Below are 57,671 nucleotides of genomic sequence, written 5' to 3'. Positions count from 1 at the left end.
GATCAGGCCGCCGCTCGCCTGTATCTGCGGCTGCTCCGCCTGAGCAGATTCGGACGGTCCGGACGCTTCGACGGATTCGTTGTGCTTGTTGGTCGATTGGCTTTGCGCTTCCCCGTCGTTCGCTTGTTCGCCTTGCTGCTGCGGGGAAAGACGACCGGGCGACTGCGTGCCGTTTGACGATTCGGTCTGCTGTGCCTCGTAGGTCTTTACGGATGACTGCCCTGCGGATGCCCGACCGGCTTCGGCGTAGTTCAGGGATTGGCGCACCAATAACGTCAGGCTCGCACAGGTGACCGCCACCAACAGCAGTATCGCGGCCAACGCATGCCCCGGGGTGAATGCAATGCGAGGCGCGGCCTTGCGCGTACGCCGTTCGACGGGAATGTCGGCGTCACACTCCCGCACGCCGGCGAGTTGCCCTACGGACGACGCCTTGCCAGTCGCGCTTCGGGCGGTACTCGATGACGCCGGAGGCGGCGGAGGCGTGCGCGATGCCGCAACGTCCCGACCTTGCCGGCACGGTACCGCGTTATTCCATGGCCGCTCGCCTGCGGACGCATGCTCTGCATCGCGAAGGGCCCGCCGCCGGACCTGCGGTTCCGTAAGCGCGCGAAGCCTGTGTGCCGGATCAACGGCCCCGTCGTGTTCTCGGTGAAGACTCATGGCTCAACAGTGACCCATGCGGCAGGATTAAGTCCAACCGAGCGGAGCATGTGGACGGGACCTGCACCGGCCATCACCCTTTCATCACAATCGGCCGCGGACTCGTACGGAACGAGCGGACGAGAAAAAGCGGGGTGCTTCCGGGCAGATCACCCCGGAAGCACCCCGCATAATGCAGTGCCTCGCGCCACTATCAAGACGCACGGCCGTATCAGTCGATGCCAAGCGCCTTACGCTGCTTCTTCGAATACATGAAGGCGGGCAGCTGGCGGCCCTGCTTGATCCACGAACGGTACTCGGCGGTCGCGGCGAACTCCACATCGCTGGCGGAGTTGACGCAGGTCTCCACGGAATCCTGGATCACGCCGATGATGAAACCGACACCGACCACCTGCATGGCCACGTCGTTGGACAGACCGAACAGCGAGCAGGCCATCGGGATGAGCAGCAGTGAGCCGCCGGCCACGCCGGATGCGCCGCAGGCGCCCAACGCCGCCACCACGGACATCACGATCGCAGCGGGCAGGGAGACCTGGATGCCCATCGTGTTCGCGGCCGCCATGGACATGATGGTGATCGTGATGGCCGCACCGTTCATGTTGATGGTCGCGCCAAGCGGAATGGAGACGGAGTACATGTCCTTGTCCAGCCCAAGCTTCTCGCACAGCTGCATGTTGACGGGAATGTTCGCCGCGGAACTGCGGGTGAAGAACGCGGTCAGGCCGGATTCCTTGTAGCAGCGGTACACCAGCGGATACGGGTTGCGATGCAGGTAGGCGAACATGATGGCCGGGGCGACCACCAGCACCATGAAGAGCATGGTGCCTACCAGAAGCAGCAGCAGGCTGCCGTACTTGGCGAAGGTGGACAGGCCGTTCTCGGAGATGTTGGTGAAGATAAGACCCATGATGCCGAACGGGGCGAGGTTGATGACCCAGCGGATCAGCTGCGAGACGGAATCGGCCACATTTGCCAGGAAGGTCTTGCTGCTTTCCGCGGCGATCCTCTTCATGGCCATGCCGAACAGGCATGCCCACATCAAAATGCCGATGTAATTGCCGTCGATCATGGACTGGATCGGATTGGTGACGATGTCGGTGAGCATGTTCTGAGCCACCTGGCCGAGTCCCTGCGGCACCACATCGGATTTCGCCGCCTTGCCGAGCGCCAGCGTCTGCGGGAAGAGACGGCTGGCAAGCACCGCCACCACAGCGGACATGAAGGTGGAGAACAGGTAGAGCCACAGCACCAGACCGAAACGACGATCCAGCTTGGAACTGCCCTGGGCGAGGGCGCTGGCCACCAGCACGAACACCAGAATCGGGGCGATGGCCTTCAAGGCGCTGACGAACAGGGTGCCGAACTCGCCGATCCATGTGGCGTTCGGCACGACCAGCGCCAGAACCGTGCCGACGATCATGCCGATGATGATGCGCAGTATCAGGGCGATGCCGTTATATCGGGCGGCGATGTCCCTGAACAGTTTCACGACTTTATCCATAAGTCTTACTTCCGTTTCCTTGTTCTCTTTCTTGCTCTGTTCCATTGCGCGCGCCTCTCCATGCGCGCACACGAACCGCAGAACATCGTAGCCGAACCGTGCCATCGATGTCCAAGATGCCCGGAACGCAGACATTCCGCACCATGCCACGCCGAAAAACGCCCGTATACGCCGAAACGGCACCCGCCGTTCAGGCGGATGCCGTTTCGTTCGATTGGAATCGTGATGAATCGCAGACCTTACTCGGCGGGAACGATCGACACGATCTTCGGTGCCTTGACGATCACCTTGCGGGGCTCCTTGCCACCCAGGCGATCGGCGACGGCGTCGAGGGCCATCTTCTGCAGATCATCGGGGGCGATGTCCGGGGAGACCTCGAGCTTGGCGCGGATCTTGCCCTTAATCTGCACGACGGCGGTGACCGTATCCTGGCCGACGTACTGCTGATCGGCGACCGGCCAGGGTGCAGCGGACAGGGACTCGTCATGGCCGAGCCTGCTCCACAGCTCCTCGCACACATGCGGTGCAATCGGGGCCAGCATGAGAATCAGCGGTTCGACCGCGGCGCGCGGAACGCTCTTGAGACCGGTCAGGTGGTTGTTGAGCACGATGAGCTTGGCGATGGCCGTGTTCGGGCGCATGCCCTCCATCTCGACGGTCACGTCGGCGATGGTGTTGTTCAGCAGCTTGAGCGTCTTGATGTCCGGGGTGGCTTCGGTGACCTTCACCTCGCCGGTCTCCTCGTCGATCACGTTACGCCACAGACGCTGCAGGAAGCGCATGCTGCCGACCACGTTGCGGGTGTTCCACGGGCGGGACTCGTCCAGCGGGCCCATGCTCATCTCGTACAGGCGGAAGGTATCGGCACCGTAGTTCTCGTACATGTAGTCCGGGGTGACGATGTTCTTCAGGCTCTTGCCCATCTTGCCGAACTCACGGTTGGCGTGTTCGCCGTTCCAGGTGAAGGTCGGCTCGCCGTTGGCGTCGGCGGGACCCTCCACCACTTCGTCGGCGGGCACGTACTGGCCGCGGTCGTCGGTGTAGGCGTATGCCTGGATCATGCCCTGGTTGAACAGCTTGTGGAACGGTTCGGCGGAATCCACGTAGCCCAGATCGAAGAGGATCTTGTGCCAGAAGCGCGAGTACAGCAGGTGCAGCACGGCATGCTCCACACCGCCGATGTACAGATCCACGCCGCCTTCGTCGCCCGAGTACTTGTTGTGGTTCGGCCCCATCCAGTAGTCGAATTCGTTCTTCTCGACCATATGGGCGGTGTCGTTCGGATCGATATAGCGCATGTAGTACCAGCAGGAACCGGCCCAGTTCGGCATGGTGTTGGTGTCGCGGTAGTAGGTCTTCACGCCGTCGCCCAGGTCAAGCTGGACCTTCACCCAATCCTCGTTGCGGCTCAGCGGCGCTTCCGGGTTGGACTCGGCGTCCATCGGATCGAAGGTGCGTGGCGAATAGTCCGGCACGTCCGGCAGGTTGATCGGCAGCATGGAGTCGGGCAGCAGATGCGGGGTGCCATCCTCGCCGTATACGATCGGGAACGGCTCGCCCCAGTAGCGCTGACGGCTGAACAGCCAGTCGCGCAGACGGTAGCTGACGGTGCCCTTGCCCACGCCGGCGGATTCGAGCCATTCGTTCACCTTGGCGATGGCGTCGTCCACGCGCAGACCGTTGAGGCTCAGCGCGTCGCCCTTGGCCTTGGTGGCGTCCACGGAGGAGTTGATGACGATGCCGTCATGGGAGACGAACGGCGCCTTGCCTTCGTAGTTGGACAGGTCGTCGCCGGATTCGGGCAGCGGCTGCACGGTGTAGATGACGGGCAGACCGAACTTGACGGCGAAATCGTAATCGCGCTGATCGCCGCCAGGCACTGCCATGATGGCGCCGGTGCCGTAGTCCATGAGCACGTAGTCTGCCGTGAACAGCGGAAGCTGGGCGCCGGTGATCGGGTTGGTGGCGTACAGGCCGGTGAACAGACCGGTCTTCTCGCCGGCTTCGTCCACACGGTCCTTGGCCGTCTTGGACTCGGCTTCAAGACGATAGGCCTTCACTGCCTCGATCGGGGTGGCGTATCCGCCCTTCCAATCCTCGGGGGTGTTCTCCGGCCATGCCGCGGGCACATGCTCCAGCAGGTGATGCTCCGGGGAGACCACAGCGAACGTGGTGCCGAACAGCGTATCGGGACGCGTGGTGTAGATTTCCATGTCCTGCGTGCCATCGGCGGTCTCGACGGCGAAATGCACGGATGCGCCATGGCTTTCGCCGATCCAGTTGCGCTGCATGAGCTTGACCTTCTCAGGCCAGTCGATGCCGTCGAGGTCGGTGATCAGGCGGTGGCCATAGGCGGTGATACGCATGGACCACTGGCGCAGCTCACGCTGGAACACCGGGAAGTTGCCACGTTCGGACTTGCCTTCCGCGGTGACCTCCTCGTTGGCGAGCACGGTGCCCAGACCGGGGCACCAGTTCACCGGGGACTTGGAGATGTACGCCAGGCGGAAATCGTTGAGCACATCGGCCTGCTCGGCTTCGCTCAGGTCGGCCCATGTCTGGCCCTCATGGCCCGGAATGGCCTTTTCGCCGGATTCGAACTTGGCGATCAGCTCGCTGATCGGTCGAGCGGAGCCCTTGGAACCGCTCGGGTTGGTGGCGTCCTCGTCATACCAGGAATCGTAGATGCGGGAGAAGATCCACTGGGTCCAGCGCACGTAGCCCGGATCGATGGTGGCGAAGGTACGACGGTTGTCGAAGCTCAGGCCCATGCGGTGCAGCTGGCGGGACATGTTGGCGATGTTCGCCTCGGTGGTCACGCGCGGATGCTGGCCTGTCTGGACCGCGTACTGCTCGGCCGGCAGGCCGAAGGCGTCGTAGCCCATGGCGTGCAGCACGTTCTCGCCCTTCATGCGGTGGTAGCGGCTCACCACATCGGATGCGAGGTAGCCCAGCGGATGGCCGACGTGCAGGCCCTTGCCGGACGGGTAGGGGAACATGTCCATCGCGAAGTACGAGGGGCGGCCCTCGGCGTTGCGGCCCTTGCCGTCCTTCAGGTCGCCGGAGACGTTCGCCGCCCAGAACGTGCCCTCGTCATCCCACTTCTTCTGCCATTTGGTTTCGATGTCCTGCGCCATTGCGGCGTTGTAACGGAACTTCGGTTCAGTCTCACTCATAAGGCAAGAAATTAGCCGCGCAACTGGACAGTTGCACGGCTTTTCTCACATTTCATTCATCTTTCCGCAAGGGTGCCGACGGACGCGGGTGAATCGTTATACCCGCAAGCCCCGCCGCACGGCGATCGTCACACGGCGTAGGCGGCCCAACGGCCGTGCGAATGCTCGACCTCGATGGGCATATTGAACAATTCGGAGAGCCGCTCGTCGGTCAGTCCCTCCTCCAGCGAACCGGTGTAGACGATGGTTCCGGCCGAAGGGTTGCCCATGGCGTCGATGCCGTCCTCGGTGGCGTCCTGCGCGCAGACCGGCTTGCGTCCCATGATGGCGATGTGATCGAATCCCTCGGGGATCTCCTCAAGGCGATGCGTGACCAGGACCACCGCGCGATCGGATGATTCGTTGCCGATACGGCTCAGCGTACGCATTACCTGTTCGCGCCCGCCCAGGTCGAGGCCCGTGGTCGGCTCGTCCATGATCAGCAGTTCCGGGTCGCCCATCAGTGCGCGGGCGATGAGCACGCGGGTGCGTTCGCCTTCCGACAGACGCCACATCTGCTTGCCTTCGAGGTATCCGACGGAGAAGTCGCGCAGCAGCTGGCGGGCGCGCGCGTAATCCTCGTCGGAGTATTCGTCGCGCCATTTGCCGGTCACGGCGCTCAGCCCGGTGACCACCGCATCCAGCGGATCCTCGAACTGGGGGAATTGGCGTCCCAATGCGGCCGACGCCAGACCGATGCGGGTACGCAGCTTGAACACGTCGTATTTGCCGAGCTGATGACCGAGGATGAACACCTTGCCCTCGGAGGGGAACGTGCGGGCGGCGAGCATGCCGACGGAGGTCGACTTGCCGATGCCGTTGGGGCCGAACAGCACCCATCTCTCCCCCGCATGGACGGTCAGGTTCACATCGGTGATGATCACACGACGGTTGCGACGGAATTCCACATTGTCGAGCTGCAGTACGGTCTTGCCCATATATCACCCTCACTTGTACGAGATCCTGCGCGGCATACGAAAAGCCGCGCGATATTCCATGCGTAAGAATATCGCGCGGCTCACCTCAGTGCCAGATGACGTCCATTCGCCACGGTGCTATGTGTGCTCGCCCCGTAGATGTTCCCGGTACGTCATCGAAGCGGGCTCACTTGCGTTCGGCAAGCACGTCCTCGTAGACCTTGACGGTCTGGTCGGCGATGGATTCCCAGCTGAAATGGTCTCGTGCACGCTCGTAGCCGGCCTGACCCATTTTCTTGGCCAGTTCTGGATCGGCCATCACCTTATCGATGGCGGCGGCCATGTCGGCCACGAACTTGTCCGGATTGGTGGGGGTGCCGGTACCGTCGTGCAGCTGGTCGATCGGCACCAGGTAGCCGGTCTCGCCGTCGACCACGACCTCCGGGATGCCTCCCGTCGCGGAGGCGACCACCGGCAGCCCGCAGGCCATGGCCTCAAGGTTCACGATGCCGAGCGGTTCGTAGATCGACGGGCAGATGAACGCGTCGCAGCCATGCTCCAGCGCGTTGAGCTCGCGCTTGGGCAGCATCTCCTCGATCCAGATGATATTGCCGCGTTCCTCGTCGAGCTTGGCGAAGGCGGTCTTCACCTCCTCGGCGATCTCCGGGGTGTCCGGGGCTCCGGCGCACAGCACCACCTGGATGCCCGGATCGATCAGATGCAGCGCCTTCAGCAAGTACGGCAGGCCTTTCTGACGGGTGATGCGACCGACGAACAGCAACGTCGGCTTGCTGCGGTCGATGTGGTAGCGGTCGAAGACCTTCCAGCCTTCATCGTCGTCGCTCGGCGTGGCGAAATCGGACATGGTGATGCCGTTATGCACCACGACGACCTTATTCGGGTCGACGTTCGGGTACGCGGCGAGGATGTCCTCACGCATGCCGCCGGATACGGCGATGATGCGGTCGGCGTGCTCATAGGCGTCCTTTTCGGCCCAGGAGCTCAAATTGTAGCCGCCGCCAAGCTGCTCGCGCTTCCATGGGCGGAACGGTTCGAGCGAATGCGCGGTGATGACCAGCGGGACCTCGTGCAGCTGCTGGGCCAGACGGCCGGCAAGGCAGGCGTACCAGGTGTGCACGTGGACCAGATCGGCGTCCACATCGTTGGCGATCTGCAGATCGACGCCGAAGGTCTTCAGCGCGGCGTTGGCGTCCTTCAGCTCGGCAGGCGTGTCATACCCCACCACATGCAGCGATCCCTTCGGATCGGTGCCTGCGATGGCGGGGACGTCGGCCGCGGTACGCGGGCCGTCGAACGCACGGACCGTCACATCGATACGTTCCGCCAATACCTTGGAGAGCTCTTCGGCGTGCACGCCTGCGCCGCCATAGACATGCGGCGGGTACTCACGGGTGAGAATGTCGACTTTCATGGGGGAAGTTCCTTTCCAGCGTTGGAATTGGAGTCGTTTTCAGCTTACCTCATTGCCGCTTCGATTCCTCGTTGCCCCGCCGTGCCGGATGGGAAGACCGATATGGCCGGGCGAAAAGCCGGTGCCGATGCGGCCAGGCACATCGCTCCGGCCACCCGGGCCACCCTGCCGAGTCATGACAGCAGGGCAAGCAGATCGTTCTTGGTGAGCGAGGCGACGCCGCCCGTCGCGCCCGCGGTGAATTGCCGGGCGAGTTCGCTTTTCTTCTCCTGCAATTGCAGCATGCGCTCCTCGATGGTGTCCTTCGCCACGATCTGGTACACGTTGACATCCCGCGTCTGGCCGATGCGGTGGGCACGATCCGTAGCCTGGTTCTGCGCGGCGGCGTTCCACCATGGGTCGGCATGGATCACCACGGAGGCCCCTACAAGATTCAATCCGGTATTGCCGGCCTTGAGGGAGATCAGGAACACCGGAACGTCATCCGCATTGAACCGGTCCACCAGCTCGACACGCTTTCTCTTCGGCGTCTCGCCGGTGATGGTATAGAAAGCGACGCCGTTCGCCGTAAGACGCTCCCCTATCAGATGAAGGAACGAGGTGAACTGGGAGAACACCAGCACCTTCTTGCCGGCATCCATGCAGCTCGCCACCAGATCGTCGATCGCGTCAAGCTTGGCGGACGAGCCCCTCGCATCCGCATACACCAGCTTCGGCGCGCAGCAGATCTCACGCAGCACGGTGAGCTCGGCGAGAATGCGGATCCTGTCAGTGTCGAAATCCGCGTCCTCCACACGCTCGAGCGAGGCACGCAGCCGCTGCTCGTGCGCGGCATACAGCTTACGCTGCTCGCCTTCCAGCCTGACGGTGACGACGTTCTCGAACTTATCCGGCAGATCGGTGAGCACGTCACGCTTCAACCTGCGCTTGATGAACAGGCCGACCAGCCTCTGCAGCTTGGCCGTCATGACGGATTGCTCCGGCCCCGGGGCGAGGATCGGTTGTTCATAGCGCTCGCGGAATCGCACGTAGGAGCCGAGCATGCCCGGCATGAGGAAGTCGAAGATGCTCCATAGCTCGCTCAGACGGTTCTCTATCGGGGTGCCGGTAAGCGCGAAACGGTGCCGGCCTTGCAGTCGTTTGACCGCCTTGGCGATCTTGGTCGTATGGTTCTTGATGTACTGCGCCTCGTCAAGCGCCACGCAGTCGAACGTGCAGCCCTCGTAGTCGTCGATGTCCCGGCGCAGCAGGTCATACGACGTGATGATGATGTCCGGCCCGTCCGCCGGCATGCCGTTTTCCTGCGTCTGCCGGATCCCGGCCAGTACGCGCCGTCGTTCTGCCTTGCTGCCGGCAACGACCTCCACCCGCTGATCGGGTGTGAACTTCTCGCATTCCGCGGCCCAGTTGTACACCAGCGAGGCAGGGCAGACGATGAGCGAACAGCCGTTGCCCTTGCGTGATTCGAGCAGGGTCAGCAGTTGCAGGGACTTGCCCAGGCCCATCTCGTCGGCGAGGATTCCGCCGAACCCCTTGTCGCACAGGGTCGACAGCCATTGGAATCCTTCGACCTGATAGCCGCGCAGCACGCCACGGAGCGATTCGGGTACCTGGTAGCGTTTCGGGTCGATGACCTTGACATCGTTGACATAGCGGAGGAACGATTCGCTTTTGGTCTCGTCCGGCAGGTCCGAGTCGAGCAGGAACGCCTGGTAGGAGGGAATCTCGATGACTCCCGCGTTCAGCTGCCGCTCATCCAGATCGAGGTCCGTCGCGATCGTGTCGAGTTCATCCAGATCGGCGTTCCTGAGGTCGATGAAGGAGCCGTCGCGCAGACGGTGATAACGACGGCGACGACGGTAGCTGGCAAGCACCGAGCCGACCTCGTTCATCGGCACTTCATCGGCAATCGGCGAGATCTCCACCAGATTCGAGTCGATGGACAGACCGACCTTGACCGTAGGGCTGGATTCCTTCAACAATCCGTCGAATGCCGCGGTGGCGAACACCTGACCGATGGATCTGAGCATATCCACGCCATCGGTGAGCAATAGCAGGATCGCATCGTCGTCCTGCTCGCCGATACGTGCCGGCATCTCGGCGTCGCATTCCGGGAACAATCGCTCGATCAGTTCCACGCCGAGCCGCTCCTTTCCGGCATCACGAGTGATGGACGCCGCACGGCTTGAGGAATCGGGATGCACGATGCCATGCATTGCTTTCTCGGATGGCACCAGTTGGAAAGCGGCATTCCCGTATCTTGCCACCGCCTCGCAGGTGACTCCGTCCAGGTCGCAGTCCAGATAGAACTCAAGGTCGCATTCCCCTGCATCGGTGAAGGAGACCTCCTGCGGAATGTCCATGCCGATGCCGGCCGAGGCAAGGGACGGCAGTATGGTCCGTGAGAACATCGGCCAATCCCGCTCATGGATGAACACGCCGTCTGATTCTCCGGTGCACAGCGATTCCAGCGCCCGCAACGCCGGTCTCATCGTCGCAGAGCAACGGTGGAACGCGGGCTGCGAATATCCGCCGTGGGTATCGGCGAGCACGTATTGGCTATGCTGCCCTTCAAGGGTGGCAAGCACCGTGCAGCCGCTGGTGATGCGCACCCCGCCGGAAGCCATGCGATGCGTGTATTCCGCGCTGAACGTGACATCGGGATCCGCGTCCAGCACCGGTATGCTTCTATCGGCCGCCACAGGCAGTCCCGCCATGCGGAAGCCGATCGTGGCGGGGAGCCTGCGGTACAGGTCGAGCAGATCGCAGACCTCCCAGTCGGCAAGGAGGATCTCCCTATCCGCCGGCACGGCACCGGAAGCAAGCTTGCTTTGCATCTGCGATATCCGGCGTGAGAGCAGCACGCGGTCGAGGAAATCGATGAGATCGCGCGACAACGGGTCGAACATCTCCGGCGCATGGCGGAACGAGAGTCTCTTGCCGTAGCTGGCATAGGCATGGGAACGGACATCCGCCACCATCCTGGAGATATTCCTCACCACATACGATGCGCCGTCGGAATCACCGCCATAGGCGATGCGCAGCTGCAATGACCATGCCTGTTCGCCGAGCATCAGCATCGGTTCGAGACGTACGCTTCCCGGCATGATACGCGATGGGCCCGCATCATGCTTTGCCCCACCGAAATGCCCGGAGCGCTCAGTCGGCTCGCCCTGTTCCAAGGCAAGACGCTCCTTCGCCGCGTCCAATCGCTCGAACATGCCGAGCTGTGTGCCCTCGTTCGCCTCACGCCGCCGCTCGTCCATCGAACGCATGTACTCGGCAAGCCGTCGCGGCGTCGCGCCATACATGCCACGGTAGCCGTGGAACTGTTCCGGATCGCTCAGGAACAGCAGCAGCATGGCCGCCACATGCTTGCAGATGCCGGTGTACCGTATATCGCCGCGAGGCGCATGCGCAGCCGGCGAGTACGCCTCGTATTCGTCCTCGTCGGAAATGTGCCCGAAGGCCGTGCCATCCGAGAAATCGCCGAAACCGGTGGAGTCCTCGTAATCGTAGTCGTCATAGTCGTCGTCCGAGAACGCACGGTACCCGGTCTGCGATCGGTACCCGGAGGCACCGCTTCTTCCGAAGGCCGGGCAACTGCAATAGCGTGAGAGGAAGAGCTCGTCGGACAGGTCTATCGTCGCCTGCACGGTGTAGGTGCTGCCCGGCGAGGTGATGCCTCTCATGCGACCGGTCAGCGTGAGGCGAGTCCCATCGCCGTCGGAGGAGTCCAGGCATTGCAGTCCGATCATCACATCGTGGTCATACCGTACGATGCGCTGCGCCCGTTGCAGCATGGCCTTGTCGCATTCGCTGCGAATCTCATCGTCCAACCATTGCAGGGAATCGACGCTCACCTATACCTCGCTTACCGGAACCTCCGTGTCCCGTCCTACCATATCAGCCCAAAGCCTGGCCGCAGCAACGACAATGCCGATGGCACATGGCCATCGGCATCGCGGAAATCGGCGGCATACGGCGCAATCAGACCGCAGTGCCGTTCTCGTCGAGATTCGGGTTGTGCTTGTAGTTGCCGGCGGTGAAGAACAGGCTCAGCACGCCCACGATGAACACGCCGGAGATGGTGGCGATCAGCCACATGGGGTGGCTCGGCAGCCACATCACGACGAAGAAGCCGATGATCGCAGCGGCGATCAGCACCCAGCTGACCACGCGGAACCATTGGCGCACGGAATGCGGTGCCTTGAACGCCTTGGGGTTGGAGTAGTTCGGATTCGTGGTCAGCACGTTCTCTTGCTCCGTGATCTTGTGCGCGCTCGGCTTCCAGGGGCCGTCGGTGCCCTCCTGCAGGCGGCGGGACTTCTCCTGCAGCTGGTATTCGTCGATCATCCCCGCACGGCCACGGCCCTGCGTCTGATCGTACTGGGACGGCACTCCCCTGCGGTCGGCCTTCGCCTTGGCACGGCGTTCTGCGCGATTCGGCATGTCTTCTGCTCCTTTGTAGTCATGCATACGAAAGAATCCTGCGGTTAGTTTACCGCAGGATTCTCGAATTCGTCGGTTTTGTATCAGCCGGTCAGCGAGGCAGCATCATCGGACGCTTGGAAGCGACGATGGGTGCCTGCAATTCGGTGGCACCGGTCAGGTACTTGTCGACCGCGGCCGCGCAGGAGCGGCCTTCCGCAATGGCCCACACCACGAGGCTCTGGCCTCGTCCGGCGTCACCGCAGGCGAACACGCCGTCCTGGGAGGTGGCGAAATCGTCGTTGCGGGCCACGTTGCCGCGTCCATCCAGGTCGACGGGCATCTGATCGGTCAGCGTGGTGGTGTCCGGGTGCAGGAAGCCCACGGAGATGAGCACCAGGTCGGCGGGGATCACACGTTCCGTACCGCTCTGACGGGTGAACGGCCCGTTCTCGCCCGGGGCGACGTTCACCACCTTCAGACCGGTGACATGGCCGTGCTCGTCGGAAACGAAGCCTTCGGTCGCGGTGGAGTTCTCGATCTTCACCTTGGCCTGCTCCTCTTCCGAGCCGACGAAGTTCACCGAGTCGGTGTTGTACACGTATTCGGCGCGCTGCGTCTCGAAGCCTTCCTCCATAGAGGAGGTTTCTTTGTACAGGCGTGCGAACGTCGGCCACGGCTGGTTGTCGGGGCGTTGCTTCGGTTCCTGCGGCATGATCTGCAGCACTGTCACGTCCTTCGCTCCCTGGCGCAGGGCGGTGCCGAGGCAGTCGGAGCCGGTGTCGCCGCCGCCGATGATGACGACATGCTTGCCTTCGGCGGTGATGTCGTTGATCGGCTTGACGCCGTACACGCGGCGGGTCGCGTCCGGCAGGAACTCCATGGCGAAGTGGATGCCTTCGAGCTCACGGCCGGGGAGCTTCATGTCGCGCGGCACGGTGGAGCCGATGGCCACCACCACGGCGTCGTAGCGGGAACGCAGATCGTCCCAGGAGATGTCCTTGCCGATCTCCACGCCGGTGCGGAACACGGTGCCTTCGGCCTCCATCTGCTCCACACGACGGTCAAGCAGGCGCTTGTCGAGCTTGAAGTTCGGAATGCCGTAGCGCATCAGGCCGCCGATGGCGTCATCGCGCTCGTACACGACCACCGTATGGCCGGCACGGGTGAGCTGCTGCGCGCAGGCGAGTCCGGACGGTCCGGATCCGACCACGGCCACGGTCTGATCGGTCAGACGCTGCGGCGGCAGCGGCTTGACGTAGTCGAGGTTCCAGGCCTGGTCGATGATGGTGCGCTCGTCGTTCTGGATCATCGTGGCCGGCTGATGGATGCCGAGCACGCAGGCCGCCTCGCACAGAGCCGGGCAGATGCGGCCGGTGACCTCCGGGAAGTTGTTGGTCTCGGACAGCCTGTTGTAGGCGTCCTCCCACTTCTCCTGGCGGACCAGGTCGTTGAACTCGGGGATGATGTTGCCCAGCGGGCAGCCGTTCATGCAGAACGGGGTGCCACAATCCATGCAGCGTGCGGCCTGTTCCGTGGTCCACGACTGCAGGCCGGATTCGGTGTGAACGTCGAACCAGTCCTTGATTCGCTCCTCAACGGGGCGTTCGGCCAGTTCGCGACGGGTACGGACCTTCAGGAATCCACGAGGATCTCCCATGTCAGCGCGCTCCTTCCATAACCTGCTCGTACACCTGTTCCCAGACGCCGGGCGTATTGAAATCGATGTTCTGTTCCTCGGCGTCCTTCATCGCCTTCTGCATGGCGAGGAAGTGCTTGGGAACGATGCGGGTGAATCGCTTGGAGGCGTTCGCCCAGTCGGCGAGCAGATCGGCCGCGAATGCGGAACCGGTCTCCTCGGCATGCTGCTTGACCAGCGCATGCACCAGCTTGTCGCTTTCCTCGTTCAACGGCTCGAACAGCAGCGCGCCGTTCTTCGCCGCATCCGGGTTGACCTTGTCCATGTCGAGGTCGAGCACGTAGACGTTGCCGCCGGAGAAGCCGGCGCCGAGGTTGCGGCCGGTGGAGCCGAGGATGACGACGGTGCCGCCGGTCATGTACTCGCAGCCGTGATCGCCGACGCCTTCGACCACGAAGGTCGCGCCGCCGTTGCGCACGCCGAAGCGTTCGCCCGCGCGGCCTGCGACGAACATCTGGCCGGATGTCGCGCCGAAGCCGGTCACGTTGCCTGCGATCACATTGGTGTGCGGGTCGAAGGTGATGCCGGATTCGGGGCGCACGATCATGCGGCCGCCGGACAGGCCCTTGCCGGCGTAGTCGTTGACCTCGCCGTAGATGCGCATGGTCTCGCCGCGCGGAATGAACGCGCCGATGGACTGGCCGCCCGACCCATGGAACGTCATGTCGATGGTGTCGTCCGGCAGGCCCTCCTCGCCGTAGCGCTTGGTGATCTCGTAACCGAGCATGGTGCCGAGGGTACGGTTCACGTTGCGAATCGGCATGTCGATGCGCACGGGTTCCTTGTTCTCCAAGGCCGGCTGCGCGATCTCGATCAGCTTGTTGTCCAGCGCCTTGTCGAGCTCATGGTTCTGGTCGATCGTCTTGTGCAGGATCGTTCCCGGAATCGGGCCAGGCTGCATGAGCACGTTGCTCAGGTCGATGCCGTCGGACTTCCAGCGCTTGATCGCCTCATTCTGGTCAAGGCACTCGACGTGGCCCACGGCCTCCTCCAGCGTATGGAAGCCAAGCTGGGCGAGCAGTTCACGTACTTCCTCGGCGATGAACATGAAGAAGTTGATCACATGCTCCGGCTTGCCCTTGAAGCGTGCGCGCAGCTCAGGGTCCTGCGTGGCGATGCCCTGCGGGCAGGTGTTCTTCTGGCAGGCGCGCATCATGACGCAGCCTTCCACGATCAGCGCCGCGGTGGCGAAGCCGAATTCCTCGGCACCGAGCAGCGCCGCGATCACGACGTCACGGCCGGTCTTGAGCTCGCCGTCGCACTGCACGGTGATACGGGAGCGCAGGCCGTTGAGCACCAGCGTCTGCTGGGTTTCGGACAGGCCGATCTCCCACGGGGTGCCGGCATGCTTGATGGCGTTGAGCGGAGCCGCGCCGGTACCGCCGTCGTAGCCGGAGATCAGCACCACGTCGGCATGGCACTTGGCCACGCCTGCGGCGATGGTGCCCACGCCGAACTCGGAGACGAGCTTGACATGGATACGCGCCTTGGGGTTGGCCATCTTCGCGTCGTTGATCAGCTGCTTCAGATCCTCGATCGAGTAGATGTCGTGGTGAGGCGGCGGGGAGATCAGTTCGACGCCCGGCGTCGCGTGGCGCACCTTGGCGATCCACGGCGGGACCTTGGCGCCCGGCAGATGGCCGCCCTCACCGGGCTTGGCACCCTGGGCGAGCTTGATCTGCAGGTCGGTGGCGTGGACCAGGTAGTCGCTGGTCACGCCGAAACGTGCGGATGCGATCTGCTTGATCTTGCTGTAGCGCAGCGGATCGTTGATACGGTCCTCGGATTCGCCGCCCTCACCGGAGTTGGAACGCGCGCCGAGCTTGTTCATGGCGATGGCGAGCGTCTCATGCGCCTCCTGCGAGATGGAGCCGTAGCTCATGGCACCGGTGGAGAAGCGCTTGACGATCTCGCTGGCCGGCTCGACTTCGGAGATGTCGATCGGCTTGCGGGTCTGCTTGAACTTCATCAGGCCTCGCAGCGTCATCAGACGGTTGGAGGTGTCGTTGATGTGGTTCGAATACTTCTTGAACAGGTTGTAGTCGCCGCGCTGGGTGGACTGCTGCAGCAGGAAGATCGCCTCGGGATCGTTGAGATGATCCTCGCCGGTGCGACGCCACTTGTAATCGCCGCCGGTACGCAGATTGCGATGCGGGGTGGCGGTCCACTGGTTCGGATACGCCACACGGTGACGGGTGGCCACTTCCTCGGCGATTTCGTCGAGCCCGACGCCGCCTACACGGGAGGTGGTGCCGGTGAAGTACTCGTCGATGACGTCCTTATCAAGACCCACCGCCTCGAACAGCTGAGCGCCGCGGTAGCTCATGATGGTGGAGACGCCCATCTTGGCCATGATCTTGAGCACGCCGGTGGACAGTGCGTTGGTGAGGTTCTTCACCGCGGTCTCGGCATCCACCTTGAGATAGCCGCGACGGGCCAGATCCTCGACGGATTCGAAGGCCAGGTACGGGTTCACCGCAGCCGCGCCGTAGGCGATGAGCAGCGCCACATGGTGGATCTCACGCACATCGCCGGCCTCGACCACCATGGAGATCTGCGTACGGGTGTGACGACGCAACAGATGATGCTGCACGGCGGAGGTGAGCAGCAGGGACGGGATCGGACCCCAGGTGTGGTTGGAATCACGGTCGGACAGCACAAGGAAGTTCTTGCCTTCGGCGATGGCCTCGTCGATTTCGGCGAAGATCTCGTCCAGACGCTCCTTCAGCGCCTTGCCGCCGCCGGCGACCTGGTACAGGCCCTTGACCACGTACGGCTTGTAGTAGCCGCCCAGCAGCTTGGCCTTGTCCAGTCGCTTGAGCTGCGCCATCTCGTCGGAGTTGAGCACGGGAAGCGGGATGAGGATCTTCTTGGCGTGCAGCTCGCTGTCGGACAGCAGGTTCGGCTCCGGTCCGATGGCGGATTCAAGGCAGGTGACGATCTTCTCACGTTCCCAATCCAGCGGAGGATTGGTCACCTGCGCGAACTTCTGGGTGAAGTAGTCGAACAGCATGCGGCTGCGGGACGACAGCGCCGCAAGCGGCGTGTCGTTGCCCATGGAGCCCAGCGGCTCCTTGCCGGTGTTGGCCATCGGGGTGAGCAGCAGCTTGAGGTCCTCTTCGGTGTAGCCGAACGCGCGCTGACGGCGCTGCACGGACTGGCCGGAATGGTTCACGTGCTCGCGCTTGGGCAGCTGGCTCATCTCGATGGTGTTGCCTTCGACCCACTGGCGGTACGGATGCTGCGAGGCGAGGGTCTTCTTGATCTCCTCGTCGGGGATGATGCGGCCTTCCTCGGTGTCGACCAGGAACATCTTGCCCGGTTCCAGGCGACCCTTGGAGACGATGTGCTCGTCGGCGATCTCCGGCAGCACGCCGGCCTCGGAGGCCAGCACGACGTACCCGTCGTCGGTGAGCTGCCAACGGCCGGGACGGAAACCGTTACGGTCCAGCAGCGCACCCACCTGGGTGCCGTCGGTGAACACGATGTGCGCAGGTCCGTCCCACGGCTCGATCAGCGTGTTGTTGTATTCGTAGAACGCCCTGACATCCGGGTCGAGCTGGTCGTTCTTCTCCCAAGCCGGGGGAAGCATCATGCACACGGCGTGGGGCAGCGACCTGCCGGCGAGGTGCAGCAGTTCGAGGCATTCGTCGAAGGTGCCGGAATCCGAGTATCCCGGAGTGGTGATCGGCAGCAGCGGCTCGAATTCGCCGAGCAGTTCGGAGCTCAGGCGGCCTTCACGTGCGGAGAGCCAATTGCGGTTGCCCTGGATGGTGTTGATCTCGCCGTTGTGCGCCAGCAGACGGAAGGGCTGCGCCAGCGGCCAGCTCGGGAACGTGTTGGTGGAGAAGCGCGAATGCACGATGGCGACCTTGGCCTTCATGCGCTCGTCGGACAGATCCAGGAAGAAGGGCTTGAGCTGCATGGTGGTGAGCATGCCCTTGTAGGTGATGGTGCGTGCGGACAGGGAGGCGAAGTAGATGCCGACCTCATGCTCCACGCGCTTGCGGATGCGGAAGGTCTTGCGATCCAGCTCGACGCCGGCGAGCTTGCGCTCGGGGTCGGCCACGACCAGCGTCTTGAACGCGGGCATGCTGGCCAACGCCTGCAGTCCAAGTCCGTCGGGATTGGTCGGGACCACTCGCCATGCGAGCACTTCCAGGCCTTCCTCCTGCACGATCTTGGCGATGGCCTGCTCCTGCTGGCCGGAAGTCGCGATGTCGCGGTCGAGGAACGCGATGCCGGCCGCGTAGTGCCCTTCCTCGGGCAGATCGGCATCGACGGTCGCGCGCATGAACTCGTCCGGCATGCTCATCAGGATGCCCGCACCGTCGCCGGTGTTCTCCTCGGCGCCCACGGCGCCACGATGGTTGAGATTGACGAGCACTTCGATGGCGTCGTCGACGATCTTGCGTTCCGGACGCTTGTTGAGGGTGGTGACCATACCCACGCCACAAGCATCGTGTTCAGCTCCAGGATCGTACATACCTTGTGAATCATGGATCGTTAGATCTAACGGGGCGTGGAAAGTCACCGAAACCACCTTCAATGTTTTTGGGCAAGAAAAGTCTTGCGGTTCTTTAATGCGTGGATTAGAATAGCGCGCCCTTATGTCATACACTGCCGCGTGTCCATATAACGAATGCCCTGAAAAGTCAATGGACAATGAGCCCGACGTGAAATATTTCCTCTGTGTAAACGGCCAGATTCCAATATGTTTCGCGACAATCCGGCCGTGTCTTGCGAAGACGCGCACGGCGTGTCCCCTCAGACCGTGCCTGAGTGCGACACACCCCTAATCGAGGAACGAGAACAGCCGTTCGATGACGGTGTCGTTGAGCAGCCGGCCACGCAGCGTGGGCACCGCACGATTCCCGTGACGGACGATCAGCCCGTCGTTCTCGAGCCCGTGCCAGGCGCTTTCCGGCACGACGCCATCAAGGCGGGAGGTGTCCAGCCCCTCATGCAACCGCAGACCGAGCATGATGGTCTCCTCTATATTCTCCTCCGCGGCGATGGTCTCGCTTCCGGCCCACGGCACCGACCCCTCGCTGATGGCGGTGCCCCACAGCTTCGGGTGCGCGATGTCCCAGGAACGCATGCCCTGCGTGCCGCCGTGGGCATTGTAATGCGAATGCGCGCCCGGCCCGATGCCGGTCCAGTCGACGTTGCGCCAGTAGCCGAGATTGTGACGGGACTCATACCCCGGCCGGGCCCAGTTGCTGATCTCGTACCATTGCAGACCCGCCGCCTGCAGCAATTCATCAGCTATCTCGTATTTCGCAGCTTCGTCGTCGTCGTCCGGCCGCGGCAGTTTGCCGGCCGCTATCTGCCGTCCCATCTTTGTGGTCGGTGCGATGGCCAACGCGTATGCGGATATATGGTTCACACCCAGGTCGATGGCCGTGCGCACGGAGGTGCGCCAATCGTCAAGGCTCTCCCCCGGCGCCCCGTAGATCAGATCCACGCTGGAGCGCATGCCCGCGGCATCCGCGGCAGCGACGCCCGCAGCTACATTGGCCGGCGTATGCGTGCGGTCAAGCGTGTGCAGCACCGCGGGAACCGCCGACTGCATGCCGAAGGAGATACGGTTGAATCCGCCGTCAGCGAGCTCGCGCACGTAATCGGCATCCACCGTATCCGGATTCGCCTCGGTGGTGATCTCCGCATCGTCGGCAATCCCCCACAGCTCACGCACCGCGTCGAGCGCACGCACCAGATCCCCGGCGTGCAGCACCGTCGGCGTCCCGCCTCCGAAGAACACCGTGGACGCGGCCGGCTCGTCGATGCCATGCCCGAGCTGCCAATCGCGCACCAAGCGCATCTCTCGGATCGCCATGGTGGCGTAGTTGCCCCGGGACGCGCCCCCTCCCATATCCATCGCGGTATAGGTGTTGAAATCGCAGTAGCCGCAGCGGCGCAGACAGAATGGAACGTGAACGTAGACCTCGAATGTCATGACTCGTACCCCCTTGCCGCCGCTGCCGTCGCGGCAAGCCGCTCCCCTCGCCTACAGGGAACCCACCGGGTTCCCCGCTTCACGGCTCGGCGGCGCAGACAGAATGGAACGTGAATATAGGCCTCGAACGTCACGGCGACGGTCAGCCTTCGGTCTTCTGCGCGGCGCGGATCTTGTCCTTGGTGTCGCGGTCGGTGGGGTCCTCACCGGTGGACAACGCCGCGATGAACGCCTCCTGCGGCACCTCCACATGACCGAGCATCTTCATGCGCTTCTTGCCGGCCTTCTGCTTTTCGAGCAGCTTGCGCTTACGCGTGATGTCACCGCCATAGCACTTGGCGAGCACGTCCTTGCGCAGGGCGCGGATGTTCTCGCGCGCGATGATGCGCGAGCCGATGGCGGCCTGGATCGGAATCTCGAACTGCTGGCGCGGAATGAGCTCACGCAGCTTCTTGGTCATCATCACGCCATAGCTGTAGGCCTTGTCGCGGTGCACGATGGCGCTGAACGCATCGACCTTCTCGCCCTGGATCAGAATGTCCACCTTCACCAGATCGGCGGTCTGCTCGCCGTCCTCATGGTAGTCGAGCGAGGCATAGCCCTTGGTGCGGCTCTTGAGCTGGTCGAAGAAGTCGAATACGACCTCCGCCAGCGGGATGCGGTAGTGCATCTCCACTCGTTCGGTGGAGATGTATTCCATCGTGCCCATCTGTCCGCGGTGGTCCTGGCACAGATCCATCACCGCGCCGATGAACTCCTTCGGAGTGATGATGTCCGCGGCGACCATCGGCTCGACGATCTTCTTGATCTTGCCGTCCGGGAATTCGCTCGGATTGGTCACGAAATGCTCGCTGCCGTCCTCGGAGGTCACCTCGTAGGTGACATTGGGCGCCGTCTGGATGAGATCGAGGTTGAATTCACGGCTGAGTCGCTCCGAGACGATCTCCATGTGCAGCAGGCCGAGGAAACCGCAGCGGAAGCCGAAGCCCAGGGCCACCGAGGTTTCCGGCGTGTAGACCAGGGCGGCGTCGTTGAGCTTGAGCTTGTCCAGCGCCTCGCGCAATTCGGGGAACTGCGCGTTGTCGATCGGGAACAGGCCGGCGTACACCATCGGCTTCGGGTCGCGGTAGCCGGGCAACGGCTCCGTGGCAGGCTTGACGGCGGAGGTCACGGTATCGCCCACCTTGGATTGGCTGACGTCCTTCGCGCCGGTGATCACATAACCGACCTCGCCGGCACCCAACGCCTTGGTCGGGGTCATATCCGGGCTGATCACGCCTATCTCGATCGGTTCGTGCGTCATGCCGATGCCCATCATGTGCAGCTTCTCGCGCGAATGGAGTTCGCCGTCGACCATACGGATATAGGTGACGATGCCGCGGTACGAGTCGTACACCGAATCGAAGATCAGGGCGCGGGCCGGGGCGTCGGGATCGCCATGCGGCGCGGGGATGTCCGTGACGATCTGGTCGAGCAGGTCGGCCACGCCCTCGCCGGTCTTGCCGGAAACGCGCAGCACGTCGGACGGATCGCATCCGATGAGGCCCGCGATCTCCTCGGCATGCTTGTCGGGCTCGGCGCTCGGCAGATCGATCTTGTTCAGCACGGGGATGATGGTCAGGTCATGGTCGATGGCCATGTACAGGTTGCTCAGCGTCTGGGCTTCGATGCCCTGCGTGGCGTCCACCAGCAGCACCGCGCCCTCGCAAGCGGCCAATGCGCGCGAGACCTCGTAGGTGAAATCCACATGGCCCGGGGTGTCGATCATGCCGAGCGTGTATTCCTTGCCGTCGAACGTCCACGGCACGCGGACGGCCTGCGACTTGATGGTGATGCCGCGCTCCTGCTCGATATCCATGCGGTCGAGGAATCGGTCGCGCATCTCACGCTCCGGCACGATGCCGCTCAACTGCAGAATACGGTCGGCGACGGTCGACTTGCCGTGATCGATATGCGCGATGATGCAGAAGTTGCGGATCAACGACTGATCTGTGGAACCGGGTTGGTTGTGCTGAACGACCACCGAATATGCCTCCTGACGAATGCTCAAACTTCCCCTAGTGTAGCAGTGGGGGCATGTAACCGTTCCGTCTGGCCGTTTCCGGCGTGCCATCCCGATTTTTTCCATGCCCCATGCTATCCTCTAATTTTTGTATGTCCTTGTAATACACATCGTTTGGAGTAAACGTGGCAAACATTAAGTCGCAGAAGAAGCGCGTTCTCACCAATGAGAAGTCGCACAAGCGCAATGTGGCCGTGAAGTCCGGTCTGAAGACCGCCATCCGCGCCACCCGCAAGGCCATCGAGGCTGGAGATAAGGCTGCTGCAGAGGCCGCCTACAAGGTCGCTGCTCAGAAGCTCGACAAGGCCGCCGGCGCCGGCGTGATCCACAAGAACCAGGCTGCCAACCGCAAGTCCGGTCTCGCTGTGGCCATCAACGCTCTGTGAGTCTCCTGCCGATAAGGCAATAGCAAAAGCCCCTGTGAACCATCTGGTTCGCAGGGGCTTTTCTCGTATAATCCGGTTCCCTCTGCCGCGAAGCGCTTCCTCAGCGTCTATGCTCTTCGCCAGGAAGATACACATGGTTGCGTGCGATCGCGCCCGGAACCGAGATATCGAATTTGACCGAGAGCAGACGCATGGCCACCACCAGCACCACCGTTACCAGTTCCAGCGCCATCTCGATTCGGACATCGATGACCCCATGCTGGGTCATGCGGCAGATGCCGACGGTGCACACGCATCCGACCGCCGCCGGAACGAAATACCAATGTTTGTCCGCAATGATCATGGGCACCTTGTTGATAAGCGTGTCCCTGATCAACCCGCCGCCCAACGCGGTGAACATCCCCATGAAGGCGGCCGTCATACCCGAAGAGCCCAGCGTCAGCGCCTTGGCGGTCCCCTCCACCGCGAACAGGGCCATGGCCAGAGCGTCCAGAGTGAGCATCGACCAGCGCAATTCGTCGACTTCCGGATAGATGAATGCCATGGCCACGCCAGAGGCAAGCGCGGTGATCACCAACCCCTTGTCGTTGACGCCGACCGGCGGAACGCCGAGCATGACGTCGCGGATGATGCCGCCGCCCAATGCCGTAAGCCATGATGCGATGATGATGGCGGTGATGTCGTATCCTTTACGAACGGTCGCCGAGCCGCCGACCATGCCGCAGCAGAACACCGCGATATATTCGATAACCTGCAAAAATGCATTGTTCGCCCATGCGATTTGCACGGCCGCTCTCCCCTCTTTGATCTTCCGACTGAACCGAAAGCACTACCCTATCGCCGGATATGCCCATAGACAACAAGCAGGCGGACGGCATACGCAATGAACGTACACCGCCCGCCTGCCTTATGAGAATCGGAAGTCGGACTCGGACTGATGAAAAATCAGCAGACCTTCCACATCCAGTTGTGCGGATCCTCGATCTCGCCGAGCTGGATGCCGAGCAGCTGGTTGCGCAGCGCCATGGTGAACTCGCCGGAGCCGCCGTCCGCCACGGTCACATCGAACTTCTCGGACTTGAAACGGCCGATCGGGGTGATGATGGCGGCGGTGCCGCAGGCGAACACCTCGGTGACCTCGCCGGACTTGATGTCTTCGAGCAGCTGATCCAGGGCGATCATGGTCTCGACCACATCGTGGCCGTTGTCCTGAATGAGCTGGATCAAGGAGCGGCGGGTCACGCCCGGCAGGATGTTGCCGGTCAGGGACGGGGTCTCCACGTGGCCGTCCTTGTGCACGACCATCATGTTCATACCGCCAAGCTCCTCCAGATAGGTCTTGGTGGCTGCGTCGACGAAGCAGACCTGCTGGCAGCCGTGGTCGATGCCGGTGTATTCACCGAGCAGGGAGGCCGCGTAGTTGCCGCCGCACTTGGCGAAACCGGTGCCGCCAGGGCCGGTACGGAACCACTTGTCTTCGACCCAGATGCTGACGGGCTTCACGCCGCCCGGGAAGTACGGGCCGGACGGGGAGGCGATCACGCAGTAGTCCACTTCCTGCGGCGCGCGCACGCCCAGGAACGGTTCGGAGGCGAACATGAACGGACGCATGTACAGCGTGTATTCGCGGCGGGACGGAACCCAGTTCACATCACGCTTGACCAGTGCCGCGACGGAGCCGATGAAGTCGTCGATCGGCAGTTCCGGCAGGTACAGACGCTTGGCGGAGTTCTGGAAACGCTCGGCGTTCGCATCCGGGCGGAACAGCCAGGTGGAGCCGTCGGCGTGACGGTAGGCCTTCAGGCCCTCGAAGCATTCCTGCGCGTAATGCAGCACGGATGCGCCCGGATCCATCTTCAGCGGCGCGTACGGCTCGATGCGGCGATCGCCCCAGCCCTCGCCCTTGGTCCAGGTCATGTGTGCCATGTTGTCGGAGAAGACCTGACCGAACGCGGGCTTGTCGATCAGTTCGTTGCGCTTGGCATCGGATGCGGGGTTGTCATTCGGCAGAACGGTGAAGGCCTCGGTCAGCTTGTCCAATGCTGCGGGGTCGTGATGTGTGTTTTCAGTCATTTCACTTCTTCTTGGCTTCGATGGCCGTTGGACGGCCGTTGTTCTGTGTTGTCCGCTTGTGACGGACGCTGATGTTTACTTTCTCACAGCGGGACAGACCGGCGCGGGAAAGGTTCACATCGTGAAAACGATGAGGGCCCGTGAATGAACACGGGCCCTCATCATCGATCAATGCATGATCATGCCGTTACGCGGCAAGGCTCACTCGGCATCGGCAGCCGGAGCGGCGGCGGCAGCGTCGGCATCGGCAGCCGGAGCGGCAGCCTCGGTGGACTCGGTGGCGTCTTCCGGCACCTCGACGGTGACGACGGATTCCTCAAGGTCATCCATGTCGAGCTCGGCGCCTTCCGGCATCTGCACGTCCTTGAGCAGGACCTTGGTGCCGTCGGTCAGGCCTTCGACGTTCACGACGATCTTCTCAGGCAGGTTGGCGACATCGGCGCGGACCTTGAGCTCCTGGATGTCGACGAACGCCACGGCGGCGCCCTTCGGCTGGCCTTCGACGAACACCGGCACCTCGACGTCGATCTTCTCGCCGGCCTTGACCTCGAGGAAGTCGATGTGCTCGATGATGCGCTTGACCGGGTTCTTCTGCACGTCCTTGACGACGGCCATCTTGGTCTGGCCGTCGAAGGTAAGGCTGAACAGGGCGTTGGTGTGACGCAGGGCCAGGGTGGTCTCGCGCATCGGCAGGGTCAGGTATGCGGGCTCGGTGCCACCGGCGTAGATGGTTGCCGGGATCTTGTTGGCGACGCGCAGGCGACGGGCAACGCCCTTGCCGAACTCAGTACGTGCTTCGCCGTTCAGGGAGATGGTGTTAGCCATGTGAAAAATGCTCCTTAGTAGTGTTTCGATTGGCGCCACGACGCGCCGGAAAACCACCCAAGGAGAGCGGAAATACGCCGAGTCGATAACGGAAGTGCGCATCCTGCGCCTTCCCTCGCCAAAGCCTCTTATATGTTACACGCGCGCCGGACAAACCTCCCGTGGCAGGGACGCGGCGGAAAACGGTAAGCTGTATACAGGTAACGCAATGTCTGAAACGAGGCAAAGATGACGCAATCCGACAAGCACGATATCGCCCGCATCTCCTGCATCGCGGCAGGAACCTCCGTACTCGCCGTCACGGGACTGCTCGCCGCCGCCGCGGACTGGATGTTCCGGTTCGCCATCGACACCCAGTCCAAAAACTCCATATTCCGCAAAAGCATCATCGCTCCCGACCGCGCCGAGAAGATGAGTGTCGGCGAGGCCAAGGAGGCCGGCGAATGGTTCGAACAGGCCAAACAGCCGGTGGAATTGGGCAGCCGCGACGGCCTGCGCCTGCACGGATGGCTGTTCGACCCGGACTGCGCCTCCCCCACGCCGCACGCCTATGCGATCTGCGTCCACGGATACACCGGAGAGCCCGCCGAGATGGCGAAATGGGCGCACCGCTACGCAAGGCTTGGGTTCACCGTACTGGTTCCGGCGCAGCGCGCGCACGAGCTCAGCGAAGGGCGCTATGTGGGCATGGGCTGGCTCGAACGCAATGATCTGCTGAACTGGATCCATCTGATCGTGCAGAGCGATCCGGAGGCACGGATCCTGCTGTACGGCGGGTCGATGGGCGCAAGCACGGTGATGAATACCGTGGGCGATCCAAGACTGCCGCGCAATGTGGTGGCCGGCATCGCGGAAAGCGGGTTCGCTTCGGCACGCGAGGAATTCATCGACATGGCGCACACCATGTTCCATCTGCCTCGTCTGGTTGCCGCGGCATGCGTCGATACGGCGGGACTGATCTGCAAGCGCCGTGCGGGCTATGACTTCACGGAGGCCTCCTGCAGGGACTCGCTGCGGCATACGGTCATCCCGATGCTGTTCATCCACGGCGGCGCCGACACGCTGGTGAGTCCGAGGTTCCTCGCCGCGAACTATGCCGCATGCTCCAGCATCGACCGTGAGAAGCTGCTGGTTCCCGGTGCCGGGCATATGGAAAGCTCGGGCAAGGACCCCGACCTGTATTGGCGCACGGTGGAGGGGTTCATCCGCCGCACGTTCACGATCTGACCGTGGGGCACGCGTCATGGCGGCGTTCCGCGAACCCGCCATGACGCCAAGCGGAAAACAACCGGCTTGTCTTTTCCCTAACGCTTCTCCCCGGGATTGCAGATCTGCATGGCCACGCCATCCTCCATGATCCGGAATCCGTGCTTCTGATAGAACGACGCGTTCCTGCTCTCCTCGGGCATGACTTCGATGTACAGATAATCGCGATACTTCTCCTTGACCATGCCCACCAAATGACCGGCGATCCCCTGCCCCTGGTATTCGGGGTCGACCAGCACGTAATGCATGTAGGCGACCATTTCCGTATCGTCGAGCACGCGAACCAGACCGACCAGCCGCTCGCCGTCCCACGCGCTGAACACGGTGGACGAGCCCATCAACGCCTTATGCAGACGTTCAGGGTACTGCCCGGACACCCATCCGACCGACAGGAACAGCTTCTGCGTCTGTTCCACGGTGAATTTCTTCTCATCGGTGTATGCGATGGTCATGGTGCGCTCCTTTTCTCTTGTTTTCCTTGTCATGCATCTTCCGTGTAGAGCGGCCGTCCTTTACGCCATCCGTAATTCGTGGCCGCGTTGAGGGCAAGAAGGTTCCCTGGCCCTGGCGTGAAGGTGTTGCGCAAGACGTACATGAGAGAGCTTCCTAACGCGTATCCGGGGCACGATGCTCCTCCTTTGCCGACTCCAGCCAAGGCTAGAGACAGGACGCCGCGCGCGAATCCGAATTCTCACCATAGGGAATTCTTATTCCCTATGGATTCGGTTAGTTTGAATCTATGGATTGGCACACGCCGGCGATCACTCCGCATCGTCACCATAACGTCTGAGCTTGTCTATGTATGCCTCGGAAAGTTCGGAAAGCATTTGCCCTTTGTTGGTGATGTATCCGATGCGCATGCGCTCGTCTTCGTCGAGCGGCAGGGAGACGATGTCGTTGCCATGCAGTCTGTTCGGCAGGATGCCTGTGGCTATGGTGTATCCGTCCAGGCCGATCATGAGGTTTTCGATGGCCGCTCGGTCGCTGACGTGGATGGTGCGGTCCGCATCGATGCCGTTGAACGGGTCTTCCGCGTAGTTCGCGGATTCGTACCTGCCCTGCACGAATCCGAGTTTCGGGTAAGGGCGCAGGTCCTTGAGCGAGACGTGTTCGCTTTGGGTCAGCGGGTGGCCTTTGCGTAGGAACACATGTGGGCGGACATCGAACAATGCGTGGAATTCCACATCGTTGCGCGCGAATTCGGCTGTCAGTACGCGCGTGTTCGCGTGACTGAGATATAGGATGCCGAGGTCGCTGAATCGGTTGCGCACATCTTCGATGATGCGGTGCGTCTGCGTTTCGTTGAGTACGAAATCGTATTGCTCGCGGCCGTATTCCTTCACGAGTTCGACGAATGCGTTGGCGGTGAAGGTGTAGTGCTGTGTCGAGACGCAGAATCGTTGCTTGGGTGTGCTCGCGTCGCCGTATTTCGATTCGAGGATGTCCATCTGCTGAACGACCTGTCTTGCATAGCCGAGAAATTCCATGCCTTTCGCCGTCAGCGTGATGCCTGCGCGGCTTCGGTTGAATATGCGAAATCCCACGTTCCGCTCGACTTCCTTGATGGCGCTGGACAGGCTGGGCTGGGAGATGAACAACGATTTCGCGGCTTCGGTCATCGATCCCTTTTCCGCGACCGCGATCAGATACCGCAACTGCTGCAATGTCATCGAATCGACCTCCCCCCTCATACGCTTCGCATCACACAGGTACTGTAGCAAGTATGGGACAAACATCTGGAAACACTTCGCCGTCATGCATCGAGGTGCGCGGAGCCCGCGTGCACAACCTCAAGGACATCGACCTCGACATACCGCTGAACTGTCTGGTCGGCGTGGCCGGCGTTTCCGGATCGGGGAAAAGCTCGCTTGCGCTCGGCGTGCTGTATGCGGAAGGCTCGCGACGCTACCTGGAGGCGCTGTCGACCTATACCAGACGTCGATTGACACAGGCAAGCCGTGCGACGGTCGACGAGGTCCGTCACATACCGGCCGCACTGGCATTGCATCAACGCCCTTCCGTGCCCGGCGTGCGATCCACGTTCGGCACGATGAGCGAGCTGCTCAACAGCCTGCGCCTGCTGTTCTCCCGCGTGGGCGAGCATGTGTGCGACCATTGCGGCTTCCGCAACAGGCCGACGATGGATGTCGCCGCCGAACTGCCGATGCATTGCACGAATTGCGGCAAGCTGATGCATCCGCCGTCCGCGGAGGACCTGGCCTTCAATTCCGCCGGCGCATGCCCGATCTGCGGGGGTACCGGCATCGTGCGCGATGTCGACCTTGCATCGCTGGTTCCGGACGAGACGAAAAGCATCGACGACGGGGCCGTGCTGCCGTGGGGATCGCTGATGTGGGACCTGATGAAGCAGGTGTGCGGGGCCATGGGCGTGCGCACCGACATACCGTTCAGCCAACTCACCGATCACGAACGGGACATCGTGTTCAACGGACCGGCCGTCAAGAAGCACATCCTGTACAGGCCGAAGAAGGGCGACGACTTCGCCGAGCTCGACTTCACCTACTACAACGCCGTATACACCGTGCGCAACGCGCTTGCCAAGGCCAAGGACGAGAAGGGGCTGAAGCGGGTGATGCGTTTCCTGAAGGAGGCTCCGTGCAAGTCCTGCAACGGCACCCGGCTTTCCGAGAAGGCACGGCAGCCGCATATACAGGGCGTCAATCTGGCTCAGGTGACCTCCATGACGTTGGACGAGACGATCAAATGGGTGCGGGCGGTACCCGAAGCATTGGAACCGCATATGCGTTCCATGGCACGCAGCATCTGCGATTCGTTCCTTGACACGTCGCGGCGTCTGACGGAGCTTGGCCTTGGGTACCTGTCGCTGGATCGCGCCGGCTCCACGCTCTCCACCGGCGAACGTCAACGCGTGCAGCTGGCGCGTGCGGTGCGCAATCGCACCACCGGCGTGCTGTATGTGTTGGACGAGCCTTCGATCGGCCTGCATCCGGCGAATGTGGACGGGCTGCTCGGCGTGATGCGCGATCTGGTGGCCGACGGCAATTCCGTGGTGGTGGTCGACCATGACACCCGCGTGCTGGCCGCGGCGGACCATCTGATCGAGATGGGGCCGGTGGCTGGGCGGCAAGGCGGGCATGTGATCGCCCAGGGAACGGTACGGCAGGTCATCGGCAACAAGGGGTCGCGCATCGCGCCGTTCCTCGCCCACGGCGGCAACGACCACCCACGCATACGCCCGAACGTTCCCGCCGACGAGATATTCGCGCATGGAAGCATCCATATGCAGACCAATCAGCTACACACCGTCAAGCCGCTGTCGGTGGATATTCCACGTGGCCGACTGGTTACCGTGACGGGCGTATCCGGCTCGGGCAAGACCACGCTGGTGCTGGAATCGCTGATCCCTGCTTTGCGGTCGCTGATCGACGGCACGGATCTGCCGCCGCAGGTGCGCAATATCGAGACGCGGGACGTGACGCGCGTGAATCTCATCGATGCCACGCCAATCGGCACGAACGTCCGTTCCACACTCGCCACCTACAGCGGCGTCCACGACGACCTGCGACGGGCGTTCGCCGCGACCGACGCCGCCAAGACGGCCGGCTTCAAGCCCGGTACGTTCTCCTATAACACCGGCAAGATGCGCTGCGCGACATGCGATGGCACCGGGTCGATCTCGTTGGATGTGCAGTTCCTGCCCGACGTCGACATCGAATGCCCGACCTGCCATGGCTCGCGCTATGCCGAGACGATCGACGCGCTGACACTCCCCTGCGCCGACGGCACATCGTACTCGATGCCGCAGCTGATGGCCCTGACCGTCGACGAGGCCTTGCCGCTGCTGCGCGACATCAAGCCGATCCGCACGAAGCTAATCACCTTGCGGGAATTGGGACTGGGCTACCTTTCCCTGGGCGAGCCCACGCCGGCGCTCTCGGGCGGTGAGGCACAGCGGCTGAAGCTCGCCAGCGAGATGGGCCGCAAGCAGCATGATGCCGTATTCGTGTTCGATGAGCCGACGATCGGCCTGCATCCCCTGGACGTGCAGGTGCTGCTGAAGGTATTCGACACGTTGGTGGCCCATGGCGCGACGGTGATCGTCATCGAACATGATCTCGATGTGATCGCGAACGCCGACTATGTGGTGGACATGGGCCCCGGCGGCGGCGAGTCCGGCGGGCGTGTGGTGTGCTCGGGGACGCCGGATCAAATCGCCGCATGCGATCGGAGCGTCACCGGACGCTACCTGCACGCGGCACGCTGAATATGCAAATGGTGGTTGGTTCGGACGAAATCGAACCGGATTTCGTCCGAACCAACCACCAAAGCGGCGGAAACGTCCCTAAGGACCGCCTTATGCCTTAATCAGCTCCGCCGAATCGAGATCGTAATCGGCGAGCGGGTACTTGCGGATGGCCGGATCCTCGTAGGTGTTCATGTAGTAGGCGTTCGTCTTGGCATAGTAGCCGCTGGTGAACAGCGTCCTTTCGTACCTGCCGTCCGCCATCTTCGCCATACCCTCGACCATCTGCACGGAGCCGAGCGTGTGGAACAGGCGCGCGATGTTCGCTGTCTCGCCGTTCTGCTCCGGGTAATGGGTGTTAGCGTATGCCACGCGCACGAAACGGGACGGGGAGCTGACATCGCCGGGGATGCCGTGCATGCTCACGCCGGCGCCCCATGCCGTGAGCGTCCTGCCGCCCCACGTCACCGGCTCGGCCATATCGCTGCCGGTGTTCATGTAGTTGCGCAGATTCTCCATATGCCAGTCGAAGGTCGGCTGGTTCGTAAGCACGTCGACATCATCGTGATGGATGTGCATGCCGTCGGCCATTTGCTCGACGACGATGCTGCGCTTGGCATCGCCGATCAGCCAGTGCAGGAACGACTTGGGGCGCTTGGGATCGTCCGGCGCCACGAGGGTCACGTGCTCCAACGCCTGCTCGACCTCGTCGACGGTGTCGAAATTGCGTGCGACCCACAGCGGGAACTCGCCGGTAAGGATGTTGACACGCCCGTTCTCCGGTTCGGAGGCGAACGCCGCGTAGCCGGGGAAGTTCAGTCCGGCCACGGCCAGACCGTTCTCGTTGGCACAGTCGAAGTACATGGGCATGCCGTTCATCTCCACGCCGACGCCGATCACCGCACGCGGGTCGGCGTTCGTCGACGCCCCGTAGGTGTAGTCGTTGCGGAAGCCGCGTGGGGTGACCAGGATGGATTCGCCGTAGGAGAAACTCCAATCGAGGTTACGTCCGAAGACCATATTGCCTTCATCGTCGGTGAAGCGGATGCCGGTGCACATAAGAAAACTCCTTTACCGTTGGCGTGCCGGGAAAGCTCCCGGCCGATGGAAGTCATGCTACGCCTGACCGGGGGCGCGGCGTCAGGATTTCGCCGGGAGGGTATTCGCTTCGCTGCGGTCCATCAGATGGTCGATGAGCATGTACACGTAGCCCAGAATGACGAAGCCCACGATCAGCAGCAGCACGGTAAGGGATACGCCGCCGACGCCGTGCTTGTCGAAATCGATGAAGTCGTACGGCCAACGGCTGTGCTCGTCGACCCTCACGTACAGGCCGAAGCACCATACGCCCACCATGATGCACACCAGATACGCCAGCGGGAACGCGATCCAGCACGGCGGCTCGAACCGGCTCATCGTGCCCTTACGGTCGAACAGCAGCCAGTCGAGGATCATGCCGATCGGAACGATGTAGTGCAGCACCAGGGACGTCCAATGGAACGTCCCGCCCTTGAAGACGCCGCCATGGTCGAGCAGGAAGTGAGCGACGAGCCAGGTGACCGTGATGGCGAGCATGAGCGCATGCTTGAGCTTGGGATGCCACGGCTCCGGCCAGACGGAGTTCCTGCGGAGCGTCACCGCCGCGGCAGCCCACAGATAGGCGACCACCGCGATGTTGCTGAGATTGGTGAAGTAGCAGAAGAACACGCTTCTGAAATGCCCGTAGCCGAAGCCCACCTCGTATAGCAACGCCGAGGTGCCGACGAGCGCGAGCAGGATCTTGTAGACGGCCGACGCCGTCTTCGAACGAATGTACATCGGTATTGTCCTTTCGAAAAACCTTGACATATCATACCGATGTGTCAACGACAGGCACGGGTAGGGGCGGCGCCCCGCCGCATTCGACGAGACACCGCCCCTACCCGTACCGGAATCCGCACACCGCCGGCCCGGCCTGCGTTGCCGGCACCGTCAGAGCATCGACCCGTACAGGCTTTCCAGGGATTCCTCGGTGGTGACCGATTCCGAGCCCGGCGTGTTCACAAGGTTGCCCGGGGAGACCTTCCGCGCATTGCTCACAAGCCACGGGATGTCCTTCTTCTCGATGCCCAGGTCGCCCAGCGACACGTCAAGGTCGAGGTCCTTGAGCAACGTCCTCATACGCGGCGCGCAATCCTCGGCGGTGAATCCGCCAAGCATCCTGGCCACACGGCCGAACTTGAAGCGGTTGTACCGGTAGGTGGCCTCGATGGCGGTCGGCTCGATGGCCGCCAATCCCCTGCCGTGCGTCACATCCTTCAGCCCGCTGACCGGATGCTCCATGGCATGCCCCAGCGTGATGCCGGCGGTGTTGATCACCATGCCGCCGATGGTGCCGGCAAGGCAGACCTTGGACCATTGCTCATCCGTGCCTTCGCCACGGTACAGGCTCACGATGTTGTTGGCGATCAGCGGAATCGCGTACAGGGCGAGCGCGTCGGTGAACGGCTGGGCGTTGTTCGCGGTGAACGCCTCGATGCAGTGGCAGAGCATGTCGCACCCATTGGCCGCGATTACGCCGCTGGGCATGGTGCGCATGAGATCGGGGTCGACGATGGACGCCGTGGCGACGAGTGCCGGGCTGCGCAGCGACTTCTTATCGCCGTTGCCGAGGTTGGTCATGACCGCGAAGCCGTTGGATTCGGAGCCGGTGCCGAAGGTGGTGGGCACCTGGATGATCGGCAATGCCTTGTCGGAGGTGCGCTCGCCGTAGATATACTCGCTGACGTTCCCCTCGTTGCACGCCATGAAGGCGATGCCCTTGGCCGCGTCCATGGCGCTGCCGCCGCCGAGTCCTATGACGATGTCCGCATGCTGTTCGGCGGCCAGTCTTGCGCCTTCCTCCACGGTCGTGGTCAGCGGGTTCGGGGTGACCTGATCGAACAGCACCGTGCGCATGCCCTCATGTTCAAGCAATGCGCGCACCCTGTCGTAGGTTCCGGTGCGCTTGACGGAGTTGCCTCCGGTGACGATCATCGCGGTGGAGCCATGGGCGGCGGCGAGCTTGCCCACCTGCTCCACCTTGCCTTGGCCGAAGACCAGGTTGATCGGCAGGAAGTAGTCGAAGCCGCGGGTCCATTCGTCCGGGGCGCTGCTCTCGGCGGCCATGACCGCGCTCGATGCACGGACCGTCGTGGCGGTCTCGTCGCTCTTCTCGCCGGTTTCGTTCTCACCTACGGACAGCTGGGCGTAATAGCCGAACTTCTCCTTGTAGACGAGCTTGCTGAAGGCGAAGAACACCACGCCGAACAGCGACCACCCGGCCACCATCGCCCATTCCTGCGGGGCGAGCGTCACGCCGGTTCCCGGAAGGATGTAGAGCATGATCATGATGGCGGACATCAGCACCGCCATGGCGCCGATGAACTTCCAGTGCCTCACCTTGTATGGGCGGGGCATGGTCGGTTCCTTCACATGCAGGATGATGAAGGACAGCGACACCATGCAGTAGGCCAGGATGCAGCCGAAGTTGCCGGCGTCGACGATCCATACGAGCATCTTGCGTCCGGCGAACGGGGCAAGCACACTGAGCAGGCCCACCACGAGGATGGAGACGTACGGGGTGTTGGTCTTCGGATGCAGCTTGCCGAAGAAGCGCGGGATCATGTAGGACTCGGCCATGGAGTACATGGCTCGGCTGCCGCCGATCATGAACGAGTTCCAGCTGGTGATGATGCCGCACATGCCGGCCAGGATCAGCACCTTCGCCATGATCTTGCTGTGGAAGGCGTTCGCCATGGCGTCGGCGGTGACCAGTCCGGTGCCGTTGTAGGACGCGACGATCTGATCGCCGTTCATGACATAGCCCACGGAGAAGATGATCAGCGCGTAGAAGCCGACGCCGAGGATGATGGAAAGCATCAGGATCTTGCCGATCTTCTTCAACGGCACGTTGATTTCCTCGGCGGCCTGAGGGATGACATCGAACCCGATGAAGAAGAACGGGCTGACGGCGGCGACCTTGATGATGGTGCCCATCATGCCTTCCATCCCGCTGCCGGCGAACATCTGCCCTTCAAGGTTGGAGGGGTCGCCGGTGACCACGGACGCTGCGATGAGCAGGATGCCGGCCGCGCCGATGGCGAGGGTCAGGATGTTCTGCAGTTTGGCCGCGGTCTTCGCGCCCATGATGTTGATCACCGTGATGAACACCGCGAAGACGATGGCCGTGGCCAGCCAGGTGGCATAGATGTCGAATCCCGCGACCGAATATAGGTAGCCTTGCAGGAACTGCGGCCACACGTAGGTGATGATGGTGGGCAGCGCGCATGCCTCGAAGCATACGACGCTCACGTAGCCGAGGATGATGGCCCAGGTGCAGACGAACGATCCTACCGGCCCCATGGCCCTCATGCTGAACACATGCTCGCCGCCGCATTCGGGCATGGCGGGCGTCAGCTCGGCATAGGTCATGCCGATGAAGAAGATCATGACACCGCCGAGGATGAAGCCCAACATGGCACCGATGACGCCGGCCGTACCGATCCAGTCACCGGTGGAGACGACCCATCCCCATCCGATCATGGCACCGAAGGCGATCATCAGGATGTCCATGGAGCTGAAGGTCTTGTTGAATTTCGAAGTTGTTCTTGTATGCGTTTCCATCGTCGTTCCTTCCGAACACGTCCTGCGCGATGGCGCAGAGCCGTGCGGCCGGCAGTCGCCCGATGCCGCACGGCGAACTTGCGTTATTCGTTCAGCATCTCCACCAGCAGCAGCAGGTACTGGCAGGTCTTCTCCCACCCCAGGAGACTGCTGTCGATGAGCAGGTCGCGCTGACGTCGGTCACCGCGGTTCGTGCCGGTGATGTACTGGTGCCTGCTGCGGTTTCGCTCGTCGTTGTAGTCGATGATCTCCCGCGCCTTGGCTTCGCTCACCGACTGGTGCTCCATCACCGCGCGGATGCGTTCCTCTTCGGGCGCGTAGATGAAGATGTTGACCAGATCATCCCTGTCCTGCAGCAGATAGTTGGCGCTGCGGCCGATGATGACGCAGGAGGATTTCTCGGCCATCTTGTGCATGGCCTGGTATTGCAGCGAGATGACCCTGTTCGTCAGGTTCGCGTAGCGGGGCCCAAGCGTCGTTTCGAAGGTATAGGGGACGTTCGTCGCCTTGTCGGCCTTTTCCACCAGCTCCTTGTCCACGTCCAGGTCGCTGACGATCTTGTCCACCAGATCGCGGTCGTAGTATTCGATGCCGAGCGCCTGGGCAAGCATCTTGCCTATCTCCGGGCCACCGGCACCGTATTCGCAGCCGATGGTGATGACCATGTGCTTCATGTCGTTCCGCCTTTCATACGGATGCCCTGCCGTTGCGGGCGATCACTTGGAAAGTGATTCGATGGTGTCGGCGATGATGGCAACGGCCTTGTCCACGTCCTCCTCGGTGATGATCAGCGGCGGGACCATGCGGATGACGTCGTTGCCGATGGCCGTGATGAGCAGCTTGCGATCGAAGCAGCCGTGCTTGACATCGACCGCGTTGATGGTGCCGTCGAATTCGACGCCGACGAACAGACCCTGACCGCGGGCCTCCTTGACGTGCGGCAGCTTGGAAAGCTCGTCGATGAAGTAGGCGCCGACCTTCTTGGCGTTGCCGGGCAGGTCGCGGTCGATGATCTCGGTGACCGCGGCGAGCGACGCGGCACAGCAGACCGGATGGCCGCCGAAGGTGGTGCCGTGCGAGCCCATGGTGAAGGCCTTGGACACTTCGCTGGTGGCGCAGATCGCGCCGATCGGCATGCCGCCGCCCATGGCCTTGGCCATGGAGACGATGTCCGGCTTGATGCCGTAGTTCATATACGACATCAATGCGCCGGTGCGTCCCCAGCCGGACTGCACTTCGTCGAGCAGCAGCAGGATGCCCTTCTCGTCGCAGAATTCACGCAGTCCCTGCAGGAACTCCTGGGTCGCCGGGTGCACGCCGCCCTCGCCCTGCACCGGCTCGACCATGATGCCGATGGTGTTCTCGGTGCATGCCGCCTTGAACGCCTCGAGATCGTTGAACGGGGCGTAGGAGAAGCCTTCGGTCATGGGGCCGAAGCCGATCTGGCAGGCGTTGTCCGGCTGACCGGTGGCGGACATGGCACCGAAGGTACGGCCGTGGAAGGATTCACGGGCGGTGACGATGTGGTACTTTTCCGGGCCATACTTCTCCACGCCGTACTTGCGGGCCATCTTGATCATGGCCTCATTGGCCTCGGTGCCGGAGTTCTGGTAGAAGATCTTGTCCATGCCGATGGCCTTGCAGATCTTCTCGGCGAGCAGGGCCTGCGGCACGGTGTACGGGTAGTTGAAGGTCTGCATCAGCGTTGCGGCCTGATCCTGCACGGCCTTGACGACCTTCTCGTTGCAGTTGCCGACAGCGTTGACCGCGATGCCCGCATAGAAGTCGAGGTACGGCGTATCGTTCTCGTCGTACATGTAGACGCCCTTGGCGTGATCGGCGAGGAAATCGAAACGCTCATAGGTTTCGATCATGTAGGTGTCGACCTTGTTCTTGATGTCTTCGAATGTCAGTCCGGTGTCCTGCAGCTTCATGATGCCGCCCTCCTTGTGTGCTTTGGTGATAGGCCGTTGTCCATGCGACCCGTTCAGCTGGCTTGTTCGGCTTGAACTTGACTTCAGTATGTTTGCTTTCCGCCCGCTTCTCCAGCCGTTGCGGCCCAAAAACGAATGTGCCGGAGCACAATCACCTTCCCCGAAGTAACATGGCCGACCGTACCGCCATATGGACACGTCCCATGGAACGGCAATATGACGCCGATATGCTCCGCAGTATCCGCCGCGAACGCGGAGCGACGCCGCAAATACGCCGTTACATCAATGTTTCCGGGAGATTACACATGGCATTGGAATTACAGGATCTTCTTGGCAAATGCCCTGAAGTCCAGCTCGAGCTGCTGGCGGGAGCCGATGGACTGGCGCACCGGATCACCTGGGTGCATGTGCTGGAGTCCATTACCCTGAGCGATTACCTCAGTGGTGACGAGCTGATCCTCACCACCGGCATCGCCCTGCGGGCAAACGGCGACCTGCTCTCCTATGTCAGGACCCTGTACGCGCAGAATGCCGCCGGCGTCGCCATCGACACCGGGCATTACATCGACGAGATCCCCTCGGATGTGGTCACGTTCTGCGAGGAGCACGCCTTCCCGCTATTCGCCATCCCCCGCGACGTCCCCTTCGAAAGCATCGCGCGCCCGCTGTGCCGTCGCCTCATCGAGGAGGAAACGAAGGACCGCATGATCGGCGAGGCGTTCAGGAACGCCATCTCGTTCCCCGAACGCCAGGAACTGTATATCCCCACGCTTTCCGAATTCCGTTTCGAGATCGAATGGCGCTACGCCGTCATCGTCATCCGCATCGACGGGTTCGCCGAAGACCCGTATCGGCGCATCGACGCGGTGAACGAGGTCGTCAGGAAATATCTGCGCAAACGCATCCGCTTCGGCGCGACCTACGGCGAATGGAAGCAGATCGTCGCGGTCGTCCATTGCACTGGCCCTGAGGAATTGCGCGATGTCGCGCAAGGCATTCACGATGTCGTGCAGCGGGCGCTGCGCAGGGAGGAGAACGCGTCCATCGGCGTCGGCAAGCTGACGCAGAGCATCCGCTGCATCTGCAAGAGCCACCGCCAGGCCGAATCCATCCTGAAGCTGCGCTCGCGCGGCAAGCTGGACGACCAGATCAACTTCTTCGACGATCTCGGGGCATACCGCGTGCTGATGGGAGTCGAGGACCCGGAGATCTCGCAGGAGTACTACCGGCAGGTGCTGGGACCGCTGGTCGAATACGATCAGGCGAACGGCTCGGATCTCACCGACGTGCTGCGAAGCTATCTCGACCATAACGGCAGCGTTAAGGACACCGCCGAAAGCCTGTTCGTCCACCGCAATACCGTGAACTACAAGATCGCCAAGGCCGGCGAGATTCTGTGCATGGATCTGTCGCGCCTGGCGAACCGCATGCAGCTCATGCTGGGCTACATGCTCATGGACATGATGTGACGCCCGAAGCCGCCTGCGCCAGGGCACGGTAGGCGTCGACGAGTTCGGACAACCCGGTTCCCGCGTTCGCCGGGCTGGTGGAGGGAAGCCTTGTCATGGGCATGTCCCCCAGTCCCCGCGCCTGCAGCGACGGCAGGCACAACTTGTGATACAGCTGCGCCGCCTTCGTGCCGGTGACGAAGACATGGGAGATACATGAGCCTTCGATGAGCGGCGCGAGATCGTTGGGAACCGCATTCCGTATGGAGGCGTCGCTGGCGCCCGCGATATCGCATGAGGCGATCACATCCCACAACGCCATGTGATGACGCAGCGCGAACTCCCTGCGCGCGCCAAGCGTCGCTTCCGGGTCCATCCCCTCGCACAGGCAGCCGTCATCGTGGAATATGGCCGCCATGACCGGCCAGAACCGGTTTCTCGGATGCCCATAGTAGAACCGCATCTGGCGTGATTTGGGGCTGGGCATGGAGCCGAGCACCAGCACACGGCAATCCGCATCCCACACCGGTCCGAACCCATGCTCCACATGCGCCCATGCCGCCCGCCGGCCTTTCATGCCATCGTTCCGCGCCATCGTTTCAGGCCGCAATCAGGTATCCGAGCGCCACGGCCGCCACCGGCGCGACCACCGATGCCGCCATGCACCCGGCGAACACCGCGATCTTCCCGGCACGCAGGGCGCTCACCGATTCGTTCATCATGGTGGAGAACGTGGAGAACCCGCCGAGAAGACCCGTCGCCAGCAGCAGGTGCGTCTGATCCGACATGGCCGGGCGCGCATAGCATCCGGCGACCATGCCGGCCAGCAGGCCGGCGACGACGTTGATGACGAAGGTGGACATCGGGAAGGCCTTATGCCATATGGCCTTGATATAGGAGTCGAAGATGTACCGTGCGCTGGCTCCAAGACCTCCGCACAAGCAGACCAGAACAGCGACGATGGCGCTCATCGGTCCTCTCCCCTCTGCTCGGCGGAAGCGAGACGGGCGCCGGCGGCCGCACCGGCATATGCCAGCGCGAATCCGACTGCGAACGTCGCGAAACAGTAGGCCACGCCCCCTGCGGCATCGCCGCCGTGCAGCAGCATGAATTCCTCCACGGCGAGCGTGGACATCGTGGACAGGCCTCCGCACATGCCCATGCCGAATCCGCGGTTCACGTATTCCTTGGCGCGGGCGGCGAGCCTGCCCGTCCCGCCCAGCCATGCGGATAATGCCGCATAGCAGAAGCATGCGATCATATTGGCCGCGAAGGTGCCGGCATGGAACCAGCCGTGAGCGGGAATCAAGGACAACGCGTATCGCAAGGCGGTTCCAAGGCATCCGCCCAGGAACACCACGCATACAAGATCGAATCGAATGATATGCTGCCGTGTCATAGAGTCTCTTTCCGGTGCGCCGCCCAGGCCCTGCCGGCGAACAGATGCGGGGAAACGCCGTGTCCGCCGAATGCCACGAAGGTACGGCACACCCATATGCCGTAGGAACCATCAGCGGAATTGCGGTTCGTCCCCTTGCGGGTCCAGGCGAGTCCCATCACCGTCGGCTAAGTGTATTCCGCCGGGACACCATCCACTCGCCCGGTGACCGATATGTGGATGCCTCCACGACTACGCGCGGTATCGCCTCATGAAATCGTCCACGACGTTGGCGAAGATGCCCAACACGCGGCGTCGCGCCTGATCGTCCTCGATGGCGTCCGCGGCGCTGATCAGCAGGAAGAACGGCGAATAGAGCTCGATCGCCATGCTCTTCGCGTTGCCGCCGTGCAACAACCCCTCGTCGAGCATCGCGCCGAGCATGTCCTCGATATACGCGACCGGGCCACTGCCCAGCACCTTCTGGTATCTGGCCATGCCCTCGGCGGATGTGTACTGTTCGACCGTCAGCATGCGCCGGTAATCGCGGGCCAGGTCGTCCTCCGTCCAGTAGCGGAACTGCTCCACCATGAACGCGCGCAGCTTCCCCGGTTCGACGGCGTCATTGCGCGCATCGTCCGTTTCGGCATCGCGCTCCGGCACCTCCGCCGCCTTCGAATGCTCCACGTCGATGTGATGCATGTATTCCACAATCGCATCGAATATGGCCCGCTTGCTTTCGAAATGCTTGTACAGCGACGGTGCCTTGATACCGACGGCCTGCGCGATCTGCGAAACGCTGACCGCATCGTAGCCGTTGGAGGCGAACAGATGCAGCGCCTCTTCGATGATCCTCTGACGCGTATTGCCTCTCTTCATGATGCCCTCCTTAGCTAAAACCCATTAGCAATCATGATAATGACGCCATGGCCGCCGACATTCCGAAAATACGAAAAGCCGCGCCTCACAGGACGCGGCTTTGACGATATTGCCGGAATCCCGATAGGTGCCGTTCAGGCGAGCTTGCCGTAGGCTTCGGCATCCACCGGCTCAAGCCATTCGTTGCTCATGGACGCCGGATCGCCCGCAGGGATCATGAAGGCCAGATGCGAGAACGATTCGCCGGGGGCGGCACCATGCCAGTGCTTCGTATCCGCGGGGATGCAGACGGCCTGCCCTGCCTTGAACTCCTTCGGTTCCTGCCCCTCGATCTGGTAGTAGCCACGGCCGCCGACCGCGATAAGCACCTGCGCCGCATTGTGGTGGATATGCCAGTTATTGCGGCAACCCGGTTCGAAGGTCACGTTATGAATGGCGATCTGTGGAGTCTCAAGCACCGGTGCAAGGTAGCTCTGCCCCACAAAGTACTGCGCGAAACCGTCGTTCGGCTCCCCCATCGGGAATGCGCTCGGATTTTCCACTGTCGACCCTTCCTTTCACGTATGTTCTGTATCATCCCCCATTCAACGCCCGGCGAAAAAGAATGTCCAATGTGAGTATGACATAGCGTTCCATGCGTTGATTGCATATCAAACCATTCATGCGAGGTATTGGCTCTGCCGAGCGAAGCGGGGTATGCTGACCTTCCGAACATCAACGGCAAAGGAGCTTCAGCATGACTGACATGAGCTATGCCCCACTGGGATGGTCCGGCATCCGGGTTTCCAAGGTCTGCCTTGGCGGTATGAGTTTCGGCAAGGCCTCCCCGCAATTCCATCAGTGGACCATCGACGCCGATACCACCGAACAGGTGATCGGTCACGCCTACGATCGTGGAGTGAACTTCATTGACACTGCCAACTGCTATGCGTTCGGCACGTCCGAGGAATATATCGGCAAGGCGCTGCGGAACCTGGGTATTCCGCGCGACAAGGTCATCCTTGCCAGCAAGGTCTATTTCAATGACGGGCATCTGTCGCGCAAGGCCATCGAGCGCGAGATCGACGGCACGCTCAAGAGGCTCGGCACCGACTATCTTGATCTGTACATCATCCATCGTTTCGATTACGGCACCCCGGCCGAGGAAACCATGGAGACGTTGGACGGACTGGTCAGGGCCGGCAAGGTGCGGGCGCTCGGCGCCAGCGAGATGTACGCCTACCAGTTCCACAACCTGCAGGCCATGGCCGAGGCGAACGGCTGGACCAAGTTCACCAGTATGCAATGCCATTACAACCTGCTGTACCGCGAGGACGAACGCGAGATGATCCCCGTCTGCCGCCAATACAACGTGGCGCTCACCCCATACTCCCCCATGGCGTCCGGCCATCTGACCCATCCGACCTGGGATTCCGATTCCAAGCGCGGCACCACCGACGGCACCATGCGCAACAAGTACGATCAGGCACGCGCGCAGGATATGCCGATCATCGAACGCGTGCATGAGCTCGCCGAACGGTTCGGCGTGCCGATGGCACGGATCGCCCTCGCCTGGCATTGGGCCAAGGGCGTCACCGCCCCGATCGTCGGCTGCTCGAAGGCGCAACGCGTGGACGATGCCGTCGAGGCACTCGGAATACAGCTCAACGAATCCGACATCGCCTATCTTGAGGAGCCGTACACGGCGCATGAACTGGTCGGCCCGTTGGCCAGGCCGGGCGAGCGCGCGCTGGCCGGCACCCTTACACCGACACTGAAGGAGAACACCAAGTAGTACCACGCACCGCCGGAAAGCGGTTAGCGAACCGGGATGCAGATCTCGGTCACGAACTGGGCGGGATCCGACGTCAATCCCTCATCGACCAGCGTAATCTCACGTGAGAACCCGGTGATGTCGAGACCTCGCCCTGCGATGTATCGCATCAAATCGCGGTACCGGTCGGGGGCGTCGCCATGACTCCCCCGGAACCGGATGCGCACGCAATCCGTTTCCGGCAACGCCACGGTATCGCCCTCATACTCGTCCTCGTCGTCGAGCAGCAGAAACACCAGACCATAATCGCCATAACGCCCCTGCTCCAACGATGCCTTGGCGATGCCGACGCCGACCTTGCCGAGGAAGACCAGCGAATCCTTCTGATGCTGCTCCAGCTTGCGGATCGAATATTCCAGACCGAGATACGAGTCGACCTTCGGCGAATCCCTGATCCAGACGATCCGACAGGCGGGTTGCCGCACGACACGTATCATGTCGAACTCGGACCGTTCGGCGTCCCGCAGTCGCTCCAGGCGGTGATCGATCTTCCGCGAGACCATTTCCAGCTCATGCTGTTTGCGCTCGATCAGGGTCTTCTGCGCAACAAGCTTGTCCTCGATGACATGCACGTCGCGATTGTGCAGGAACTCGGCTATCTGCGTCAACGGCATATCCAGCACACGCAGGTACCGGATGGTGTTCAGCACCTCGAACTGCTTGGCCCCGTAATACCGGTACCCGGTACGTGGGTCGACGTATTCGGGTTCCAGCAAACCGCAACGTTCATAATGCCGAAGCGTACCAAGCGACACGTTGAACATGCCGGCGACCTCGCCTATGCGGAACAGCCTGCCATCCCCCGGCACAACGTCGCGCTCTTCGCCCCGCTTATTCGCCGTCATGAACGTGCCTTCTCCGAGATTACGCCACGGCGCTTGAGCCACGCGTAGAAGCCGAGGCAGATCAGTACGGAAAGCAGCGATCCGGCGGGGGCGGCGATGCCCATGGGGAACAAGGTGTCCGGGAACAGCTTGGACGCCAGATACGATCCGGGCACACGGACCAGGGTGATGGCCACGATATTGTGGATGAATCCGATATAGGAACGCCCGCATGCGGCGAAGAAGCCACTGAAGCAGAAGTGGATGCCTGCGAAGATGCTGTCGACGATGTAGCTGCGGATGTACTGGGTTCCCAGCAGGATCACCGTCGCGTCGGTGGTGAACAGTCCGACGATGGAGCTTGCCGTCAGTTCCACCACGATCGATATGACGATGCCGTAGGCGACGGTGATCGCGGTGGCGTATCGCAGCGTCTTCGTCGCGCGTTCCATCCTGCCGGCGCCGATGTTCTGCGCCGAGACGGCGGATACCGTGGCCAGCATGGACGACGGCACCAGGAACAACGCGCTGATCACCTTCTCTACGACGCCGACGGCTGCCGCATCGTTCAGGCCACGGTAGTTGGCGATGACCGTGATGATGATGAAGGCGATCTGGATGCAGCCATCCTGGACCGCCGTCGGCACACCGATGCCGAGGATGCCGCGGAGCATGGTACCGTCTGGGCGAAGATCGCCGAGTTTCAGCCTGATACCCGTGCGCCGGCGGCGAATCGCAGCCAGCGCCACGATCACGCTGATGGTCTGCGCCAGCGTGGTGCCCAATGCCGCGCCCGAAGGACCAAGGCGCAGCCAGCCCATGAACAGGTAGTCGAACGCGATGTTGCAGAAGCATGCGACCGCGATGAAATACATGGGGCTTTTCGAATCGCCCAGCCCACGGAATACCGAACTGATGATGTTGTACGCGACGATGAACGGGATGCCGATATAGCAGATGGTCAGGTACTGCGCGGTTCCCTCGACGGCTTCGGCAGGCACACCGATCAGCGAGACGATGTTGTGCACGTTCAGCAGCAGAACGACCGTCAGCGCCAACGCGATCCCCGCGAACAGCGTGATGACGTTGCCGATGGCCTTGGCCGCACGGTCGAGTCTGTTCGCGCCGACCGCACGGCCGATGGTGACGGTCGCGCCCATGGCAAGGCCCACAATGACCACGGTGAGCATGTACAGCACCTGGCTGCCGTTCGCCACCGCAGTGATGCCGTCGACGCCAATGAACTGTCCGGCGATGAACAGATCGGCCATGCCGTACAACGTCTGCAGAAAATACGACAGCAGGTACGGCAACGCGAAGGTGACGACCGTTCTGAACACGCTCCCCGTTGTCAGGTTCTTTTCCATGGGTTGTCTCCTGTCCTTCCGTTTTGGCCTATGCCTTCCAGCAGGAAGGCTAAACCTTACAATGGTTGTAGGGTCAACCCCGAAGCATCATGATGTCCAATATGCGGGAAACAGACACTCACCCCATGATCGGCGCAGTCTCCTCATCCTCACCGTCGGGTTCGCCGATCCCCTCCACGAATGGGGCGATCTGCCTGGCATACCCTTCGAGATCACAACCGAACAACGCCACAACGGCGTGCAGGGAGACCCAATCCCTCGGCAGACGGTACAGCGCGATTGTCGCGGCCGAATCGGCCAGCGCCTCGCATGACGCCAGCAGGCGTTTGCGTTCCTTACGGGGTGCGAACAGCGCCTCCATCCGGTCCTCCGGTTCGCCGGCAAGAATGTACACACCAAGGGATGGCAGCAATCCTCCACGCCTGACATTGGTGGCAAGTCGTTCCAATTCGCGGACACCGTTCTCGAACATATCCTTGTCACGAAGACGGAATCCGGTCTCAAGCGGCCCCGCTCCGTTCACCCCCATCAGCGAAACGGCGAGGTCATGCAGGTAGAGCGGGTCCTTCCACACATCCTCGGCCTCATACGTTCCTTCTCTCTCGACACGGTCCAGCACCTGGGAGAACGGCTCCACCTCCTCGTTCCACAACGCCCGGTAGGCCTGCACGATTCTGCTCGCGTCATGCAGGTATCTGGCATCCATGCAATCCGGGTAGTTCAGGAACTCACCCTCGCCTCCACCGACAGCGCTGGCGTAGTCCAGATCGGCCCTGATCCTGAGCGCCGTGAGCTGATCGCGCACATTACGGTACCCGAAATCGGGATCGCATCCCTTGTTCACCACCCTTGGATCGTCACGCAGCATGCACATGCCCAACCCGCCATAGGCAAGCAGCATCAGCGCCGTATCCGCGGCACGTGGTTCGTCTCCACTCCAACGCACCAGGGTGTATGCCGCCAGCCGGTAGGCCTGCCGAAGATATTCGGCCATGCATTCGTTCCTTTTCTTCCTGCCATGCACGAACCGCCGCTTCTTTTTGCTTGTGCGGAACACCTCCCTGGTGTCGTGCAATCCGAGCTGGAACGGCATTCTCCTGCTCGGCATGCCCGTGGCCATGGATACCGCCGCATCGTTGATCAGCTCATAGAGCCATACCGTCATGCCGTAGCGGCGGACCATAGCATCGCATTCGGCGAGGAACCGCGCATCGAATGCTATCCGTTCCTTGTCCAGGGCGATCATGTCGAACATCAGATTCGACGGCCATGTCGAGCCTGTGAACAATGCATGGGCAAGATCGGCGACCTCGTCGTCGAACAATGAGAGCGGGCCTTCCAGCCCGTTCTCCCGGCGCGCCTTGTCGACGATCGCGAAGCATGCCCCGGATCCGTATAGGTCGAACCGTTCGATCAATTCGCCCAGCGTCTCCAGAAACGACTGCTCGTCCAATCGGAACGGTTTCGCCGTCATGTCTGCGGTATCGGTCATCGCAACTCCTTCGTTGTAGGGTCCTCTCACTGTTGCAGACGACGGACGGGCCACGCCACTCTCGAACGGAAAAATGTGGATATGTGGATAACCTGCGTGTCGCGATGGGCTGCGTTGCTCTGCCGTTTCAGACATTAACCGTTCCTCACCCCGGCTGCGGGTACGAAAAAGCCCCTTTCCACGAGGGAAAGGGGCTAAGGATCGTTCACCTGAACAGTGAACCGCAGCACAGGCCTATGCCGTCAGTTCAGCAGTTCCTTGACGGCGGCGATCACGGCCTGCAGGCTCTTCTTCGCATCGCCGAACAGCATCTGGGTGTTGTCCTCGAAGTAGAGCTCGTTCTGGATGCCTGCGTAACCGGTACCGCGGCCACGCTTCATCACGACCACATTCTGCGCCTTGTCGACGTCGAGAATCGGCATGCCGGAGACCGGGGTGCCGGGCTTGCGTGCGGCCGGGTTGGTCACATCGTTCGCGCCGACGACCAGAGCCACGTTGGCCTGCGGGAACTGCGGATTGATCTCGTCAAGATCGACCAGCTCCTCATAGGGCACGTTGGCCTCGGCGAGCAGCACGTTCATGTGGCCGGGCATACGACCGGCCACCGGGTGGATGGCATAGGAGACCTCCACGCCGTGGCCCTTGAGCAGTTCGCCCAAGTCGGCCAGCTCGCGCTGTGCCTGGGCCTGGGCCAGACCGAAGCCAGGCACGAAGATGACCTTGTCGGCATAGACCAGCTGAACGGCCAGATCGTCGGCGGAGGTCTCCTTCATGGTGCCTTCGGGGCCGTCACCGGCAGCGGCGGAACCGGAGCCACCGCCGAAGCCGCCTGCGAGGACGGAGAGCAGCGGACGGTTCATAGCCTGCGCCATGAGGATGGACAGCGTCACGCCCGCGGAGCCGACGAGTGCGCCGGCGACGATCAGGGCCACGTTGTCGATGGCCAGACCGCTCATGGCGACTGCGGTGCCGGTGCACGCGTTCAGCACGGAGATCACGACGGGCATGTCGGCACCGCCGATCGGGATGACGAATACCAGGCCGTAGCACAGCGCGAACACGGTGGTCAGGACCGACCACAGCAGACGCTGCTGCGGCTGCACGCACAGCATGACGAGGGAGGCGACGGCCAGCACGGCGAACAGCACGTTCCACACGCCCTTGCCGGGGATGGTGAGCTTCTTGACCCACTTGACGCCCTGCAGCTTGCCGGCTGCGATAAGCGAGCCGGTGAAGGTGACGGAGCCGATGAGAATGCCCAGGCCAGCGGTGATCAGCACCACCAGATCGGGGGTGCCGTCCTTGGTCAGCACGTCGTTGAGCGCGACGAGCGCGGCCGCGCCGCCGCCCACGGTGTTGAACACGGAGACAAGCTGCGGCATATCGGTCATCTTGACCTTCTTGGCGGAGATGACACCGGCGACAGCGCCGATGAGAATGCCGACCACCAGGACGACGATCGCGATGACGTTGACGAATCCCTTGGCGAACAGCACGACGAAGGCCATGATGACGGCGACGATCATGCCGAACGCGGACAGACGATTGCCCTTACGGGCGGTCTTCGGGGAATTCATGAAGTGCAGGCCGACGACGAACATGACGGCCGAGAACAGATAGACGAACCATGCGACGATGTCGATGGCACCAACGGTGGCTGCGTTCTGCATCACTTATCGCCGCCCTTCTTCTCGTTCTTGTTGGACTTGAACATCTCAAGCATGCGATCGGTGACCACATAGCCGCCGACCACGTTCATGGTGCCCAGCACAGCGGCCAGGAAGATGAACACGTAGGCCAGCGGGGAGTTGGCTTCGGCGGCCACGATCACGACGCCGACGATGACGATGCCGTGGATGGAGTTCGCGCCGGACATCAACGGGGTGTGCAGTGTCGCGGGGACCTTGCCGATGACCTCGATGCCGATGAGCAGCGCCAGGACAAACAGCGTAATGGATACAACAAGCGTAGGCATGTCAGTTCTCTTCCTTCTTCTCTTCGGACTCGATGCGACCGGCGACGACCAGCGCGTTGTCGAGCTCTTCCGTCAGATCCATGCCCAGCTTGCCGTCATGCACGAAGTGGCTCAGCACGTCGGCCACGTTACGGCTCAGCAGGTTGGATGCGGTGGTGGCCACGCCACTGGCGAGGTACGGTGCACCGATCAGCTTGACGCCGCCTTCGGTGACCTGCTCGCCCACAGCGGACCCCTCGACGTTGCCGCCGAGGTCGGACGCCGCGCAATCGACGACCACGGCACCGCGGTGCAGACCGTCGACGCCGGCCTTGGTCAGCAGAACCGGAGGCTTGCGGCCGGGGACCTTGGCGGTGGTGATGACGATGTCGAAGCCTGCGGCCTTCTCGTCGACAGCCGCCTGCTGCTGTGCCTGTTCCTCGGCGCTCAGCGCGCGGGCATACCCGCCCTCGCCCTGCCCCTTGGAGAAATCGAGGCCAAGGTCGAGGAACTTGGCGCCAAGGGACTCGACCTCGCCCTTGGATGCGGGGCGCACATCATATGCGGTGACGACGGCACCGAGACGCTTCAACGTGCCGATGGCCTGCAGGCCGGCGATGCCGGCGCCGAGCACCAGGGCCTTGGCCGGACGGATGGTGCCGGCCGCGGTGGTCATCATCGGCAGGAACGAACCGTAGGCGTTGGCGGCGGTGATGGCCGCCTTGTAGCCCATCACGGAATTCTGGGAGGTCATCTCGTCCATGGACTGCGCGGAGCTGAGCTGGCGCGGCAGCTTTTCGATTGCGACGCCCACCAGACCGGCGTTGTTCAGCGATTCGACATAGGCGGCGTCGGTGAACGAACCGAGCATGCCGATCACCCATTGACCAGCCTTGAGTTTGGCGATGGTTTCCGCGGACGGACGGTCGATGAATCCCAATGCGTCCGCCGAGGCGATGACCTCGTCTCGGGACGCGACGGCCGCGCCGGCGGCCTTGTAGTCCTCGTCCGTGTATTCGGCGGCGTTGCCCGCGCCGCTTTCGATGATGCAGGAAATGCCATTCCTGCCGAGCCTGGTGACGATATCGGGGGTCAGCGCGACGCGGGATTCGGTATCCGACGTCTCGTTGAGCACACCGAAGGTCAGCGTGGCTTCCTTCTGTTCAGCCATGAGAGCCCTTTCTAGCTATTTGGCCGTGCCTTGTTCTTACGCCGCATCAGTCTAGTCAAGGAACGGGTGAACCGTCTGCTCTTTCCCACCAACTGAGCCGGCCCCTTTTGTACGGTCATGCAAAGCGTCGCCGCCCGACCGTCGCTGATAACGATTGACATGGCGGTTTCCCTACGCTACCGTAAGGTGACGTGTCGCGTTAAGGGGATTAGACTGGCTTTTTTGAGAACCGGATAGTCAAGAACAGTCAGGATCAAGGAGCGTCACGTGTCCGTTATCTCTTCATTGAAGCAGCAGACCACCAATCTCACCCGAAAAGCATTGAAGCTCGGGACGGATTTCGTGCATCCCGGAAGCGGCAACTCCGGAGATCAGCCTGATTACGCCGGAAGCATCGCCGCCAAGGACGAAAGCGGCATCACGCTCCCCCACACCGACGAGTGGGGACCGGACCGCCCGACCGTCACCGACATCGATCCCGTGACCGGCCTGCTCACCACCACCACCCAAGGCAATCCCCCTCTGGACGAGGGCACCTCCATTTACGATCTGTACGCGGATCGTGCGGCGAGACGCGGTGACGACATCCTGTACACCTACAAGGACGGCAACGAGTGGGTCGATAGGACCGCCAACGAGTTCCTCGCCGAGGTCCGCGCCATCGCCAAGGGCCTGCTGAAGTACGGTCTGCAGAAGGGCGACGGCGTGGCGTTCATGTGCCGCACCTGCTACCAGTGGAATCTGACCGACGCCGCCGTCATGGCGGTCGGCGGCGTGCTCGCCACCATCTACGACACCGATTCGGCTGAGCAGATCCGCAACATCGTGAACAACTCCGACGCTCGTCTGCTCATCGTGCAGGACACCGATATGCGAGAGAAGGCGGACGGTGCCATCGAGGATTGCCCCTCGCTGGAGCACATCATCACCATCGATACCGGCGGTCTGGACGAATTGAAGGCCTACGGGGCCGGTGTAAGCGACGAGGAGCTGGACGAACGCATCGAATCGGTCAAGAAGACCGATTTGTGCTCCATCGTGTACACCTCCGGTTCCACCGCCGCGCCCAAGGGCGTGGAGATGACCCACGAGCACTACTGCGCCACCGCGCTCAACCTGCCCGATTTCATGCCCGAGCTGCTGGGCAATCCGAAGAACACCGTGCTGTTGTTCCTTCCTCAGGCCCATTCCTTCGCCCGCGCCATCAACTACATCTGCGTGGCCAGCGAACTGCGCATCTACATCGCGCAGGGCATCAAGACCCTGACCGCCGACCTGCAGGTGGCCAAGCCCACAGTGATGATCGTGGTGCCGCGTGTGCTTGAGAAGGTGTACAACGCCGCCTCCCAGAAGGCCGGTCATGGTGCAAAGGGTCTCGCCTTCGCCTCCGCCGTGGTCACGGCGCAGACCTATATGCAGGAGATCAGCGACAAGGGCAAGGCGTCCCTGACGGTGCGCGCGCGGCGTGCGGCCTTCGATCCGATGGTCTATGCACCGCTGCGCGAGGTGCTCGGCGGTCGTGCCAAGTGGATCGTCGCGGGCGGCGCCCCTCTCGACCCGCAGCTGCTTGAATTCTTCCGTGGTGCGAACATTCCGGTGTATGAGGGCTACGGCCTGACCGAGACGACTGCGCCATGCTCGTTCACCGTTCCCGGCGAGACCTTCCATCAGGGTTCCGTGGGCACCGCATTCCCCGGATTCTCCCTGCGTATCGCCGAGGACGGCGAGGTCCAGGTGAAGGGTACCTCCGTGTTCCCCCGCTATCACAAGAATGAGGAGGCCACCGATTCCGCGTTCACCGAGGACGGCTGGTATGCCACCGGCGATCTGGGTCGTATCGACAACGACGGCTTCCTGTATATCACCGGCCGCAAGAAGGATCTCATCATCACCGCAGGTGGCAAGAACGTCGCCCCCGGTCCGATCGAGGAGGTCATCAAGCGCTGCGAGTTCGTGTCGCAGGCGCTGGTTCTTGGAGATAAGCGTCCGTTCATCTCCGCGCTGATCACGCTGGATGAAAGCACGCTGCGTCCCTGGCTGGCCAGCAAGGGGCTTGACGAGAACATGAGCATGGAGGACGCCGCATCCAACGCCGCGGTCCGCGCCGAAGTGCAGAAGTGGGTCGATCAGGCCAATGAAGGCGTCTCCCGTGCGGAATCCGTGCGCAAGTTCATCATCCTTCCCGAGGAGTTCACCCAGGAGAATGGTCTGATGACCGCTTCGATGAAGGTCATCCGCCCGAAGGTCATCAAGCGCTATGCAACGCTGCTGAACACCCAGATGTACACCAAGAAGAAGTGATTCACCGGCATATGCCGCGATAGGGAGGGGAACACCGGCAAACGGTGCTCCCCTTCTTTGCATATCAGCCGGATGTCTCCATTCCCCTACTTTATATAGTGCTTGCTTATCTAGTGCTTGGCCGAGAACACAGTTATGACATCCTTGGTTTGAGCACAATGCGGTACGGGGACGTCATCGATGCCGGGTCAAGATACGATTTCTCCCCATCACGTATGCCCCAATGCAGGCATACATCGTCGCAATGGTCGGATCGTTCCCCCACTTTTGCGAACCGCTGCCCACGGCTCACCGCCGCCCCGGTCTCCATATCGGTAACGGCCGGCTCGAAGGTCAGCACCATCTTCCCGTATTTCATGCTGACCACATCCTTCCCCGCCACTGTGCCGGCAAACGAAATCACCCCGTCTCCGGGAGCAAGCAGATCCTCACCTGCCTTGGCCGCCAAATCAATGCCACGATGCCCCGACAGCCAGGGCTGCGCCGGTCCGTCATATGCCCGCAGCGCGCTGACGGGTTTGCGTACCGGCCAGTCGAATACGGCATGGCAGGTGTTTCCCCACGCCGATACGACCGCCACATATCCGTCGCTCTGCGAGTCTGTGTCGTCTGACGCGAGCCGCTGCCGCGCATTGCAGGCGTCTCGTTCCATGGCCATCGCCTTCTCCTGCTGCGGCTGAAACGTGCACAGCATCACCGTCGCAAGCATGATCATCAGGCCTGCCGCAACGATTCGCAGCGCTCTGGATCGCGTCTCGACAAGACGCCTCACTCGTTTTCCTCGCCGCCTGACCTCTTCGCTTCGCCTTTGCTCCGTTGTCATGCGAATCTCCTTCCCGGCTTTCGCCTTATCGATTCACCATGACGGACGGTGCCGGCCGCTGTCCAGCTCAGGGGAAAATGTGGATGACACCCCTACGAATATTCACGTAATCATCACAAATAAAGGTACCTTCATCGGAGTGAACCCCTATCGGCGTATACAGTCAACCAAACCACGGAAAAACCGATCAGCAAGCAGAATCGGCAGATACAAGAAAACCCCGTACAAGACGGGGTTTATATCGAGCGGACAACGGGACTCGAACCCGCGGTCTCAACCTTGGCAAGGTTGCGCTTTACCAACTAAGCTATGTCCGCAAAAATCCTGGAAGGATTTCGTGGGTGATGTAGGAATCGAACCTACGACCCCTTCCGTGTGAAGGAAGTGCGCTAGCCGCTGCGCCAATCACCCGAATGCTTTTCAATTATTCAAACCGGAATACTCCGGCTTGCGTGGGCGATACAAGATTCGAACTTGTGACCCCTTCCGTGTCAGGGAAGTGCGCTACCTCTGCGCCAACCGCCCAGGTCTGCAAAAATATAGGCGGTATGAACCGCCTCAGTCCGAGAGGTGGGTACGAGAGTCGAACTCGTCTATACGGCTTTGCAGGCCGCTGCCTAACCGCTTGGCTAACCCACCGTAAAGGTCTGTCAACTCTTCGGACCTAGAGCGGACAACGGGACTCGAACCCGCGGTCTCAACCTTGGCAAGGTTGCGCTTTACCAACTAAGCTATGTCCGCCTTGTGTTTCCAGCAGATGTCTCTGCCTGAGCACGAGTAACTACTATAATGGCATCTTCACGATTTGCAAACCCGGCGTGTCGCACACGCTCGCCTGCGGCGAAAACGGCATGAAATCAAGGTCTTCCGCGTCGCATACGGACTATGCTTGCCAGTATGAGCGAAGAACGAGAAACCGTGATGATCGCCGCGTTCGGCGGTTGGAACGACGCATGCCAATCGGCGACCAGCGCCATCCATCAACTCATCGACGCATACGATGCACGCGAGATACGTCGCATCAGCTGCGACGGCTATTACGACTATCAGGTCTCACGCCCGACCCTATGCCGTGTCAACGGGCACGCACGTCTCGTCTGGCCCCAGACCACGTTCTACGATGTCGTCATCCCCTCCGGCATGCACTGCTATATACAGCTCGCCCCCGAACCGAACTACCGGTGGCGCGAATACTGCCAGCAGAGCCTGAGCATTGCCAGCGAACTCGGGGTGAATCGCATCATCACGCTCGGTTCCATGTTCGCCGATTGCGCGCACACCCGCCCGCTCCCCGTCGGCATATGCGACGACATGGACTGCAACAGCGAATGCGATGGCGGCGAATACGATGGACCCGTCGGCATCCCCACCGTTCTGGAAGCTATGGCGCGGGAAGAATCGTTCGCGGGCACCTCAATCTGGGTATCCGTACCGCAATACATGGGCAATGACGACTGCCCCATGGGAGCGCTGGCGCTCCTCAATACACTGGGCAATAGGCTGGGCGTCGCCTTCGACACAGCAAAACTCACCAAGGAGACGCGCGAATGGCAGGCGAAGGCCTCCATGCTCGTCCGCTGCAGCAATCAGCTCGGCGATTACGTGCACCATCTCGAAGAGGATTGGGACAAGACCGAGCAGGCGAAGGAAGCATGCGAAAACGATCCGCATAAGGTCGACCAGCTGGTCCACGAAGCCGAGGAATTCCTCAAGAAGTTCTAGGCCCTTTGCAGGCGCGGCCTTGTATCGCAGCGTCATCGAATAGGCAAATATGGCAATGGGCGTGACGATTCGGCAACGAATCGTCACGCCCATATCTGTCAAAACCAATGAATGGACGAATGTCAACGCAGCAGGGACCGGCACATCGAGCGATACTGGCTGACGTACCCGCCACCGAAGAACACGCAGTGCCCGGCAATCGGATACAGCTGCCACAGCGTCTCACGATCCTGCCAGCCGGTCTTCAGCGGATGCACCGACTGGTATCCCTCGATGATGTCGCTGAAATACGTAATGCCGAACAGAGCGAGCATGGACAGGTCCTCCTCGCGGTGTCCGCCATGCGCAGCCGGATCGATGAGCACGGCCTCGGTCTTGCCGCGATCGGCCGTCCACATCACATTGCCGCTCCACAGATCGCCATGCACTCGCGACGGCTTATCCGTGGCGGCACGACCAAGCAGTTCCGGCAACGCGGCGATCACATCCTCCGTAAGCTCGACGTCGTATTTATCGAGCTCCCCGCGCTTCACGCCAAGTTCCACCATGGGACGCAGGCGTCCCTGCGCATAATATGTCGCCACATCATCCCATTCGCCGGTATCCATCGGCACGGGATCCTGCAACGGGCCGAAATAGCACGTCCCCTCGTATCCGGCGGGAGCCGATCCGAAATGAGGCGCGCCGGCATCATGCATCCTTGCCAGGGCCGCACCGAACGAGCGTGCCGCCTCGATGGTCGGCATGGCGGAATCGACCCGTTCGATATCGAGATAGCCGTCGCCCCAACCGATGACGTCGACGACCCTGGGCCCTCCCTGGGACTGGGCCTCGCCCAACCACTGCAGACCACGTCCCTCGCACTCGAAGAACCCCTTCGGAGCGAACGCCCTATGCTTGCGATACGTTGCCATTGCTACTCCTTCATTGAACGGTCGATGGCCTTATTGTGTGCATCGCGTAAGACAATCGGGACGATGTGAGCAAAAGCCACGTTTCGTGACACCCGCTGAGTAAAGTGTCAACAGTCAATATCAGCAACCATTCATAATTCACGGAAGTGAACTAGGGAATACAACGACATCATGAATTTCTTCCAAGCGATTTTTCTTGGACTCGTGCAGGCGATAACCGAATACCTGCCTGTTTCATCCAGCGCGCATATCCGCATTGTCGGCGACCTGATGATCGGCCGCGATCCGGGCGCCGCATTCACCGCCATCATCCAGATCGGCACCGAACTGGCTGTGATCCTGTACTATCGCCGCGACATCATCCGCATTCTGGGATCGTGGTTCGGATCCTTGTTCGGCAAGGAGGGCAAGGATTGGAAGTCGCGTCTCGGCGCTCATAACAGCGACACCCAGATGGGCTGGTTCATCATCATCGGCACGATGCCGATTCTGATCGCGGGTCTGCTGTTCAAGGATGTCATCGAAACGACGCTGAGGAACCTGTGGATCACCGTCACCGTGCTCGCCGTGTTCGGCGTGCTGCTGTGGATCTTCGACTCCCGTTCCAGGCAGATCAAGACGATGGACGACATGACCGCCAAGGACGCCCTGATTTTCGGCATCGGACAGATGCTCGCCCTTATCCCCGGCGTCTCCCGTTCCGGCGGCACCATCACCTTCGGACGCGCCATGGGCTACACCCGTGAGGCCGCGGTACGTACCAGCTTCCTGATGGCCATCCCCGCCGTCTTCGGCGCCGGCATTCTCGAGGCGGTGTCCGCGGTGAAGGACGTCAACGCATGCTCCGCGACCAAGGCGGTCGATGCCTGCGCCGCCATCGGCGCATTCCCCGGCTGGGGCGCTACCATTGCGGCGACCATCGTGGCCTTCCTCATCGGCTATATCGTGATCATCGCCTTCCTGAAGTTCGTCAGCACGTTCTCCTACAAGGCGTTCGCCATCTACCGCATCGTGCTCGCTGTGGTGGTGGCCCTGCTGCTCATCACCGGCAAGCTGCCTGCCATCGATCCGTCCATGGCAGGGTGAATGCCATACCACAGATAGCAAAAGAAAGGCCTTCCCGCTCAATCAGCGGGAAGGCCTTTCTCGTCCGTTATGGCTGTTGGTCACATCAGCCCAGCGCGTCCTTCAGCTTGGAGAAGAACCCCTTCTTGCTTCGTGCTGAGGCCGGCCTGGAGCTTTGCGCGACATGGCTGGCATCGGCATCGTGGGAGGTGGCGAACTGCTCCATCAGCTCACGCTCGGATTCGGAAAGCTTCGTCGGGATCTCGACCGCGACATGCACCATCAGATCGCCACGTTCGCCGTCTTCACGCATGCGACCAACACCAAGGCCCTTCAGCGTCACGACATCCTCCGGCTGGCATCCTGCGGGGATATCCAGGCTCTTGGACCCATCGAAAGTCTCGATGTCGATCTCATGGCCGAGCACCGCCCAGCTCATCGGCACACGAACCCAGCAATGCAGGTCGTCGCCCTCGCGGGTGAACTGCTTGTCTGCCTTGATGTGGATGTCCACATACAGATCGCCGGCGGCACCGCCGCATTCGCCCACCTCACCCTGGCTGGCCAGACGGATGCGGGAATCGTCGCGGATGCCGGCAGGCACGTTCACGCCGATGGTGCGCGTGGTACGCACACGACCATGCCCCATGCAGGAGGCGCACGGATTGGAGATGATGTTGCCGTGCCCCTCGCACCGCTCGCAGGGCGCCGTGGTCATCATCTGCCCCAGCATGGTACGGACGACCTTCTGACGCATGCCCTGCCCCTGGCAGTCGGGACACGTGGTGGGCTTGGAACCGTCGGACGTGCCGGTACCGGAGCATTGCGGGCACAGGACGAACGTATTGACACGCACCTGCTCGGTACCGCCGAACACCGCGGTCTTCAGCTCGATGGACATGCTGGCCAGGGCGTCGCGGCCCGGCTGCGTACGCGGCACGGGACCTTGGGATCCGCCGAACGAACCGCCGAAGAACGAGCTGAATACGTCGCCCATATCCCCCATGTCGAACCCGCCGCCGAAACCACCGGCGTTCGGATTGTTCGGATCGACGCCCGAATCGTACATACGGCGCTTTTCGGCATTGCCCAGCACCTCGTAGGCGTTGTTGACTTCCTTGAACTTGTCTTCGAATTCCGGGCCCGCAATGTCGGGATGGTATTTGCGGCTCATCTTGCGATAGGCCTTCTTGATCTCATCCTCGCTTGCGTTGCGGTCAACGCCCAGCACCTCGTAATAGTCTGCCACTCTACTCAGTTCCTTTGTTCTGTTCGGTTGCTAGCGGGT

General features: G+C 61.9%; 43 protein-coding genes, 5 tRNA genes and 1 riboswitch (1 of these 49 only partly in view). Of the genes, 8 read left to right on the top strand and 40 right to left on the bottom strand.

Going from position 1 to position 57,671, the window contains the following annotated elements; genetic code table 11:
- The 11 genes from G1C98_RS04270 to lepA all read right to left on the bottom strand — a co-directional run.
- On the bottom strand, positions 1-405 hold the 5' portion of the coding sequence (locus tag G1C98_RS04270; RefSeq protein ID WP_169079558.1) for a ComEA family DNA-binding protein. It extends 183 nt beyond the left edge of the window; only the first 405 of its 588 coding nucleotides appear in the window; the start codon lies at positions 403-405; the stop codon falls past the left edge of the window.
- Positions 406-874: 469 nt separating this feature from the next.
- Complete coding sequence (sstT, locus tag G1C98_RS04265; protein ID WP_169080146.1) at positions 875-2,164, bottom strand: serine/threonine transporter SstT; 1,290 nt, start codon at positions 2,162-2,164, stop codon at positions 875-877.
- A 239-nt stretch (positions 2,165-2,403) separates the two neighbouring features.
- The gene (gene leuS, locus G1C98_RS04260; protein WP_169079556.1) at positions 2,404-5,340 is read right to left on the bottom strand and encodes a leucine--tRNA ligase; all 2,937 of its coding nucleotides are present in this window, start codon (positions 5,338-5,340) and stop codon (positions 2,404-2,406) included.
- Positions 5,341-5,468: 128 nt separating this feature from the next.
- Positions 5,469-6,317, bottom strand: a complete 849-nt coding sequence (locus G1C98_RS04255) for an ABC transporter ATP-binding protein (RefSeq protein ID WP_169079554.1) — start codon at positions 6,315-6,317, stop codon at positions 5,469-5,471.
- A gap of 166 nt (positions 6,318-6,483) precedes the next feature.
- A complete protein-coding gene (gene glgA, locus G1C98_RS04250) occupies positions 6,484-7,728 on the bottom strand; it encodes a glycogen synthase (protein WP_169079552.1) in 1,245 nt (414 codons plus the stop codon).
- A gap of 173 nt (positions 7,729-7,901) precedes the next feature.
- Positions 7,902-11,591, bottom strand: a complete 3,690-nt coding sequence (locus G1C98_RS04245; protein ID WP_335341284.1) for a DEAD/DEAH box helicase — start codon at positions 11,589-11,591, stop codon at positions 7,902-7,904.
- A 127-nt stretch (positions 11,592-11,718) separates the two neighbouring features.
- Entirely contained in the window at positions 11,719-12,180 is a 462-nt protein-coding gene (locus G1C98_RS04240; RefSeq protein ID WP_169079550.1) for a tripartite tricarboxylate transporter TctB family protein, read from the bottom strand.
- Positions 12,181-12,271: 91 nt separating this feature from the next.
- Positions 12,272-13,819 (bottom strand): glutamate synthase subunit beta, encoded by a 1,548-nt coding sequence (locus G1C98_RS04235; RefSeq protein ID WP_169079548.1) that lies wholly within the window; start codon positions 13,817-13,819, stop codon positions 12,272-12,274.
- Position 13,820: 1 nt separating this feature from the next.
- Complete coding sequence (gene gltB, locus G1C98_RS04230) at positions 13,821-18,392, bottom strand: glutamate synthase large subunit (protein WP_169079546.1); 4,572 nt, start codon at positions 18,390-18,392, stop codon at positions 13,821-13,823.
- A 261-nt stretch (positions 18,393-18,653) separates the two neighbouring features.
- Positions 18,654-19,817: a radical SAM family heme chaperone HemW gene (gene hemW, locus G1C98_RS04225; RefSeq protein ID WP_169079544.1), complete on the bottom strand. Its 1,164-nt coding sequence runs from the start codon at positions 19,815-19,817 to the stop codon at positions 18,654-18,656.
- Between the two features lie 142 nt (positions 19,818-19,959).
- On the bottom strand, positions 19,960-21,840 hold the full coding sequence (gene lepA / locus G1C98_RS04220) for a translation elongation factor 4 (RefSeq protein WP_169080142.1): 1,881 nt from the start codon (positions 21,838-21,840) through the stop codon (positions 19,960-19,962).
- Positions 21,841-22,004: 164 nt separating this feature from the next.
- Between lepA and rpsT the strand changes: the two genes are divergently transcribed.
- Positions 22,005-22,265 carry a 30S ribosomal protein S20 gene (rpsT, locus tag G1C98_RS04215; protein WP_003826348.1) on the top strand — a complete coding sequence of 87 codons (261 nt, stop codon included), beginning with the start codon at positions 22,005-22,007 and terminating at the stop codon, positions 22,263-22,265.
- Between the two features lie 100 nt (positions 22,266-22,365).
- On the opposite strand, the gene G1C98_RS04210 is transcribed toward rpsT, so the two are convergent.
- From G1C98_RS04210 to G1C98_RS04200, 3 genes are all read right to left on the bottom strand, one after another.
- Positions 22,366-22,983: a trimeric intracellular cation channel family protein gene (locus G1C98_RS04210; protein ID WP_417852296.1), complete on the bottom strand. Its 618-nt coding sequence runs from the start codon at positions 22,981-22,983 to the stop codon at positions 22,366-22,368.
- Between the two features lie 227 nt (positions 22,984-23,210).
- Positions 23,211-24,338 (bottom strand): branched-chain amino acid aminotransferase, encoded by a 1,128-nt coding sequence (locus G1C98_RS04205; protein ID WP_169079542.1) that lies wholly within the window; start codon positions 24,336-24,338, stop codon positions 23,211-23,213.
- A 201-nt stretch (positions 24,339-24,539) separates the two neighbouring features.
- On the bottom strand, positions 24,540-25,163 hold the full coding sequence (locus G1C98_RS04200) for a 50S ribosomal protein L25/general stress protein Ctc (RefSeq protein WP_169079540.1): 624 nt from the start codon (positions 25,161-25,163) through the stop codon (positions 24,540-24,542).
- A gap of 228 nt (positions 25,164-25,391) precedes the next feature.
- Here G1C98_RS04200 and G1C98_RS04195 point away from each other — a divergent pair, with 228 nt between their 5' ends.
- Positions 25,392-26,390 carry an alpha/beta hydrolase gene (locus G1C98_RS04195; RefSeq protein WP_169079538.1) on the top strand — a complete coding sequence of 333 codons (999 nt, stop codon included), beginning with the start codon at positions 25,392-25,394 and terminating at the stop codon, positions 26,388-26,390.
- 77 nt (positions 26,391-26,467) lie between these two features.
- On the opposite strand, the gene G1C98_RS04190 is transcribed toward G1C98_RS04195, so the two are convergent.
- A complete protein-coding gene (locus G1C98_RS04190) occupies positions 26,468-26,881 on the bottom strand; it encodes a GNAT family N-acetyltransferase (RefSeq protein ID WP_169079536.1) in 414 nt (137 codons plus the stop codon).
- Between the two features lie 309 nt (positions 26,882-27,190).
- Positions 27,191-28,120 carry a LysR family transcriptional regulator gene (locus G1C98_RS04185; protein ID WP_205831884.1) on the bottom strand — a complete coding sequence of 310 codons (930 nt, stop codon included), beginning with the start codon at positions 28,118-28,120 and terminating at the stop codon, positions 27,191-27,193.
- A gap of 32 nt (positions 28,121-28,152) precedes the next feature.
- On the opposite strand from G1C98_RS04185, the gene G1C98_RS04180 reads away from it, so the two are divergent.
- Positions 28,153-30,675: an excinuclease ABC subunit UvrA gene (locus G1C98_RS04180; protein WP_169079534.1), complete on the top strand. Its 2,523-nt coding sequence runs from the start codon at positions 28,153-28,155 to the stop codon at positions 30,673-30,675.
- A 90-nt stretch (positions 30,676-30,765) separates the two neighbouring features.
- Here G1C98_RS04180 and bsh read toward each other — a convergent pair whose 3' ends face one another.
- The 5 genes from bsh to G1C98_RS04155 all read right to left on the bottom strand — a co-directional run bounded on the left by bsh (position 30,766) and on the right by G1C98_RS04155 (position 37,232).
- Positions 30,766-31,713 carry a choloylglycine hydrolase gene (gene bsh, locus G1C98_RS04175; protein WP_169079532.1) on the bottom strand — a complete coding sequence of 316 codons (948 nt, stop codon included), beginning with the start codon at positions 31,711-31,713 and terminating at the stop codon, positions 30,766-30,768.
- 81 nt (positions 31,714-31,794) lie between these two features.
- The gene (locus G1C98_RS04170) at positions 31,795-32,472 is read right to left on the bottom strand and encodes a Pr6Pr family membrane protein (RefSeq protein ID WP_169079530.1); all 678 of its coding nucleotides are present in this window, start codon (positions 32,470-32,472) and stop codon (positions 31,795-31,797) included.
- A gap of 153 nt (positions 32,473-32,625) precedes the next feature.
- Complete coding sequence (locus G1C98_RS04165; RefSeq protein ID WP_169079528.1) at positions 32,626-35,298, bottom strand: bifunctional amino acid transporter/iron-containing alcohol dehydrogenase; 2,673 nt, start codon at positions 35,296-35,298, stop codon at positions 32,626-32,628.
- Positions 35,299-35,381: 83 nt separating this feature from the next.
- Positions 35,382-35,972 carry a cytidylate kinase-like family protein gene (locus tag G1C98_RS04160; RefSeq protein WP_169079526.1) on the bottom strand — a complete coding sequence of 197 codons (591 nt, stop codon included), beginning with the start codon at positions 35,970-35,972 and terminating at the stop codon, positions 35,382-35,384.
- 42 nt (positions 35,973-36,014) lie between these two features.
- Positions 36,015-37,232 (bottom strand): aspartate aminotransferase family protein, encoded by a 1,218-nt coding sequence (locus G1C98_RS04155; RefSeq protein WP_169079524.1) that lies wholly within the window; start codon positions 37,230-37,232, stop codon positions 36,015-36,017.
- 305 nt (positions 37,233-37,537) lie between these two features.
- Here G1C98_RS04155 and G1C98_RS04150 point away from each other — a divergent pair, with 305 nt between their 5' ends.
- The gene (locus tag G1C98_RS04150) at positions 37,538-38,701 is read left to right on the top strand and encodes a PucR family transcriptional regulator (protein WP_169079522.1); all 1,164 of its coding nucleotides are present in this window, start codon (positions 37,538-37,540) and stop codon (positions 38,699-38,701) included.
- Here G1C98_RS04150 and G1C98_RS04145 read toward each other — a convergent pair.
- The 5 genes from G1C98_RS04145 to G1C98_RS04125 form a co-directional block, all read right to left on the bottom strand.
- Entirely contained in the window at positions 38,685-39,257 is a 573-nt protein-coding gene (locus tag G1C98_RS04145; RefSeq protein WP_169079520.1) for a DNA-deoxyinosine glycosylase, read from the bottom strand. The two genes, G1C98_RS04150 and G1C98_RS04145, sit on opposite strands and share 17 nt — an antisense overlap.
- A gap of 22 nt (positions 39,258-39,279) precedes the next feature.
- Positions 39,280-39,651 (bottom strand): fluoride efflux transporter FluC, encoded by a 372-nt coding sequence (locus tag G1C98_RS04140; protein ID WP_169079518.1) that lies wholly within the window; start codon positions 39,649-39,651, stop codon positions 39,280-39,282.
- Positions 39,648-40,079, bottom strand: coding sequence for a FluC/FEX family fluoride channel (locus G1C98_RS04135; RefSeq protein WP_169079516.1), 432 nt, complete (start codon positions 40,077-40,079; stop codon positions 39,648-39,650). The genes G1C98_RS04140 and G1C98_RS04135 overlap by 4 nt, the downstream gene beginning before the upstream one ends.
- A gap of 95 nt (positions 40,080-40,174) precedes the next feature.
- Positions 40,175-40,250, bottom strand: a riboswitch (Fluoride riboswitch).
- 60 nt (positions 40,251-40,310) lie between these two features.
- Positions 40,311-40,937: a TetR/AcrR family transcriptional regulator gene (locus G1C98_RS04130; RefSeq protein ID WP_169079514.1), complete on the bottom strand. Its 627-nt coding sequence runs from the start codon at positions 40,935-40,937 to the stop codon at positions 40,311-40,313.
- A 134-nt stretch (positions 40,938-41,071) separates the two neighbouring features.
- Positions 41,072-41,479 carry a cupin domain-containing protein gene (locus G1C98_RS04125; protein ID WP_169079512.1) on the bottom strand — a complete coding sequence of 136 codons (408 nt, stop codon included), beginning with the start codon at positions 41,477-41,479 and terminating at the stop codon, positions 41,072-41,074.
- Between the two features lie 194 nt (positions 41,480-41,673).
- On the opposite strand from G1C98_RS04125, the gene G1C98_RS04120 reads away from it, so the two are divergent.
- Positions 41,674-42,711 (top strand): aldo/keto reductase, encoded by a 1,038-nt coding sequence (locus G1C98_RS04120; protein ID WP_169079510.1) that lies wholly within the window; start codon positions 41,674-41,676, stop codon positions 42,709-42,711.
- Between the two features lie 23 nt (positions 42,712-42,734).
- On the opposite strand, the gene G1C98_RS04115 is transcribed toward G1C98_RS04120, so the two are convergent.
- From G1C98_RS04115 to G1C98_RS04090, 6 genes are all read right to left on the bottom strand, one after another.
- Complete coding sequence (locus G1C98_RS04115) at positions 42,735-43,595, bottom strand: MerR family transcriptional regulator (RefSeq protein ID WP_169079508.1); 861 nt, start codon at positions 43,593-43,595, stop codon at positions 42,735-42,737.
- Positions 43,592-44,941 carry an MATE family efflux transporter gene (locus tag G1C98_RS04110; RefSeq protein ID WP_169079506.1) on the bottom strand — a complete coding sequence of 450 codons (1,350 nt, stop codon included), beginning with the start codon at positions 44,939-44,941 and terminating at the stop codon, positions 43,592-43,594. Before G1C98_RS04110 ends, G1C98_RS04115 begins: the two co-directional genes overlap by 4 nt.
- Before the next feature lie 118 nt (positions 44,942-45,059).
- Positions 45,060-46,433: a riboflavin deaminase gene (locus G1C98_RS04105; RefSeq protein WP_240944904.1), complete on the bottom strand. Its 1,374-nt coding sequence runs from the start codon at positions 46,431-46,433 to the stop codon at positions 45,060-45,062.
- Positions 46,434-46,675: 242 nt separating this feature from the next.
- On the bottom strand, positions 46,676-48,103 hold the full coding sequence (locus G1C98_RS04100) for an NAD(P)(+) transhydrogenase (Re/Si-specific) subunit beta (RefSeq protein ID WP_169080134.1): 1,428 nt from the start codon (positions 48,101-48,103) through the stop codon (positions 46,676-46,678).
- Positions 48,103-48,408: an NAD(P) transhydrogenase subunit alpha part 2 gene (locus tag G1C98_RS04095; protein ID WP_003826306.1), complete on the bottom strand. Its 306-nt coding sequence runs from the start codon at positions 48,406-48,408 to the stop codon at positions 48,103-48,105. The genes G1C98_RS04100 and G1C98_RS04095 overlap by 1 nt, the downstream gene beginning before the upstream one ends.
- A 1-nt stretch (position 48,409) precedes the next feature.
- The gene (locus tag G1C98_RS04090) at positions 48,410-49,558 is read right to left on the bottom strand and encodes an NAD(P) transhydrogenase subunit alpha (RefSeq protein ID WP_169079504.1); all 1,149 of its coding nucleotides are present in this window, start codon (positions 49,556-49,558) and stop codon (positions 48,410-48,412) included.
- A gap of 267 nt (positions 49,559-49,825) precedes the next feature.
- Between G1C98_RS04090 and G1C98_RS04085 the strand changes: the two genes are divergently transcribed.
- Complete coding sequence (locus tag G1C98_RS04085) at positions 49,826-51,859, top strand: AMP-dependent synthetase/ligase (protein ID WP_169079502.1); 2,034 nt, start codon at positions 49,826-49,828, stop codon at positions 51,857-51,859.
- Positions 51,860-51,992: 133 nt separating this feature from the next.
- Here the strand turns inward: G1C98_RS04085 and G1C98_RS04080 are convergent, their stop codons facing one another.
- The 6 genes from G1C98_RS04080 to G1C98_RS04055 form a co-directional block, all read right to left on the bottom strand.
- A complete protein-coding gene (locus G1C98_RS04080; RefSeq protein WP_240944903.1) occupies positions 51,993-52,682 on the bottom strand; it encodes a M23 family metallopeptidase in 690 nt (229 codons plus the stop codon).
- Between the two features lie 244 nt (positions 52,683-52,926).
- A tRNA-Gly gene (locus G1C98_RS04075) sits at positions 52,927-52,999 on the bottom strand.
- Between the two features lie 21 nt (positions 53,000-53,020).
- Positions 53,021-53,093, bottom strand: a tRNA-Val gene (locus G1C98_RS04070).
- A 42-nt stretch (positions 53,094-53,135) separates the two neighbouring features.
- Positions 53,136-53,207: transfer RNA gene (locus tag G1C98_RS04065), tRNA-Val, on the bottom strand.
- A gap of 43 nt (positions 53,208-53,250) precedes the next feature.
- Positions 53,251-53,321: transfer RNA gene (locus G1C98_RS04060), tRNA-Cys, on the bottom strand.
- A 29-nt stretch (positions 53,322-53,350) separates the two neighbouring features.
- Positions 53,351-53,423: transfer RNA gene (locus G1C98_RS04055), tRNA-Gly, on the bottom strand.
- A 156-nt stretch (positions 53,424-53,579) separates the two neighbouring features.
- Here G1C98_RS04055 and G1C98_RS04050 point away from each other — a divergent pair.
- Positions 53,580-54,404: a PAC2 family protein gene (locus G1C98_RS04050; RefSeq protein ID WP_240944902.1), complete on the top strand. Its 825-nt coding sequence runs from the start codon at positions 53,580-53,582 to the stop codon at positions 54,402-54,404.
- A gap of 122 nt (positions 54,405-54,526) precedes the next feature.
- Here G1C98_RS04050 and G1C98_RS04045 read toward each other — a convergent pair whose 3' ends face one another.
- Positions 54,527-55,318: a fructosamine kinase family protein gene (locus G1C98_RS04045; protein WP_169079500.1), complete on the bottom strand. Its 792-nt coding sequence runs from the start codon at positions 55,316-55,318 to the stop codon at positions 54,527-54,529.
- A gap of 171 nt (positions 55,319-55,489) precedes the next feature.
- Between G1C98_RS04045 and G1C98_RS04040 the strand changes: the two genes are divergently transcribed.
- Entirely contained in the window at positions 55,490-56,404 is a 915-nt protein-coding gene (locus tag G1C98_RS04040) for an undecaprenyl-diphosphate phosphatase (RefSeq protein ID WP_169079498.1), read from the top strand.
- A gap of 85 nt (positions 56,405-56,489) precedes the next feature.
- Here the strand turns inward: G1C98_RS04040 and dnaJ are convergent, their stop codons facing one another.
- Positions 56,490-57,632 (bottom strand): molecular chaperone DnaJ, encoded by a 1,143-nt coding sequence (gene dnaJ / locus G1C98_RS04035; RefSeq protein WP_169079496.1) that lies wholly within the window; start codon positions 57,630-57,632, stop codon positions 56,490-56,492.
- Positions 57,633-57,671: the final 39 nt, after the last annotated feature.

Source organism: Bifidobacterium erythrocebi (assembly GCF_012932675.1).
GTDB classification, from domain to species: domain Bacteria; phylum Actinomycetota; class Actinomycetes; order Actinomycetales; family Bifidobacteriaceae; genus Bifidobacterium; species Bifidobacterium erythrocebi.
Note: the sequence above shows the minus strand (reverse complement) of the source record. Positions and strands in the feature narration are given on the sequence as shown.

What these genes read in the sequence shown, in the direction of transcription:
- G1C98_RS04155 (WP_169079524.1), bottom strand. Translation starts at nt 37,232, where the DNA reads ATGAAGCTGCAGGACACCGGACTGACATTCGAAGACATCAAGAACAAG.
- G1C98_RS04235 (WP_169079548.1), bottom strand. Translation starts at nt 13,819, where the DNA reads ATGGGAGATCCTCGTGGATTCCTGAAGGTCCGTACCCGTCGCGAACTG.
- sstT (WP_169080146.1), bottom strand. Translation starts at nt 2,164, where the DNA reads ATGGATAAAGTCGTGAAACTGTTCAGGGACATCGCCGCCCGATATAAC.
- G1C98_RS04190 (WP_169079536.1), bottom strand. Translation starts at nt 26,881, where the DNA reads ATGACCATCGCATACACCGATGAGAAGAAATTCACCGTGGAACAGACG.
- glgA (WP_169079552.1), bottom strand. Translation starts at nt 7,728, where the DNA reads ATGAAAGTCGACATTCTCACCCGTGAGTACCCGCCGCATGTCTATGGC.
- G1C98_RS04040 (WP_169079498.1), top strand. Translation starts at nt 55,490, where the DNA reads ATGAATTTCTTCCAAGCGATTTTTCTTGGACTCGTGCAGGCGATAACC.
- G1C98_RS04080 (WP_240944903.1), bottom strand. Translation starts at nt 52,682, where the DNA reads ATGACAACGGAGCAAAGGCGAAGCGAAGAGGTCAGGCGGCGAGGAAAA.
- G1C98_RS04090 (WP_169079504.1), bottom strand. Translation starts at nt 49,558, where the DNA reads ATGGCTGAACAGAAGGAAGCCACGCTGACCTTCGGTGTGCTCAACGAG.
- G1C98_RS04115 (WP_169079508.1), bottom strand. Translation starts at nt 43,595, where the DNA reads ATGACGGCGAATAAGCGGGGCGAAGAGCGCGACGTTGTGCCGGGGGAT.
- G1C98_RS04045 (WP_169079500.1), bottom strand. Translation starts at nt 55,318, where the DNA reads ATGGCAACGTATCGCAAGCATAGGGCGTTCGCTCCGAAGGGGTTCTTC.
- G1C98_RS04095 (WP_003826306.1), bottom strand. Translation starts at nt 48,408, where the DNA reads ATGCCTACGCTTGTTGTATCCATTACGCTGTTTGTCCTGGCGCTGCTC.
- G1C98_RS04195 (WP_169079538.1), top strand. Translation starts at nt 25,392, where the DNA reads ATGACGCAATCCGACAAGCACGATATCGCCCGCATCTCCTGCATCGCG.
- G1C98_RS04205 (WP_169079542.1), bottom strand. Translation starts at nt 24,338, where the DNA reads ATGACTGAAAACACACATCACGACCCCGCAGCATTGGACAAGCTGACC.
- G1C98_RS04210 (WP_417852296.1), bottom strand. Translation starts at nt 22,983, where the DNA reads ATGGTCGGCGGCTCGGCGACCGTTCGTAAAGGATACGACATCACCGCC.
- hemW (WP_169079544.1), bottom strand. Translation starts at nt 19,817, where the DNA reads ATGACATTCGAGGTCTACGTTCACGTTCCATTCTGTCTGCGCCGCTGC.
- bsh (WP_169079532.1), bottom strand. Translation starts at nt 31,713, where the DNA reads ATGTGCACCGGCATCCGCTTCACCGACGATGAAGGCAATATGGTCTTC.
- G1C98_RS04140 (WP_169079518.1), bottom strand. Translation starts at nt 39,651, where the DNA reads ATGAGCGCCATCGTCGCTGTTCTGGTCTGCTTGTGCGGAGGTCTTGGA.
- G1C98_RS04150 (WP_169079522.1), top strand. Translation starts at nt 37,538, where the DNA reads ATGGCATTGGAATTACAGGATCTTCTTGGCAAATGCCCTGAAGTCCAG.
- G1C98_RS04130 (WP_169079514.1), bottom strand. Translation starts at nt 40,937, where the DNA reads ATGAAGAGAGGCAATACGCGTCAGAGGATCATCGAAGAGGCGCTGCAT.
- G1C98_RS04100 (WP_169080134.1), bottom strand. Translation starts at nt 48,103, where the DNA reads ATGCAGAACGCAGCCACCGTTGGTGCCATCGACATCGTCGCATGGTTC.
- G1C98_RS04165 (WP_169079528.1), bottom strand. Translation starts at nt 35,298, where the DNA reads ATGGAAACGCATACAAGAACAACTTCGAAATTCAACAAGACCTTCAGC.
- G1C98_RS04135 (WP_169079516.1), bottom strand. Translation starts at nt 40,079, where the DNA reads ATGACACGGCAGCATATCATTCGATTCGATCTTGTATGCGTGGTGTTC.
- G1C98_RS04145 (WP_169079520.1), bottom strand. Translation starts at nt 39,257, where the DNA reads ATGAAAGGCCGGCGGGCGGCATGGGCGCATGTGGAGCATGGGTTCGGA.
- G1C98_RS04200 (WP_169079540.1), bottom strand. Translation starts at nt 25,163, where the DNA reads ATGGCTAACACCATCTCCCTGAACGGCGAAGCACGTACTGAGTTCGGC.
- G1C98_RS04160 (WP_169079526.1), bottom strand. Translation starts at nt 35,972, where the DNA reads ATGAAGCACATGGTCATCACCATCGGCTGCGAATACGGTGCCGGTGGC.
- G1C98_RS04120 (WP_169079510.1), top strand. Translation starts at nt 41,674, where the DNA reads ATGACTGACATGAGCTATGCCCCACTGGGATGGTCCGGCATCCGGGTT.
- G1C98_RS04255 (WP_169079554.1), bottom strand. Translation starts at nt 6,317, where the DNA reads ATGGGCAAGACCGTACTGCAGCTCGACAATGTGGAATTCCGTCGCAAC.
- leuS (WP_169079556.1), bottom strand. Translation starts at nt 5,340, where the DNA reads ATGAGTGAGACTGAACCGAAGTTCCGTTACAACGCCGCAATGGCGCAG.
- G1C98_RS04110 (WP_169079506.1), bottom strand. Translation starts at nt 44,941, where the DNA reads ATGGAAAAGAACCTGACAACGGGGAGCGTGTTCAGAACGGTCGTCACC.
- G1C98_RS04240 (WP_169079550.1), bottom strand. Translation starts at nt 12,180, where the DNA reads ATGCCGAATCGCGCAGAACGCCGTGCCAAGGCGAAGGCCGACCGCAGG.
- G1C98_RS04185 (WP_205831884.1), bottom strand. Translation starts at nt 28,120, where the DNA reads ATGAGGGGGGAGGTCGATTCGATGACATTGCAGCAGTTGCGGTATCTG.
- G1C98_RS04180 (WP_169079534.1), top strand. Translation starts at nt 28,153, where the DNA reads ATGGGACAAACATCTGGAAACACTTCGCCGTCATGCATCGAGGTGCGC.
- G1C98_RS04170 (WP_169079530.1), bottom strand. Translation starts at nt 32,472, where the DNA reads ATGTACATTCGTTCGAAGACGGCGTCGGCCGTCTACAAGATCCTGCTC.
- G1C98_RS04105 (WP_240944904.1), bottom strand. Translation starts at nt 46,433, where the DNA reads ATGACCGATACCGCAGACATGACGGCGAAACCGTTCCGATTGGACGAG.
- G1C98_RS04050 (WP_240944902.1), top strand. Translation starts at nt 53,580, where the DNA reads ATGAGCGAAGAACGAGAAACCGTGATGATCGCCGCGTTCGGCGGTTGG.